Annotated in this window: 45 protein-coding genes (1 of these 45 running past the window's edge); 32 read left to right on the top strand and 13 right to left on the bottom strand. The window is 34.0% G+C overall.

The window, feature by feature from the left end; translation table 11 throughout:
* Positions 1 to 118 precede the first annotated feature (118 nt).
* From RT228_RS12585 to RT228_RS12575, 3 genes are all read left to right on the top strand, one after another.
* On the top strand, positions 119 to 373 hold the full coding sequence (locus tag RT228_RS12585; protein ID WP_006262014.1) for a hypothetical protein: 255 nt from the start codon (positions 119 to 121) through the stop codon (positions 371 to 373).
* A 95-nt stretch (positions 374 to 468) separates the two neighbouring features.
* Positions 469 to 1,488, top strand: coding sequence for a DUF4421 family protein (locus tag RT228_RS12580; RefSeq protein ID WP_006262013.1), 1,020 nt, complete (start codon positions 469 to 471; stop codon positions 1,486 to 1,488).
* 118 nt (positions 1,489 to 1,606) lie between these two features.
* Complete coding sequence (locus RT228_RS12575) at positions 1,607 to 2,044, top strand: acyl-CoA thioesterase (protein WP_115283947.1); 438 nt, start codon at positions 1,607 to 1,609, stop codon at positions 2,042 to 2,044.
* Positions 2,045 to 2,233: 189 nt separating this feature from the next.
* On the opposite strand, the gene RT228_RS12570 is transcribed toward RT228_RS12575, so the two are convergent.
* Positions 2,234 to 2,683, bottom strand: a complete 450-nt coding sequence (locus RT228_RS12570; RefSeq protein WP_006262012.1) for a hypothetical protein — start codon at positions 2,681 to 2,683, stop codon at positions 2,234 to 2,236.
* Positions 2,684 to 2,914: 231 nt separating this feature from the next.
* Here RT228_RS12570 and RT228_RS12565 point away from each other — a divergent pair, with 231 nt between their 5' ends.
* The 16 genes from RT228_RS12565 (at position 2,915) to RT228_RS12490 (ending at position 15,082) form a co-directional block, all read left to right on the top strand.
* Positions 2,915 to 3,946, top strand: a complete 1,032-nt coding sequence (locus RT228_RS12565; RefSeq protein ID WP_006260309.1) for a cytochrome-c peroxidase — start codon at positions 2,915 to 2,917, stop codon at positions 3,944 to 3,946.
* Between the two features lie 211 nt (positions 3,947 to 4,157).
* Positions 4,158 to 4,931: a 3'-5' exonuclease gene (locus RT228_RS12560; protein ID WP_006260308.1), complete on the top strand. Its 774-nt coding sequence runs from the start codon at positions 4,158 to 4,160 to the stop codon at positions 4,929 to 4,931.
* Between the two features lie 10 nt (positions 4,932 to 4,941).
* Entirely contained in the window at positions 4,942 to 5,553 is a 612-nt protein-coding gene (locus tag RT228_RS12555) for a fumarylacetoacetate hydrolase family protein (RefSeq protein ID WP_006260307.1), read from the top strand.
* A gap of 4 nt (positions 5,554 to 5,557) precedes the next feature.
* Positions 5,558 to 5,902: a hypothetical protein gene (locus RT228_RS12550; RefSeq protein WP_006260306.1), complete on the top strand. Its 345-nt coding sequence runs from the start codon at positions 5,558 to 5,560 to the stop codon at positions 5,900 to 5,902.
* An 8-nt stretch (positions 5,903 to 5,910) separates the two neighbouring features.
* Positions 5,911 to 7,155: a CinA family nicotinamide mononucleotide deamidase-related protein gene (locus RT228_RS12545; protein ID WP_006260305.1), complete on the top strand. Its 1,245-nt coding sequence runs from the start codon at positions 5,911 to 5,913 to the stop codon at positions 7,153 to 7,155.
* Positions 7,156 to 7,236: 81 nt separating this feature from the next.
* Positions 7,237 to 7,473 carry a 50S ribosomal protein L28 gene (gene rpmB / locus RT228_RS12540; protein ID WP_006260304.1) on the top strand — a complete coding sequence of 79 codons (237 nt, stop codon included), beginning with the start codon at positions 7,237 to 7,239 and terminating at the stop codon, positions 7,471 to 7,473.
* 26 nt (positions 7,474 to 7,499) lie between these two features.
* Positions 7,500 to 7,682: a 50S ribosomal protein L33 gene (gene rpmG, locus RT228_RS12535; RefSeq protein WP_006260303.1), complete on the top strand. Its 183-nt coding sequence runs from the start codon at positions 7,500 to 7,502 to the stop codon at positions 7,680 to 7,682.
* A 9-nt stretch (positions 7,683 to 7,691) separates the two neighbouring features.
* Positions 7,692 to 7,844 (top strand): DUF4295 domain-containing protein, encoded by a 153-nt coding sequence (locus tag RT228_RS12530; RefSeq protein WP_006260302.1) that lies wholly within the window; start codon positions 7,692 to 7,694, stop codon positions 7,842 to 7,844.
* Positions 7,845 to 8,059: 215 nt separating this feature from the next.
* The gene (ftsY, locus tag RT228_RS12525; protein ID WP_025124486.1) at positions 8,060 to 9,013 is read left to right on the top strand and encodes a signal recognition particle-docking protein FtsY; all 954 of its coding nucleotides are present in this window, start codon (positions 8,060 to 8,062) and stop codon (positions 9,011 to 9,013) included.
* Between the two features lie 11 nt (positions 9,014 to 9,024).
* Positions 9,025 to 9,453: a hypothetical protein gene (locus tag RT228_RS12520; RefSeq protein WP_006260300.1), complete on the top strand. Its 429-nt coding sequence runs from the start codon at positions 9,025 to 9,027 to the stop codon at positions 9,451 to 9,453.
* Between the two features lie 8 nt (positions 9,454 to 9,461).
* Positions 9,462 to 9,773, top strand: coding sequence for a DUF721 domain-containing protein (locus tag RT228_RS12515; protein ID WP_006260299.1), 312 nt, complete (start codon positions 9,462 to 9,464; stop codon positions 9,771 to 9,773).
* Positions 9,774 to 9,911: 138 nt separating this feature from the next.
* Positions 9,912 to 10,346, top strand: a complete 435-nt coding sequence (locus RT228_RS12510; RefSeq protein WP_006262011.1) for an RrF2 family transcriptional regulator — start codon at positions 9,912 to 9,914, stop codon at positions 10,344 to 10,346.
* Between the two features lie 70 nt (positions 10,347 to 10,416).
* Entirely contained in the window at positions 10,417 to 12,663 is a 2,247-nt protein-coding gene (locus tag RT228_RS12505; protein WP_006262010.1) for a nitric-oxide reductase large subunit, read from the top strand.
* Positions 12,653 to 13,366, top strand: coding sequence for an iron-sulfur cluster repair di-iron protein (gene ric, locus RT228_RS12500; protein ID WP_006262009.1), 714 nt, complete (start codon positions 12,653 to 12,655; stop codon positions 13,364 to 13,366). The genes RT228_RS12505 and ric overlap by 11 nt, the downstream gene beginning before the upstream one ends.
* A 64-nt stretch (positions 13,367 to 13,430) precedes the next feature.
* Positions 13,431 to 14,633: a hypothetical protein gene (locus RT228_RS12495; protein WP_006262008.1), complete on the top strand. Its 1,203-nt coding sequence runs from the start codon at positions 13,431 to 13,433 to the stop codon at positions 14,631 to 14,633.
* A complete protein-coding gene (locus RT228_RS12490) occupies positions 14,630 to 15,082 on the top strand; it encodes a CopD family protein (RefSeq protein WP_006262007.1) in 453 nt (150 codons plus the stop codon). Before RT228_RS12495 ends, RT228_RS12490 begins: the two co-directional genes overlap by 4 nt.
* A 257-nt stretch (positions 15,083 to 15,339) precedes the next feature.
* Here the strand turns inward: RT228_RS12490 and RT228_RS12485 are convergent, their stop codons facing one another.
* The 7 genes from RT228_RS12485 to recF form a co-directional block, all read right to left on the bottom strand.
* The gene (locus RT228_RS12485; RefSeq protein ID WP_006262006.1) at positions 15,340 to 15,963 is read right to left on the bottom strand and encodes an SCO family protein; all 624 of its coding nucleotides are present in this window, start codon (positions 15,961 to 15,963) and stop codon (positions 15,340 to 15,342) included.
* Between the two features lie 17 nt (positions 15,964 to 15,980).
* Positions 15,981 to 16,760, bottom strand: a complete 780-nt coding sequence (locus RT228_RS12480; protein ID WP_006262005.1) for a formylglycine-generating enzyme family protein — start codon at positions 16,758 to 16,760, stop codon at positions 15,981 to 15,983.
* A 1-nt stretch (position 16,761) separates the two neighbouring features.
* Entirely contained in the window at positions 16,762 to 18,261 is a 1,500-nt protein-coding gene (nirK, locus tag RT228_RS12475) for a copper-containing nitrite reductase (protein ID WP_313138692.1), read from the bottom strand.
* Positions 18,262 to 18,528: 267 nt separating this feature from the next.
* Complete coding sequence (locus RT228_RS12470; protein ID WP_006262003.1) at positions 18,529 to 19,104, bottom strand: RNA polymerase sigma factor; 576 nt, start codon at positions 19,102 to 19,104, stop codon at positions 18,529 to 18,531.
* Positions 19,101 to 20,207 carry a glycosyltransferase family 2 protein gene (locus RT228_RS12465; protein WP_006262002.1) on the bottom strand — a complete coding sequence of 369 codons (1,107 nt, stop codon included), beginning with the start codon at positions 20,205 to 20,207 and terminating at the stop codon, positions 19,101 to 19,103. The genes RT228_RS12470 and RT228_RS12465 overlap by 4 nt, the downstream gene beginning before the upstream one ends.
* Before the next feature lie 230 nt (positions 20,208 to 20,437).
* The gene (gene murB, locus RT228_RS12460) at positions 20,438 to 21,451 is read right to left on the bottom strand and encodes a UDP-N-acetylmuramate dehydrogenase (protein WP_006262001.1); all 1,014 of its coding nucleotides are present in this window, start codon (positions 21,449 to 21,451) and stop codon (positions 20,438 to 20,440) included.
* 21 nt (positions 21,452 to 21,472) lie between these two features.
* Complete coding sequence (gene recF, locus RT228_RS12455; protein WP_006262000.1) at positions 21,473 to 22,567, bottom strand: DNA replication/repair protein RecF; 1,095 nt, start codon at positions 22,565 to 22,567, stop codon at positions 21,473 to 21,475.
* A gap of 134 nt (positions 22,568 to 22,701) precedes the next feature.
* On the opposite strand from recF, the gene RT228_RS12450 reads away from it, so the two are divergent.
* The 6 genes from RT228_RS12450 (at position 22,702) to RT228_RS12425 (ending at position 30,175) form a co-directional block, all read left to right on the top strand.
* Entirely contained in the window at positions 22,702 to 23,487 is a 786-nt protein-coding gene (locus tag RT228_RS12450) for a YfgM family protein (RefSeq protein ID WP_006261999.1), read from the top strand.
* A 2-nt stretch (positions 23,488 to 23,489) separates the two neighbouring features.
* A complete protein-coding gene (gene ribH / locus RT228_RS12445; RefSeq protein WP_006261998.1) occupies positions 23,490 to 23,981 on the top strand; it encodes a 6,7-dimethyl-8-ribityllumazine synthase in 492 nt (163 codons plus the stop codon).
* Positions 23,982 to 25,242: 1,261 nt separating this feature from the next.
* Positions 25,243 to 27,528 carry a DNA mismatch repair endonuclease MutL gene (gene mutL, locus RT228_RS12440; protein WP_006261997.1) on the top strand — a complete coding sequence of 762 codons (2,286 nt, stop codon included), beginning with the start codon at positions 25,243 to 25,245 and terminating at the stop codon, positions 27,526 to 27,528.
* Positions 27,528 to 28,277 (top strand): rhomboid family intramembrane serine protease, encoded by a 750-nt coding sequence (locus tag RT228_RS12435; protein WP_006260279.1) that lies wholly within the window; start codon positions 27,528 to 27,530, stop codon positions 28,275 to 28,277. Before mutL ends, RT228_RS12435 begins: the two co-directional genes overlap by 1 nt.
* Entirely contained in the window at positions 28,277 to 29,131 is an 855-nt protein-coding gene (locus tag RT228_RS12430; RefSeq protein ID WP_006260278.1) for a rhomboid family intramembrane serine protease, read from the top strand. The genes RT228_RS12435 and RT228_RS12430 overlap by 1 nt, the downstream gene beginning before the upstream one ends.
* A gap of 3 nt (positions 29,132 to 29,134) precedes the next feature.
* Positions 29,135 to 30,175: an endonuclease/exonuclease/phosphatase family protein gene (locus tag RT228_RS12425; RefSeq protein WP_006261995.1), complete on the top strand. Its 1,041-nt coding sequence runs from the start codon at positions 29,135 to 29,137 to the stop codon at positions 30,173 to 30,175.
* A 35-nt stretch (positions 30,176 to 30,210) separates the two neighbouring features.
* On the opposite strand, the gene murF is transcribed toward RT228_RS12425, so the two are convergent.
* Together murF and gldJ are read right to left on the bottom strand one after the other, a co-directional pair.
* Complete coding sequence (gene murF, locus RT228_RS12420) at positions 30,211 to 31,512, bottom strand: UDP-N-acetylmuramoyl-tripeptide--D-alanyl-D-alanine ligase (RefSeq protein ID WP_006260276.1); 1,302 nt, start codon at positions 31,510 to 31,512, stop codon at positions 30,211 to 30,213.
* Between the two features lie 68 nt (positions 31,513 to 31,580).
* Positions 31,581 to 33,101 carry a gliding motility lipoprotein GldJ gene (gene gldJ, locus RT228_RS12415; protein WP_006261994.1) on the bottom strand — a complete coding sequence of 507 codons (1,521 nt, stop codon included), beginning with the start codon at positions 33,099 to 33,101 and terminating at the stop codon, positions 31,581 to 31,583.
* Between the two features lie 639 nt (positions 33,102 to 33,740).
* Between gldJ and porV the strand changes: the two genes are divergently transcribed.
* From porV to RT228_RS12395, 4 genes are all read left to right on the top strand, one after another.
* A complete protein-coding gene (porV, locus tag RT228_RS12410; protein ID WP_006261993.1) occupies positions 33,741 to 34,880 on the top strand; it encodes a type IX secretion system outer membrane channel protein PorV in 1,140 nt (379 codons plus the stop codon).
* Between the two features lie 80 nt (positions 34,881 to 34,960).
* Positions 34,961 to 35,443, top strand: coding sequence for a cytidine deaminase (locus RT228_RS12405; protein ID WP_006260273.1), 483 nt, complete (start codon positions 34,961 to 34,963; stop codon positions 35,441 to 35,443).
* A 238-nt stretch (positions 35,444 to 35,681) separates the two neighbouring features.
* Positions 35,682 to 37,079, top strand: a complete 1,398-nt coding sequence (locus tag RT228_RS12400; protein WP_006260272.1) for a hemolysin family protein — start codon at positions 35,682 to 35,684, stop codon at positions 37,077 to 37,079.
* Positions 37,080 to 37,239: 160 nt separating this feature from the next.
* Positions 37,240 to 37,659, top strand: a complete 420-nt coding sequence (locus RT228_RS12395; RefSeq protein ID WP_006260271.1) for a GNAT family N-acetyltransferase — start codon at positions 37,240 to 37,242, stop codon at positions 37,657 to 37,659.
* A 28-nt stretch (positions 37,660 to 37,687) separates the two neighbouring features.
* Here RT228_RS12395 and RT228_RS12390 read toward each other — a convergent pair whose 3' ends face one another.
* Positions 37,688 to 38,833 (bottom strand): multidrug effflux MFS transporter, encoded by a 1,146-nt coding sequence (locus RT228_RS12390; RefSeq protein ID WP_006261992.1) that lies wholly within the window; start codon positions 38,831 to 38,833, stop codon positions 37,688 to 37,690.
* Between the two features lie 84 nt (positions 38,834 to 38,917).
* Here RT228_RS12390 and RT228_RS12385 point away from each other — a divergent pair, with 84 nt between their 5' ends.
* Both RT228_RS12385 and RT228_RS12380 read left to right on the top strand, forming a co-directional pair.
* Positions 38,918 to 39,694, top strand: coding sequence for an AraC family transcriptional regulator (locus tag RT228_RS12385; protein WP_006261991.1), 777 nt, complete (start codon positions 38,918 to 38,920; stop codon positions 39,692 to 39,694).
* A 12-nt stretch (positions 39,695 to 39,706) separates the two neighbouring features.
* Complete coding sequence (locus RT228_RS12380) at positions 39,707 to 40,285, top strand: uracil-DNA glycosylase family protein (RefSeq protein ID WP_006261990.1); 579 nt, start codon at positions 39,707 to 39,709, stop codon at positions 40,283 to 40,285.
* Between the two features lie 7 nt (positions 40,286 to 40,292).
* Here RT228_RS12380 and RT228_RS12375 read toward each other — a convergent pair whose 3' ends face one another.
* Positions 40,293 to 41,474, bottom strand: a complete 1,182-nt coding sequence (locus tag RT228_RS12375) for an MFS transporter (RefSeq protein WP_006261989.1) — start codon at positions 41,472 to 41,474, stop codon at positions 40,293 to 40,295.
* A gap of 159 nt (positions 41,475 to 41,633) precedes the next feature.
* Entirely contained in the window at positions 41,634 to 43,136 is a 1,503-nt protein-coding gene (putP, locus tag RT228_RS12370; protein WP_006260266.1) for a sodium/proline symporter PutP, read from the bottom strand.
* A 460-nt stretch (positions 43,137 to 43,596) separates the two neighbouring features.
* Here putP and RT228_RS12365 point away from each other — a divergent pair, with 460 nt between their 5' ends.
* Positions 43,597 to 43,771: the beginning of a hypothetical protein gene (locus RT228_RS12365; protein WP_006261988.1), read on the top strand. The gene runs 215 nt beyond the window's last position; only the first 175 of its 390 coding nucleotides appear in the window; the start codon lies at positions 43,597 to 43,599; its stop codon lies off the right edge, out of view.

Genomic DNA, 43,771 nt, shown 5'->3' with positions numbered 1-43,771 from the left:
CCAAAATTAAATACTTCCGTATGATGTATAGAGGTGTTAGGGATAAGAAGTTTTTTCTTTTTAGATTAACTAGACTTTTTGCCTAGTCCCCAACTTTTGTCACTGATCCGGAATATCTTTGACAGGTATTAGTGACTTTAAAGCAACTCTAATCTGTGTAGATAAACAAAAAAGCACAGAAAGTAAAGAGCACATTGTAAAAATGACCTTAGAGTTGGATGAAGAAGGACAGAAAGAAATGTTGAATTTATTATTTAAACGTTTAAATCTTGTTCTATTTGATGCTGGTGAGAAGCATTATTCAACTTTAGAATGTGATGAAGAAATTGCATTTAACGAATATCATGTATATGACTACTATGATGTAAACTAAATCTTTTAGTCTATTAAAAACTTAATAAACCTCTAGTTGTAAGACTAGAGGTTTTTTTATTAATATTGTTTTGAGATAATTAATTGTCAGTTATAGTGAGGTATTTAATAGTATTAGTATTTTTTTCGTTGTCAATGTCTGTTGTTGCACAGGTTGATTCTACTTATGTAAGAGATCATATAAAGTCTTATGGTGTTAAGTTTGCTTTTGGTAAGGATGTATTAGCGTTAGACTATACTTTAGAAGATAAAAAAAGCACACAGACTTTTGAGTCTAATAAACCTGTGAGTATAGGGGTAGGTTTTTTATGGGGTAGTTCTTCTTTTAGTTTTAGTCATGGTTTTTCTTTTATGAGAGAAAAAGAAAAAGGGAAAACAAAAGCAACAGATTTTCAATATCATCATTATGGAGATAAATTTCTGATTGATTTATATTACAAACGAAATAAAGGATTTTATCGTTATACAGGAGATCATAAAGATGATACCCCAACAGAGGATGATATATTTCCAGATTTTAAAATTCATATGTATGGAGCCTTGTTTCAATACGTATGGAATAATGAAAAGTATTCTTTAGGTGCTGCTTACGACTTTAATAAAGTACAAGTAAAATCTGCAGGTTCTTTATTATTAGGAGGAGGGGTGTTTTATTCATCACTACGGAATATTCCGGTTTTTTCTGAAGAGTTGCAAGATTATGATAAACGTACATATCATTTTGGTCCTAATATAGGGTATGGGTATAACTGGGTACCGTATAAAAAAGTATTGGTAGCAGGCGCATTTACATTTGGTGTGAATGGAGCAATAGAAGAAAACTTATTAACGAATAAAAGAATTTTTACAGTTAATCCTTCTGTAGTAGGGCGTTTTTCTCTTGGTTATATTGGGAAAGAATGGATAATTAGTGCATCTGCTATAGCGAATGGTTTATTTCTAAATATGAAAAAGGATTATCAAACAGGACTATTGACAAGTACATTTAATCTTACTGTTATCAAACGATTTGATTTAAAGAGAGAAATCAGCTTTCTAAAAAAGGATTACAATTGGAAAGAAGCCATATTTGGAAGTAAAAGTAATGATGTGAACAATACCATAAATGAAGAATAACATCAATACACTTCTGAAATAAAAACTTTTTGCTTAGAGTTTAGATATTATGAAGAAAGTAGAGTTGTGGTTTAATATGTTTTTTATATCTTGAATCTCTAACTTTAGATGAGTAAATATGGAATTTAATAGTAATGATTTTAGGTTTTACCACCCATTAGAAATAAGATGGAGTGATATGGACGCCTTAGGACATGTTAATAATGTAATCTATATAGACTACTTCCAAATCGGTAGAGGGTATTATATGAATCAGGCAAGTAAAACGTGGGACTGGTTTAAGCACATGTTTGTTATCGCTAATATTTCTTGTAATTATATTAAAGAGATTAAGTTAGATGTAAGACACCCGAGAATTGGTGTAAGAATATCAAAAATGGGAGTTAAGAGTTTTGAGATTGAATACGCTATTGTTAGTGAAGGGGAGAATAGAGATCTAATCTTGCATGCGATAGGTACGAGTACACAGGTGATGATCGATATTAAAGAGAAAAAAACAATAGAGATTCCGACTTGGCTAAGAGAGGAAGTTTCTGTTTATGAACCAAGTTTATAAATATTTAGAAAAGATAATATAGGAGCTATTTTTAATAGTATTTGATAACGGTAGTTTTTAAAATAGGTGGTAATAAACAGAGAGGAACTATCCATTGAATAGTTCCTCTCTGTTTATTAGATATTATAATAGTCTAGCTTATTTTACACTTAGTAGAAAACCTTTTGATTCCTTGAAGGCTATATAATATTAATAACGTTCATTTTTCCATAAAGCAATATCTGCTAATATACGTTGAGTATCGGCATTTACTTCTTTTAAATGATTAGAAGTATATAATGTATATCGGGCTTTGTCTAACTGTAACCTTACTTCATAATCACTAATAATTTTTACAGTAATTTGTTTAGTCTTATCTGTGAATTCCTGAAATCTAGTGTTTTCTTTATTTTCTCTTAGTGTTAAATATACAGGCTCTGTCTTTTCATTTAGTTTAGCATCTTGTTGATATACTAAAGTAGCTTCACCGTTCTCATAGGTGAAAAAGTAATTTTTAAACATAAAGGTTTTAGCGGAATAGACTACTGTTTTTTCATTCTTTAGTTTATAGGGTGAAGATACTATTGTTTCTGTGGTGTGACAACTTGTACAAATTATCGCTAAAGAGAAAGAGATAAGAAGAGAATAAATTGTTTTCATAGTATTTTATCGTTGTTGGTTATAGCCAAAATAGAGTAAATATTTAATAAAACAAAATAAATATTATGTGATGTTTGTTTTTCGATAGTTATTTTTAAGTTTATGGTTGATTTAAGGGTTTAAAGTTGAATAAATAGTAAAACCAGAAGTAGTGGTGTAAGGTGATATATGTCATTCTTCTTCTTCTTTATACTAAGTAACTTGATATCATAAATCAAAGTAGTATTAAATATGAAAAAGCATCTAGTTTTATTGACTGTATTATTGGCATTTGTCAGTTGTAAAAAGGAACAAACAAGTAGTTCAGATCATAAAGAAGAAAACAAATCAGAATTATTAACTAAAGCCTCAACTTATTTTCAACCTATTTCTTCTGTAGAGAATACAAATTTAGATCCAGAGAAAGTAGCCTTAGGAAAATATTTGTATTTTGATACGAATCTTTCTAAAGATGGAAATATCAGCTGTAATTCATGCCATAACTTAAATACCTATGGGGTAGATAATTTAGCCTTTTCTCCTGGAGATGATGGGTCTTTAGGGGGGCGTAATTCACCTACTGTTTTTCATGCAGCTTTGCATAATATGCAATTTTGGGATGGAAGAGCAAAAGATGTTGAAGAGCAGGCTGGAGGGCCTATTCTAAATCCAGTAGAGCACAATATTAAAAATGAAAAAGAATTAGAAGATAGGTTGCGTAAAATCGATATGTATAAGGAGAAGTTTGCAGCTGTGTATAAATCGGATAAAGAACCTATCACATTTAAAAATATTACTAATGCCATTGGTGCATTTGAACGTACATTAATGCCAGAGAGTAGATTTGATAAGTTCTTAGATGGAGATGTAGCTGCATTAACAGCACAAGAGCAAAAAGGATTAGAAACATTTATTTCTGTGGGATGTATTACTTGTCATAATGGAGTAGCGTTAGGAGGGCAGATGTTCCAAAAATTCGGAGTGTACGGTGATTATTGGCAAGAAACTAAATCAGCTAAGATAGATAATGGGCTAGCTGATTTAAGTAAAAAAGATACAGAGAAATATTTATTTAAAGTACCTGGATTGAGAAATATAGAGCATACAGGACCTTATTTTCACGATGGTTCTGTGAAGGATTTGAAAGAGGCTGTGCGTATTATGGCTAGTTTACAAACTAATGTAAAATTAAGTCAAGAGCAAATAGATGATATTACAGTGTTCTTAGGAAGTTTGTCTAGTGATATAGATGATGAGGTGAAGAAATCACCTTTTGAGTCATAGATTTGGTTAGATATGTTATTTTAAATGTTTTATTTAAAGGCTATTCTGTTTAAGAATAGCCTTTATTATTTGTGATAATTGTTATATATTCATGAAGATAATAAAAAGTAAATATGTCGATATTAGTTATTAATGTTAAAAAAGTTAGTATTGGTTTTTAATATGCTAAAGTTTACATTTATTATATTTGTAATTAAATAAAAATAGAATAATGGAGTTGAAATTACATAGACCAATTTGTTTCTTTGATTTAGAGACAACAGGTATAGACGTAGCAAGAGACAGAGTTGTAGAAATATCGATATTAAAAGTGTTTCCAAATGGAAATAAAGAAAGCAAGACTTGGTTAGTAAATCCAGAAAGAGCTATACCTGCGCAGTCTACAGCTATACATGGTATTACTGATGAGAAGGTAGCGAATGAGCCAACGTTTAAAGAATTAGCTCCGCTAGTGTACAATATGATTAAAGATTCTGACTTAGCTGGGTTTAATTCAGATCGTTTTGATATCCCACTATTAGCAGAAGAATTATTGAGAGCAGGAGTGGATTTTGAAATGGGAAATAGAGTGTCAGTAGATATCCAGACAATCTTCCATAAAAAGGAAGAGCGTACATTAAGTGCTGCTTATCGTTTTTATTGTAATGAGAATTTAGATAATGCACACTCAGCAACGGCAGATACAAATGCGACTTATGAGATATTAAAAGCACAATTAGATAGATATGAGGACTTAGAGAATGATATGAAGTCGTTGTCTGAGTTTACTACTCGTAAGAAAAGTGTTGACTTCGCTGGGTTTATTGCATTAAATGAAGAAGGTAAAGAAATATTTACTTTTGGAAAGCACAAAGGAGCATTAGTAGACGATGTTTTGGAGAATGAGCCTGGGTACTATGGTTGGATTCAGAATGCAGATTTTCCATTGTATACTAAGAAAGTATTGACTGGTCTGAAATTGAGAAAATTAAATAATAAGTTGTAATTACATCTTTATGAAGATAGTTTGTATAGGAAGAAATTATGTAGAGCATATTGAAGAGCTAAACAATGAAAGACCTTCAGAGCCTGTATTATTTATTAAACCTGATTCTGCTTTATTAGGTAGAGAGTGTCCATTTGCTATTCCTGAGTTTTCTGATGATATTCATTATGAAGTAGAAGTAGTGGTGAAAATTACTAAAGTAGGTAAGCATATTGAACCTAAGTTTGCTCATAAATATTATGATGAGGTTACTGTAGGAATTGATTTTACTGCTAGAGATATGCAGAGTAAATTAAAAGAAAAAGGATTGCCTTGGGAGAAGGCAAAAGCTTTTGATGGATCTGCTATGTTAGGAGAGTTTATTGATAAGCAAGAATTAGAAAACCTTTATGATACTACATTCTCATTAATACAAAACGGCAATACAGTTCAGGAGGCTAGTACTGCACAGATGATTTGGAACATAGATGAGACTATAGCAGAAGTGTCTAAATATTTTACTCTGAAGAAAGGAGATTTAATCTTCACAGGTACTCCAAAAGGAGTAGGGAAAGTAAATGAAGGAGATGTGCTAGAAGGAACTCTAGCAGGTAAAAAGTTATTCCGTTTAAATGTAAAATAAGCGTATGGCACTTCATTATGATTTAGGACCTATATTACAGACTTATAACGATGACCAAGCGTTAGTGAAAGCTGGCTTAATCGTTTTTGTTGAAGAATCTAAAGATTTGGTCAAAAAAATAAAGCTTGGAATCAATGATAAGAACTATGGCAATGTAGCAGAAAGTATGAATATATTGATGCCTTCATTAGAGTTTTTAGGAATGGAACAGGCTATCGAAGAGGCTTCTCTAATAGAAGAATGGACTAAAGAAAAAGGAAAGACTAAAGCTGTAAAGGAGACTTTTAAAATCTTTAAAGAGAGAGTAAAGAAAGCTCGTAAAGAGATACAGAAAGACTTTAGCTTATAGAAAATAGTATGAAAGCAAGTATAATCACTATAGGAGATGAGATTCTCATCGGTCAGATTGTAGATACTAATTCTGTGTATTTAGCAAAGGAACTTGATTTGTTAGGATTCGAAGTATCAGAAATTATAACTATTTCTGATAAAAAAGAATCAATAGAGAAGGCTATGTCTTCTCAAATGGGACAGGTGGATTTAGTTATAATGACAGGAGGATTAGGACCGACTAAGGATGATGTGACTAAAAAAGTGTTTTGTGACTTTTTTGAGGATCATCTAGTCATAGATGAGCAAGTTTTAGCTCATGTGACGACACTTATAGAGAATTACTTTAAAAGGCCTATTTCAGAGGTTAATAAACAGCAAGCTTTAGTGCCTTCTACTTCTACTGTTTTATTTAATACTGTAGGGACTGCTCCAGGTATGTTAATGCAAAAAAACAACACTACTTTTGTTTCTTTTCCAGGAGTTCCTCTTGAAATGAAAACAATATTTAGTGAGCAATTAGTTCCTTATATTAAAGATCACTTTAAGGGGGTATTTAATATCCATAAAACGATAATTACTTATGGTATTGGAGAAAGTTTGTTAGCAGAATATCTTGAAGATTGGGAGAATAATTTACCGTCAGATATAAAATTAGCTTATTTACCAAGCCCTGGTAAAGTAAGATTACGTCTGTCAAGTAGAGGTTCTAATCAAGATTTCTTGTCTCAAAGCATTGAGATGCAAATTGATAGAATGCCTGAGTCTGTGAAAGCATATATTCGAGCTTATGAGGATATTGACTTTCCTGAAATTATTATAAAAGAGTTGCAAATTAGAAATAAAACTATTTCTTTTGCAGAAAGTTGTACAGGTGGACGGTTAGCTGTTATGTTTAATGCTAAACCAGGCTCTTCTGCTTACTTTAAAGGAGGAATGGTATGTTATGCAACCGAGAGTAAAGTAAATATACTAGGAGTTAATCAAGATACAATAAATAAATATACAGTAGTTAGTGAAGAAGTAGCTATGGAAATGGCTGAGCAAGCACGATTAAAATTTAATAGTGACTATGCAATTGCTACTACTGGAAATGCTGGACCATCTAAGGGAGATTCTGATGTCGAGGTAGGAACTGTATGTATAGGAATCGCAACGCCTATAGGAGTGTTTACAAAAAAATATGAATTAGGCCAACCAAGAGAAAAGGTTATAAACAGTGCTATAGCAAAGGGTTTAGAATTGATATATAATGAAATATTAAAAAAATAACCTAAAAGAATTTGTAAGATAATTTTCTTTTTCGTTACTTTGCACCCTGATTTTGAATATTGAAATAAAAGATAAGAAATAATGTCAAGAGTTTGTGAAATTACTGGTAAAAGAGCAATGGTTGGAAACAACGTTTCTCACGCGATGAATAAAACTAAGAGAAAGTTTTCTGTGAACTTAGTTAAAAAACGTTTCTACATTGCTGAAGAAGACAGATGGGTAACATTGAAATTATCAACGTCTGCATTAAAAACAATTAACAAAAAAGGTATTACTGCTGTATTGAAAGATGCAAAAGCAAAAGGATTAGTAAAATAATTCATACCATTAAAAAATAGAATACGATGGCAAAGAAAGGGAACAGAATTCAAGTAATCTTAGAATGTACTGAACACAAAGCATCTGGTTTACCAGGAACTTCAAGATACATCACGACTAAGAATAAGAAAAACACACCTGATAGATTAGAGATTAAGAAATTTAATCCTATCATGAAGAAAGTAACAGTTCACAAAGAAATTAAATAATTATTAGTCATGGCAAAGAAAACCGTAGCGACTTTAAGAACATCTTCTAAAAAGTTGACGAAAGCAATTAAAATGGTTAAATCTCCTAAAACTGGAGCTTACACATTCGTTGAAGCTGTTATGGCTCCTGACTTTGTGGATGATTTCTTAAACAAGAAGTAATTTTACCATTATAAAGATCTAGAAAAGCTGTCTATTATAGGCAGCTTTTTTTGTGTATATATTTATGATACCAAGTTTTATTTGAAAGCACCTTTTATGGATGCTTTTTTCATTTATAATAAAAAGAACAAAAGTTGTTTATTTTTTTATCCTGTGATTTGGGTAAATTGATTCACTTTTTATTCTTTATATTTGCAGTAGTTAATAAAAGTAATATGAGTTTTTTTAAGAAGTTATTTTCTTCGGAAAAGAAGGAAACTTTAGATAAAGGTTTAGAAAAGTCTAAATCTTCTTTTTTCTCAAAACTGACTAAAGCAGTTGCTGGTAAGTCAAAAGTAGATGATGATGTACTTGATAATCTAGAAGAAATACTTGTGTCATCTGATGTAGGTGTTAATACTACATTGAAAATTATTGAGCGTATTGAAGAGCGTGTTTCGAGAGATAAATATGTTGGAACAGATGAGTTAAATCAGATTCTTAGAGATGAGATAGCAGGATTGTTATCAGAGACTCAATCTGGTGAAGCAACAGAGTTTGAAATTCCAAAAGATAAAAAGCCTTATGTATTGATGGTAGTAGGAGTAAATGGTGCTGGAAAGACAACAACGATAGGAAAGTTAGCTTATCAATTTAAGAAAGCAGGATTGAATGTTGTATTAGGTGCTGCAGATACATTTAGAGCAGCTGCTATTGATCAATTACAAGTGTGGGCAGATAGAGTAGGTGTGCCAATTGTAAGACAACAAATGGGAAGTGATCCAGCTTCTGTTGCTTTTGATACTTTGCAGTCTGCAGTAACTCAGAACGCTGATGTTGTAATTATAGATACAGCCGGTCGTTTACATAATAAAGTAAACTTAATGAATGAGCTTACTAAAGTTAAACGTGTTATGCAGAAAGTTATTCCAGATGCTCCTCATGATGTGATGTTGGTATTAGATGGTTCTACAGGACAAAATGCCTTTGAACAAGCTAAGCAATTCACAGCAGCAACAGAAGTAAACTGTTTGGCTGTAACTAAATTAGATGGAACTGCTAAAGGTGGTGTAGTTATTGGTATATCTGATCAATTCCAAATACCTGTTAAGTATATAGGTGTAGGAGAAGGAATCGAAGATTTGCAAGTGTTTAATAAATTTGAATTTGTTGATTCATTTTTTAAATAGAAGTAATAGTTATGAGTAGATTATATAAAGTGTTTTTCATAGGTATACTTTTTTTAGTAGCAAGCTGTGGGAAAGAATTTACACCTGAGGACTTAAAGGTAATTAATGGTTATTGGGAAATAGAGAAAGCAAAATTGCCAGATGGTGAGGTGAAAGATTATACCATTAATTCTTCTATTGATTTCTTTGAGATAAATGATAAAGGAGTTGGTTTTCGTCAGAAAGTAATGCCACAGGTGAATGGTGAGTATTTAACGAATGAGGTGCAAGAAAACCTAACTATAGTTAATGAGGCAGGTAAGACTTGGTTAATGTATAAGACTGAGTTTGCTGAATGGAAGGAAGAGTTAGTAGAATTGGATGAGGATGAGTTTGTTGTAAAAAACGAAAATGATATTATCTACTATTATAAAAAGGCGGTACCTTTTACTTTAAAATAATTTAGGCATTGAAGAAGTATGATGTAAATAAACGATTACGAGAAGAGAGTAGTATTCAGGATCTTTTAAAGATTTTTATAAAGGAGAATAACTTAGATAAAGGAATTGATAATCTTGATGTTCGTGCCGCTTGGAAGAATCTATTAGGACCAGGAATAGCTAATTATACATTAGATATACTTTTAAAACGTGATGTACTTTATGTAGCTTTGTCTTCTCCTATTGTACGCGAAGAATTAACTTATGGAAAGAGTAAGATAATTAGAATGATAAATGAGGAGCTAGGGAGAGAGGTAATAAAAGAAATAATTTTTAGATAAGTTATAATGTATAATTATCTATATAGGAAGCAATATTAGTCTATTAGATTAATATTGCTTTTTTATTTTACATATAAAGGACTTTATTGTCTTTTATATGTAGAATTGTTTTATATTTGTACTATTAAAATAAATGATATGTTTTCTAAAGCTTGTGAATACGCTATTCGTTCAGTTGTTTTTATCTCAGTATCTTCACTGAAAGGGGAGCGTGTAGGCTTTAAAGAAATAGCAAAAGAGATAGATGCTCCAGAAGCTTTTACAGCTAAGATACTTCAAAAGCTATCTAAGAGTGGAGTGATTGAATCGGTTAAGGGAGTAGGAGGAGGATTTGAAATTCCGATAGCAAGCTTAGACAATATTAAGCTATGTGAGGTGGTGAATGTGATCGATGGTGATTCTATCTACAAGGGATGTGGATTAGGGTTAGCTCAGTGTTCTGAGACGCACCCATGTCCTGTTCACTTTAAATTTAAAGCAATCCGAGAAGGGTTGAGAAATATGTTAGAAACTACTACTTTGCGAGAGTTAGCCAATGGTACCAAGTCTGGTGATACTTTCTTGAAGTTGTAATTATACGTGGGGAGTAACTTCCCTTTTTTTACAAAACAATAAAGGATAAAAAAGTCTTCTATTTAAAAGTATGAAAAATAGACAAAGAAAGTTATGGATAGCATTTACGATAGTAATGTTATTCTCATTTGGGGTACTCGGTTATTTCGGTATTGAAATTTATCAAGAAGCACCACCAGTACCCATCGAAGTTAGAACAACTAATGGTGAAATTGTATTAACTGCTAGTGATATAAAAGACGGTCAGAATGTCTGGCAGAGTATAGGAGGCCAAGAAGTTGGCTCTGTATGGGGACATGGAGCTTATGTTGCTCCTGATTGGACTGCTGATTTTCTGCATAGAGAAGCATTGTATTTATTGGAGTATTATGCTCAAGAGAAGTATAATAAGTCTTATGAAAATAGTTCATTAGAAGAACAGGCTTATTTAAAAGCACATTTACAAGCTAATATTAGAGCTAATACTTATGACAAAGCAACTGGTGTTTTGACGATTACAGAGGAACGAAATAAAGCTCGTTTACATCTTCAGGAGTATTATACTAAGTTATTTACAGATGACCCTGAATTTACGCAACTGCGTAAAGATTATGCAATACCTAATAATGCGCTAACTGATCCAACAAGATTGAAACAAATGAATGCTTTCTTCTTTTGGGCTACATGGGCTACTGTAACTAATAGACCAGATAATGATGTTAGTTATACACATAACTGGCCTGCGGAAGAGTTAGTAGGTAACGTAGCTACTACACCTCTTATCGCTTGGTCTGGAGTGAGTGTTATCTTATTGATTTTTGCAGTAGGGGTATTAGTTTATTATCACGTAGCCTCTAAGCAAGAGGAAGAAGACATGGTGCCAGTGGAAGATCCTGTATCAAACGGAACTGTAACTAAGAGTATGACTATCTTGAAGAAATATTTCTGGGTAGTATGTTTATTGATGCTATTACAAGTAGGATTAGGAATTGTAACAGCTCATTATGGAGTAGAAGGACAAGGTTTATATGGTATTCCATTAGATCAAATTCTACCTTATTCAGTAACGCGTACATGGCATACCCAATTGGCTATTTTTTGGATAGCTACTGCTTGGTTAGGAACAGGATTATATATTGCACCTGCAGTAGGAGGCAAGGATCCTAAGTTTCAAGTATTCGGAGTGAACTTCCTATTTATAGCCTTATTGATTATTGTGTTGGGGTCTATGATTGGTCAGTGGTTTGGTATTATGCAAAAACTAAACTTAGTACAGAACTTCTGGTTCGGACATCAAGGATATGAATATGTAGACTTAGGTCGTTTCTGGCAGATCTTCTTATTTGTAGGCTTATTTGTATGGTTAGCTTTAATGATTAGACCGTTGTTACCTGTATTGAAAGAAAAAGGAAGCCATCGCAATTTGATTATACTTTTCTTAATCTCATGTGGTGCAATTGCTTTATTCTATGGAGCAGGGCTAATGTGGGGAAGACAAACTAACTTGGCAATAGCAGAATATTGGAGATGGTGGGTAGTGCATTTATGGGTAGAGGGCTTCTTTGAAGTGTTTGCAACTGTTGTTTTAGCGTTCTTATTCGTACGAATGGGGTTGATTAAAACCAAGACAGCTACTAATGGCGCATTGTTCTCTACTGTTGTATTTATGTCTGGAGGGATTATAGGTACATTCCATCATTTATATTTCTCTGGAACGCCAACAGCAGTAATGGCATTAGGAGCAACGTTCAGTGCTTTAGAAGTGGTGCCTTTGACTTTGATAGGTTATGAAGCTTATGAGAACTATAAAATATCTACACATAAAGGATGGTTACAGGATTATAAATGGCCTATATACTTTATGATAGCAGTGGCATTCTGGAACTTCTTAGGAGCAGGTGTATTTGGCTTTATTATTAATCCACCGATAGCACTGTATTATGTACAAGGACTTAATACAACACCTCTTCACGCACATACTGCTTTATTTGGAGTATATGGAATGTTGGGAATTGGACTTATGCTATTCGTATTAAGAAGTATATATAGAGATATTAAATGGAATGAGAAGTTATTGAAAATAGGCTTCTGGGGATTGAACTTAGGGTTATTATTAATGGCACTTTTAAGTTTATTACCTATCGGTATTTGGCAAGCGATTGAAAGTATTCAACACGGTATGTGGTATGCGCGTTCTAGCGAACTTATGCAGCTACCAGCTATGAATACGCTGAAATGGCTACGTACCATCGGTGACGTAATCTTTACAGTAGGTATTTTCGCTATCGTTTTATTCGTATTCAAATTAACATTAAAAAAAAGCAATCATGATAAATAGAACAGTAGGCTCATTTGTAGCAGAAGATTTTAGAACAGCAGCAATATTCAATAGATATGGAATTGATTTTTGTTGTAAAGGAGGACGTACTATTGAAGAGGTATGTGAAAAGAAATCAGTCAATAGAGAAGAGTTAATTGGAGAGTTAGAACGATTATTGACACAACAAGCAGAGAATAATATCGATTTTAGACATTGGCCTTTAGATTTGTTAGCTGATTATATTGAGAAGACACACCATCGATATGTAGAGGAGAAGATCCCAGTATTATTACAATTTTTAAATAAACTGAGTAGTGTACATGGAGATAGACACCCAGAGTTAATTGAAATAAATGAATTGTTTATTGGATGTGCAGCGGAGTTAAGCCAACACTTAAAAAAAGAAGAGCTTGTTCTATTTCCATTTATTCGTAAGATGGTGTCTTCAACTATCTCAGGACAACCTTTAGAAACACCTCATTTTGGTACAGTACAAAATCCAGTTGCCATGATGATGCATGAACATGATGGGGAAGGTGAACGTTTCCGAAAAATAGCAGAGTTGTCTAATAATTATACACCACCAGCAGATGGATGTAATACATATAAGGTTACTTACGCTATGCTAAAAGAGTTCGAAGATGACCTACATAAACACATTCACTTAGAAAATAATATTTTGTTTCCAAGTGCAATAGTATTAGAACAAAAATTCGAGTAATCTTTTTCAAATTTCATAGAAGTGCCTTACCTTTAAGTTTAAGGCACTTCTTGTATAACAGCTTATGAAACCAGTCTATTACATCATTCCTTTGGTCAACTTTCTTACAGCAGCCCTATTAGGATTTTTGCTAAGAAGTATGTTCGTCTACCCGATAGAAGGAGTGACATTTTTGTATATTTTACATACACACTCTCATATTGCTTTATTAGGATGGTTGTATTTATTGGTTTATGTATTGTTTGTTCAACAGTTTGGAAAAAAAACGCTTAAAGAAGAGAAGTTTTATGCCCGACTTTTTTGGATGACTCAATTAGCTGTGCTTGGAATGGCACTGACATTTCCTTTTATGGGATATGCCGTAGCCTCTATTGCTTTTTCTACTTTACACATTATTTGTTCTTATGTATTTGTCATTCATTTATGGAAGAACAACACTGCCTCAGAGACACAGCAAGGTACATTACTAAAAACCTCTTTGTTCTTTATGGCATTTTCTACCATAGGAGTTTGGTGCTTAGGACCAGCAGTAGGCATGATGGGGAAGGCTAGTGCATTCTATCAGATATGCATACAGTTCTTCTTACATTTTCAGTTTGACGGATGGTTCTTAACTGCCTTTTTAGCCTTATTGTTTGGCATTGTGTTTAAGGGATACTCTTTATCTAAGTTTAAACCTTTTTATTATACTTGGATAGTATCTGTAATACTCACTTATGCTTTACCTGTGAGTTGGTATGTAGAATTACCTATACTACATTACTTAAATGCTGTAGGCGTTTTATTGCAATTGTATTCAGTAGGATATTTAATAAAACCCTTTTTTAAAGTATTTAAGCAACGAAATAACAATGAAAATGTCTTTGTGTGGCTTTTATTAGTATTAGCAGGAATATGCCTTATAATGCGAATAGGTACACAGTTATTAGCTATATCAGAATCAATAGCTATTCAATTACAAGCTTTGCGCAGTTGGATCATTGGTTTTATCCATTTGAATATGTTAGGAGTCTTGAGTGGTTTTGGAATTTGGTTAATGGTTCAAGAAAAAAGAATAGTTGTAAATACTTGGTTAAAGACAGGAATACTATTCTTAGTAGTTGGTTTTGTATTGACAGAAATAATTTTGTTTATACAAGGATTACAAGGTTTTATCGGAGTTGTTTGGATAGCCAATACACCTGTGCTCTTATTTTGGGCATCTGTATTACTTCCCATCAGTATCTTGTTTTTATTATTCTCATACATTAAAATTGGAAAGTCATGAATGAATTACACCTTTTATTAATATTACACCTATTAGGGGCTACTATATGGGTAGGAGGACATATCTTATTAAGTGTAGTGATATTACCTCAAGTATGGAAAGAGAAGTCAGTAGAGAAGTTATTTAACTTTGAGAGTAGGTATGAGTGGTTTGGTATGCCAGCTTTATTTGTGATGTTGCTAACAGGTGTGCGTATGGCCTATATCTACAATGTAAAGTTAGCGAGTTGGTTTGCTTTTGAAACTCCAATAGAACGTGTTGTTTCTTTAAAATTAGCATGTCTATTCACTATCGCATTATTTGCACTAAGTGCTCAGTTTTACGTATTGCCTCGTCTAAAGACTGATATTAAGAAACTTCCTTTAATGACATTCCATATTTTATCTGTTACGGCTATTAGTATTGTGATGCTTATATTAGGTAGTTTTATTAGATATGGAGGGATATAAAGAGGAATGAATTTATAAGTGAAAGGTATTGTTGGGGTTATTTGCTTAACTATTAAAATACCTGTTAGTATTATTATATATAAAGCTATTGTTTGATTATACTTTTGAAGTGATCAAGTAATAGCTTTTTATTATTGGAACTATTTTATATTCTTAAATAAGTAACTAGAATTAAAGGCACTTTATATACAAAAAAATACTGCTCTACTTCTATTATGAAGCAGAGCAGTATATTATCAAACTAATAACTAACTTTCTTATTTAATTAAAGCGAGTTGTCGCTCTATTTCTTTTACAGTAGGGGCATAGTCTATACCAAGTCCCTCTTGTTGATAATCCAATTCTCCTTTGGTATTAAACACACTAATGATATTAGAGTGAGAGAAGTCTATTGGAGAGATCTTTTTGTAATTCACAGCAAGAGTAGCTGCAAATTCTCTTGTATCTTCTTCAGTAGAACGCAAGAATACCCATTGAGGAGCATCCATTTGATTCTCTTTAGCAAATGCTTTTAGACGTTCAGGAGTATCTACTTGTGGGTCAATGCTGACTAATACATATTTTACCTTATCTGCGTTTTTACCTTTTACTCTCTCCTCGATATTACGCATATCAGCTACTAATCGAGGACATGCAGCTTTACAAGAAGTATAAATCATGACCATGACTAGTACATTGCCCTGTAAGTCTTTTAGCTCAATATCTTTACCATCTTGTGTAGTCCAGGTAGAAGGTAGATTGTAAATAGACAAATCAGAAATCTCTTGTGCCTCTGCAGTCTGTTCTGTAGCTTGAGGTTGCTTTTCTGTAGCTTTAGTCTCTTTACAACTAGTTAGTAGTAAAGTAGAGCAGCTTAGTAATGCTATCAATGTCTTTTTCATAATGATGTTCTTTTTTTTTAAGGGTTTTGTGCACATCTAAAACCTAAGTTTTTTGTTGTAAAGTTAGCTCTAAGACTACCTCTAAAACCGTATCGCATAAAGGCAGCATAATCCATCAGGTCAGAAGCATTAATAGAAGCACTTCCACAGAATAAGTTCTCGTCGTTGCCCTTGTCTTTGCGGCTTTCTCCAGACAAGAAGATTGAATTATAGTCTGCTACCCACTCCCATATTAAGCCATGCATATCATATACACCCCAGTAATTTTTAAAGGTGCTCCCTACAGGATTGACATAAGTCTTAGGTGTCTCGTACCAAGCAAGGATATACTTATTGTATTCTTCTTTTTGGCGAGCATCCATATTCTTAGCATCAGCCATGGCTACATACTCCCATTCATCCATAGTAGGTAATCTTTTGTCTTCTAACTCACAGTATTTTTTAGCTGCGAACCAAGATACATTGGTCACAGGAGCATTAGGTTTTAAGTCGCCATAGTCTAAATCACTTTTCCAATGAGATAAATAACTTTTATTAGCAAATAACGCTTTGATCTGTGAGCGTTGGTAATTTGGGTTTTTCTTTAAGAACTCTACATACTGTTCATTGGTCACAGCGTATTGATCCATTTTGAAAGAAGCTACTTTTACATAGCCGTCTTCTGTACTACCGTAAAGTGGAACAAAAGTTCCACTTTTGATAGTGACCATCGGTGTCATTTTCTGAGCATATATTCCTGTTAAGGTTACTATGCTCAGAAGACACACAATGAAGTTTGATTTATCAAGAAAAAACATTTTATCTATTTTTTTGAACCATTTGAGGGCTCACTACAGTTTTATTATTTCCCCAACTATTGTACACATAAGTCAGTACGTCAGCAATCTCTTGGTCACTTAAGTTTTGACTTGTCATGATAGAGTTATATTTTACTTTGTTAACTGTAATCTCTCCTTGTAGTCCGTTTATAACTGTTTTTATCGCTCTATTCACATCTGCATTTAAGTAATCAGATTTTGCTAGAGGAGGGAATATTTTCTCTATACCTTGTCCTTCAGATTGGTGACAAGCAAAACATGTTCTAGTAAACACACTCTTACCATCAGCTATTTGTTGCGCAAGCGTTTTGTTTTCCACTACCTCTTTTTTAGCTGGTTCTTTAGGCATATTTTGTATAGTACCTCCTTCAGGTAAGTATATTCCTTCTTTTATTTTACCTGCAAATACTTTCTGGTTTTCGTCTCCTTCTACTTTCAGCATTCCCAGTGCTCCTTTATTAAAGGCTCTAAAGATAGAGTGGTCTACTAATACAAATGTACCAGGTGTATTTACTTTAAATTCTACTATCGCCGCACCTCCTGCTGGTATAAGTGTAGTCTGTACGTTTTCGTTGATTAGATCAGCACCTTCTACATGTACTCTATCGAAGATCTCTCCGATTACGTGGAAAGAACTCACTAAGTTAGGCCCACCATTACCTACGTATAATCTTACTGTTTCTCCTACTTTAGCAGTGATTGCATTTTCATTGACTAGTCCGTTTACATGCCCATTGAATACTACATAATCAGGTTGTTCTTTTAATGCTTTATTCATGTCGAATGGTTGTAGCCCTTTCTCTCCATAGTTCCCTTTTGTATAGAAGTCCCCTTGCATCACATAGTATTCTTTGTCTACAGGTGGTAGTCCACCTTCAGGCTCTACTAAGATCAGACCATACATCCCATTAGCGATATGCATCCCTACTGGAGCAGTAGCACAGTGGTATACATATAGACCAGGATGTAGTGTTTTAAAAGAGAACGTTACCTCGTGTCCAGGCGCTACTAATGATGATGCAGCTCCACCTCCAGGACCTGTCACAGCGTGAAGGTCAATATTGTGAGGAAGCTTATTATCTGGGTAATTTTTAAGTGTGAACTCTACTTCATCACCTACACGGGTACGGATAAAGCTACCAGGTACGGTACCACCGAAGGTCCAATACATGTATTTTACCCCATCTACCATTTCACCTTCTTGTTCTAAGATCTCTAGATTAACAATTAGTTTTGTTGCATCCCTTTTTCCTACAGGTTTAGGTACTAGGGGAGGTGCAGTTAGTTCAGCTTCAGCTTCTCCTTTGACTACTATTTGTTCAGCCATCTCTGGAGTCATCTTTGTAGGAGTCTTGTCCTTCTGTTGACAGCCTCCGATTGTTAGTAAACCTAGAGATAATAGTAGTACTCCAAGTTTGGTTTTTAGTGTTTGTACCTTTGTATTCATAACTGTGTTCTTTTGTTCATTTTTGTATATCAAAGATAGAAGACCTTATTGTCTTTTATTGTGATAAATATCAGTTTTTAAAAATTGAATGAACTTTTTTTACTCGTTATAAAATAATTATAAGATTGGAAGTGTTTTAGCTAAATAGCTGGATATTATAGAAGTGTATTGCTAATCTTGCGTGTGAAATAAAGGGTGATAAATAAAAATAATACTAATATTTTTAAAGTCACTTCGCGTACTGTGATTATTAGAAACGAAAATTTATACTTAATTATAGGGTATTATAGTTTGTGAAGATTAGATAGAGAAGTTTTGATCTATCTGTTTAAGGATAATCTCTGCTAATAGTTTTTTAGCACGCATGATCTTGACCTTGACATTGTTTAAAGGCTCATTTAAGGCTTCTGCGATTTCGTTATAAGACATTTCTTGGAAGAAGCGCATATCTATTACCTCTTGATAATGAGGTTTAAGTAAGTTGATATAACTTTTAAAGATCACTAGATTCTGTTCTTGTATCAGTTCATCTTCTTTGTTCATTGTATCATCTATGATATCGTGATACTGTTGATTCTCCTCGTCATTGATATCTAAGAAAGACATATTCTTGCGCTTTCTGATCATATCGATATGCACATTTTTAGCAATGCTGATCAGCCAAGTATTAAAGGCATAAGTAGGATCGTACTTACTGATATTGGTAAATGCCTTCGAAAAAGTTTCAATAGTAATATCTTCAGCATCCACTTCGTTTGCTGTTCTTTTAAGCATAAAGTTATATACTTCAGACCAATAATGGTTTAGCAAGAAGGTAAACGCTATCTGGTCTCCCTTTTGAGCTGCTAGGATATTTTCTTGAACTAAGTTTTTCAAATTTTTTTACGTGTAATAAAATGTACTATTGAGTAATACGTAGTGATAAAAATATGAATAATTTCTAAGAATGGCAGTGTCCAGGCCAAATCTTTATCATCAAATACTTTAAATAACTTATAGTTATAGATGTATATAATCAAATAACGGAATACAAATAACCCTAGTACAATCTCCCAGTTAAAAAGAAAACTGATCAGCGTAGTGAATAGCCCGAAGAATAGAAGGTGACATAGACTAAAGAATCTAATCTTAAATTGTGTAAAGATAGATGAGGTTCTGAGGAGTAAGTCGTACTTCTTTATATTACCTGTCCATGTACTAGTCTTGCTCTCCACTTGTAAGCATACGAAGCTGTCGCGGTCATGTGCAGTTGTTGTATTACTACTTGTTCCTATTTGATTGATGAAGGCATACTCATCTCCATAAGGAGTTTTCATATGGTCTATAAACCCGTTTACTTTAAAGAACAACTCTTTATTATATCCTTGGTTATAAGCATTTCCGTGAATAGGTCTGCCATACGACACCCATGAGAATAGGTTTATCGTCTTATACGTATTTTGGAAACGGATTAATTGATTGATAAAAGACCTTTTCTTTTTTTCGATTTTAGTATGTCCTAGTATTACTTTCTTAGTAGAAGAGAATCCTTTGCTTATCGCTAATAACCATTTATCTGATATAGGAGTGACAGCAGGTTCTGTAAAGATGAAGCGCTCATACTTAGCTACCTTCATCCCTAGAGTTAAAGCGTACTTCTTATTGCCCCAGAAGGCCTCGATATTTTCTACATTGACTAGTCTAGTGTTAGGGTAAGTCAAACAGAATTTTTCTAATATTTCTAAGCTTTCGTCATCAGACGCACTATAGACTAGTATTACTTCATACTCAGGATAGTCTTGTTGTATAAGAACAGAAAGGAAGTTTTCTAACTTCTCCTGTTGATCTTTTACATAAGCAATGACAGAGATAGGTTCTAGATCAGCGTATCGTTTAGTCGGAAGGCTACTAGACATAGCTAGTGGTCCATAGATGATAATATACTGTAATATTTCTATAACTATAACAGCAATGAAAATGTAAAATAAAAGTGTTAGCATAGTGAATATCTATTCCCGTAAGGTCTGCAAATGTACGATTAATCTGTTAAAAGAATATAGAAGCCTGTTTAAAAATAGTTTATATATTTTGATTACTCACCTTTTAGGTTACTACTGTATTATATTTTTTTAGATAGATATAATTATCTAAAAGAAATTCTGTATCGATTCACTCTAAAAAGGTGTATATATTTACCTATAAAAGTATTTTAAACAAGCTAAATACATTTTTAAAAGATATTGACTTCTGCATGAATAGAAATACCAAATAAATTAAAAACTTCTCGTTGTACAGTCTCTGCTAATTTCTTGATTTGTCCTCCTTCTGCTTTTCCGTAATTAACTAGCACTAGAGCTTGCTTCTCATGTACACCAGCATCACCTAGTCGGTATCCCTTAAAGCCACTGGTCTCAATTAGCCATCCTGCAGGTATTTTTACCTCCTGTTCATTGATGACATAATGAGGCATGCTAGGGTATACTCTGTGCAGTCTCTCGAAGGTGTCTCTGTCTACGATAGGGTTTTTAAAGAAGCTACCACTATTACCGATTTCTTTAGGATCAGGCAGCTTACTCTGTCTGATAGAGATCACAGCATTACTAATATCTCTAATACTAGGAGCAGTAATGTTATCAGCGTCTAATTGACTTTTTATAGCGCCGTATTCTACCTTTAGATTGTGATTTTGTTTAGTTAGTTTATACGTTGCAGATAGAATGATGTATTGATTCTTTAGCGCATTTTTAAACACACTTTCTCTATAGTCAAACTCACATTCAGCATTCGTGAAGTCTCTTATTTCTAATGTCTCCATATTAAGAGCCTTACAGCTGTGTAGCACATCTTTAATCTCTACTCCATAAGCACCAATATTTTGGATAGGCGTAGTCCCTACATTACCTGGTATAAGAGATAAGTTCTCCACACCTCCATAGTTGTGCTCGATACACCATAGGACGAACTCATGCCAATTCTCTCCAGCCTCAGCCTCTACATATACATAGTCGTTATCCTCATTGATGATATTGATTCCTTTTAGATCTAGCTTGATGACGATCTTATTGATGTCTTGTGTTAGTAGCATATTACTACCTCCTCCTAAGATGAATAGCTTGTCACTTTTATTAGCCTTGACTATTTCTTTTAGATCATTTATCTGTTTTATTTCAATAAAATATTTAGCCATTACATCTAATCCAAACGTATTATATGGTTTTAGCGATACATTCTCGTGAATATTCATTGTCTTAGGGGTATTATTAGTTTATTCTTCGTTTTGTTGAATTTTAAAAATCTCGTAACCTTGGTTTACACTATTTAACAAGCTTTCTGTTCGATCAGCGTGTGTATCCGAAATAAAGAGTTGACCAAAGGTATCTAAATTAACTAGCTCTAAAATCTTGCGGACTCTATTCTCGTCTAATTTGTCAAAGATATCGTCAAATAAGAGGATAGGAGCTACGCCTCGCTGTGTTTTTAAAAACTCAAATTGAGCCAATTTTAATGCGATTAAGAATGACTTTTGCTGTCCTTGTGAACCAAACTTTTTAATAGGATGTCCTGTCAGTTCGAATGCCAAGTCATCTTTATGTATCCCGACAGAGGTGTACTGTAGCATACGGTCTTTGGCAAGATTCTCTGCGAATAGGTCTAGCATAGATTTATCATCTAACTGCGTCTCATATTCTAGAGATACATCATCTTTATTCTCTGTGATCAGACTGTGATAATGAGAGAATATAGGAGTGAACTCTTTGATGAAATCTCTTCTTTTCTCGTGAATAGGGTGTGCCAATTCTGCAATCTGCTCATTATAGACTGCCAACGTCTCTCCGTCGAAATAGTGATTCTGAGCGAAGCTCTTAAGAAGCGCATTACGCTGACTGATTAGCTTCTGGTATTGTATAAGCAGTTGTAGATAGTTGCTGTCCATCTGAGAGATCACACTATCGATAAACTTACGTCTAGTCTCACTTCCTTCTGTAATTAAGTCGCTGTCAGAAGGAGAGATAATCACTAGGGGAATAAAGCCAAAGTGATCAGAGAATCGTTCGTAGTTTTTATTGTTTCTCTTTAGGATTTTTTTCTGTCCTTTTTTTAGGCTACATACGATGTGCTCTTCCTTTTCATCTCTAATGAATGTACCATCGATTACAAAAAAATCTTCGTTGTGTTTGATATTCTGTACAGCTATAGGGTTGAAGTAACTCTTCCCGTAAGCCATATAATATATAGCATCTAAGATATTGGTTTTACCAACTCCGTTTAACCCAATAAAACAGTTTATTTTCTGGTCAAAAGAGAAAGTATTATCGCTAATATTCTTGAAATTTAATATGTTTAATTTTTTTAAATACACGTGGTTACTGGTTATTTTAACGTTTTAGAGAGTGCTTTATCAAATTTTGGTGCAAATTATCAAAAATATAGATAGAAAGCACTTTTATATTACAATAAAAATCCTATTTTTGCGACTCATTAAACTTTGTATAAATGGCAACTTATAATAAAAGAGGTTATAAAGCCCCTAAACCTGAACAAGAAAAAGAAGATAATGAGTTTGAACAATATAACAATATTGATTCATCTAACAGTAAGACAGCTGAGGTATTTAACTCTTTAGATCAAGGAGCAAATAGAATGGAAAGCTGGGTAGTGCGCAATCAAAAAGTAATTTTTGGTATCGTAGGTGCTGTTGCTTTGGCTACTTTGGGGTATGTTGGTTATGACAAATTTGTTGTTGAGCCAAAAAATGATGACGCTGCGAACGAAATGTTTCAGGCACAGAGTTATTATAACGATGCTTTAATGAATGGTACTGCTAAAGACTCTTTATTTAACTTAGCACTTAACGGTGGAGAAGGTAAACTAGGATTCTTAGGAATTATAGAAAATTACGGTGGTACACAGTCTGCAGATTTAGCAAACTACTATGCGGGTACAGCATATTTACATAAAGGAGATTTCGCTAAAGCAATCGAGCATTTAGAGAAATTCAAAGGAAATGATGCAGTATTAGCACCATTAGCTTTAGGAGCTATTGGAGATGCTTTCTCTGAATTAGGGCAACAAGAGCAAGCTTTAGAGTATTATCAAAAAGCAGCTGCTAAGCAGAAGAACGATTTTACTACACCTAGATATTTAAATAAAGCAGGTTTAGTTGCTTTAGAATTAGGTAATAAAGAAGAAGCACTTAAGAGCTTCAACGAGATTAAAAATAACTACCAAGGTTCTGTAGAATACAGAGGAGTAGATGCCTTGATAGGTTTAGCACAATAAGTATGGCAACAGCAAATAAAAACTTATCTGAATACGATAAAACTACACTTCCTGACGGGAAAGATTTTAGAGTAGGTATCGTAGTATCAGAGTGGAATGACCAAATCACTAATGGATTGTATTCTGGTGCAGAAGCAGCCTTATTAGACTGTGGTCTGTTAGCTGAAAACATAGTTCGCTGGAATGTACCAGGTAGCTTTGAATTAATTTTCGGAGCAAAAAAAATGATAGAAGCAGAAGAGACCTTAGATGCAGTTATTGTAGTAGGGTGTGTGATTAAGGGAGAGACGATGCATTTCGACTTCGTATGCGAAGGAGTGACACATGGTATTAAAGACCTTAACCTAATCTCTGATATCCCTGTGATCTTCTGTCTACTGACAGATAACCATATCGAACAATCTATTGCTCGTAGTGGTGGAGAACACGGAAACAAAGGTACAGAAGCAGCTATCGCAGCTTTAAAAATGATAGATTTAAATAGAAAAGCATAAGCTCAATCTGTTTATAATATATAAGATAGAGGATTTCTAGCAATAGAAATCCTCTTTTTTTGTTTTATATTTTTCAGTAAGAGGGGGTGTCAGACTATTCATAGTGTTTAGCGTGTGTTATCTTTCTCTATATTTTTTCTTTTCTAAAATTATCCTTTTTCTTTTTTTAAAAAATGGATCTATTTCATCACCTTTTTTAGTAATCTAAAGAGAACTAATCCTACTTTTTTACTCTTTACCCTCTATTTTTCTTCTTTTTAGACTTCAAATTAAAAAAAGGATATGCTTTTTTTTTTAGTATTTATTTTTTATTAAGTTATTGATTTGTAGTTATTTATTTGTTTTTAGGCCATATTTGTGTTTTACTTGCATAGGCTTTGAGCCCATATAAATAGGGGGTTCTGTTGAAATCCTTCGAAAATACATGGACAATACTCCGTATTTAGTGGAGGAGAGCGTGTGTTTGTCCAAGGACGCTCCTTCTATTCTCAGAGCATTCTCCTCTAAGAATAAGGTAAGGTGTTTTAATGAAGAATTAGTAATTAATAATTAAGATTGTGTGCCTACGGCATAGGAGAATAGGGAGCAACTACATCAGCTTTAGGATGAGATTCTTCGCAGGCTTAGAAGGACAAAGGGAGTGGAGGTGTAAGATGAGGTTGTTAGCAAGCTTAGAAGGACAAGGAGAGTAGAAGTACTAATCACTAACAATGTCATGCTGACAAAGGAAGCATCTCACTAGTAACTCCACAAATATATGGGATGGAGGTTCTTCGTAGGCTCAGAATGAGAGTGTGAGTGGAAGTACTAACCACAACAATGTCATGCTGACAAAGGAAGCATCTCACTAGTAATTCTACAAACATATAGGATGAGATTCTTCGCAGGCTCAGAATGGCAAGGAGAGTGGAAGTACTAACCACCAACAATGTCATGCTGATAAAGGAAGTATCTCACTAGTAACTCCACAAACATATAGGATGGAGGTTCTTCGTAGGCTCAGAATGACAATGGGAGTAAATGTATTATCATCATAATTATTCTAGAACTTATCAGCAATGTTATTTATTAGATAAGTATTTAAAAAAAGGTTGTCATAGGATGAGGTGAGTAGGGTTTAATTCTATAATTCAGAAAGTGTCCTCTATATTTTAGAAATAAATTACAATAGAGAAATAGTAAAGGAATTTTTAATTCTTTAAATTTGTCCTTTAAGTGGAATTTATCTAAACAATTAGATTAATAATAGAGGAGCAAATAGATGTCAGATATTATTCGTTTACTACCAGATCACGTAGCGAATCAGATAGCAGCAGGGGAAGTAGTACAACGCCCTTCGTCTGTGGTTAAGGAATTGATAGAGAACTCTGTCGATGCTGGAGCTACAGAGATTAAGTTGATTCTAAAAGAAGCTGGTAAAACTTTAATACAGGTTATTGATAATGGAAAGGGTATGAGTGATGTCGATGCACGTATGTCATTCGAGCGTCATGCTACTTCTAAGATTTCCAAAGCAGAGGATTTATTTGCGTTAAGTACTAAAGGATTTAGAGGAGAGGCCTTGGCTTCTATCGCAGCGATTGCTCATGTGGAGTTAAAGACTCGTACACATGAGGCTGAGCTAGGTACCCATATCGTTATAGAAGGGACTAAACTAGTGAGTCAGGAAGTAGCTGTTACTCCTGCAGGGACTTCATTTTCAGTAAAGAATTTATTTTTTAATATACCCGCACGACGCAATTTCTTAAAGTCCGATAATGTAGAGTTTAGAAATATTATTGATGAGTTTGAGAGAATCGTATTAGTGCATCACAATATCCATTTCTCTTTAATACACAATGGTAGCGAAGTGTTTAATCTATTGCCTACGAATGCTCGTCAGCGTATAGTCAATGTGTTCGGTACTAGAACAAACGAAAAGTTAGTACCTATAAAAGAGAATACAGAGATCGTAGAGGTAACAGGATTTGTGGGGAAACCTGAGTTTGCTAAAAAGAGTAGAGGAGAGCAATTCTTCTTTGTGAATGATCGCTTTGTTAAAAGTGGTTATTTACACCATGCTATTATGGCGGCTTATGAAGGACTTCTAAAAGAAGGAACACACCCTAGCTATTTCATCTACTTTAATGTACCACCAGATAGTATAGATATTAATATACATCCAACGAAGACTGAGGTAAAGTTCGACGATGAACAGGCCTTATACAGTATTCTTCGCTCTATCATTAAGCATAGTCTAGGACAGTTTAATGTAGCGCCGGTATTAGACTTTCAGAGAGATGCTAGTCTAGATACTCCGTATGACTTCGAGGGAAAAGAAGCATCAACTCCTACTATAGAAGTAGATAGAAACTTTAACCCTTTTCACAGAGAGCTACTTACAGAGTCAGATAAGTTTGAGTATAATCCATTTGATAATAATGCGGCTATGTTTATCGGAGCTACGGATAGTAGTATAGAGAACACTCGCTTTATAGATGATCTGGAGAATAATGAGACGTATGTATCCATGAATCCGTTCGGGGATAAGGTGACGAATAAGGGGAATGATATAGAGAATAACCGCTTTATAGATGTTCTAGAAAGTAAAAGTAATACGGAAGAAAATATTTCTTTAGGTGAGACGTTAGAGAGTAAAAGTAATCATAGCCCTTTAAGTTATACCGATGATCTAGGTGAAGTACTAGAGAGCAAAGGAAATAGTACCGTAGAGGATAGATATGAAGAGGAAATCACACTGGGATCTAAAGTAAATAGAGAATCAGATGTTATAGAATCTAAGTTTAATAAACCTTCTGTGAAGAAGAGTTCGTCATCCTCATTCTCTAAAGGAGCCTTGTCTTCTAAGAGTAATATAGAAGGATGGGAGAATCTCTATGAAGGACTTCGTTCTTCTGGGGAAGATCTAGATGTGTCTGGCATAAAATTAGAGAGTGATTTTGTGACAGGGAATCTGTTCGAAAATAAACAAGAAGAAATCATGGGAGTGAAACGCTTCCAGATTAATAGAAAGTACATTGTCAGTCCGATAAAGTCAGGAATGGTAATCATCGATCAGGGGAGAGCGCATCAGCGTATATTGTATGAGAAGTTTATGGAGAGTATACAGAATCATACAGCCTCTTCTCAACAGTTATTATTTCCATTGACATTGTATTACTCTCCTTATGAGGTAGAAATACTAAGAGAGTTATACCCGATGTTACAACAGACTGGTTTTGGGTTTGAACACATGACACAAGATTATGTGGTTATCTCAGGATTGCCTGTTAATATATCAGAGAGTGAGGCTTCTATCGTATTAGAAGATTTGATTAGTGACTTCCAAGATGGAGTACCTAAGACAGCAATGGGACAAAGTGACCGCATTGCCAAATCATTAGCACATAGTTTATCTGTGAAGACAGGAACTGTGCTAAATGATGAAGAACAAGAGAATATTGTGAACTCATTATTCGCTTGTCAAGAACCAAGTGTATCACCTTTTATGAAACCTACTTTTGTAACGATGAAAGTAGAGGATATAGAAAAAAAATTCGCATTATAATGAGAATATCAGAGACAGTAAAACATTTAATTATAGTGAATGTAATCTTCTTCGGAGCTAGTATGTTTATACCAGCGATCAAAGAGTTATTCGCAATGTATTATTTTGAAAGTCCATCATTCTATGTTTGGCAACCTTTAACTCATATGTTCATGCATGGGAGTATCATGCATATTCTGTTTAATATGTTTGCTTTGTTCTCTTTTGGTAGTACGTTAGAGATGATGTGGGGAGGTAAGAAGTTTCTTACTTTTTACTTGCTATGTGGATTTGGAGCGGCTCTATTACATACAGGAGTGAATTATTTTAGTGTTCATTCTGCTGTGTCTACTCTTACAGATAATGGGTATAATGCTAGTGATGTAATGGCGCTACTAAAAGAAGGAAAGTATGATCTAAGATGGGGAGGTATATTAGGAGATGGTCAGTTGCATAATTTTCTATCTGCATATAATACGCCTGTCGTAGGGGCATCAGGTGCTGTGTATGGGTTGTTAGTGGCCTTTGCGTTTATGTTCCCTAATGCAGAGTTAATGATGATGTTTATTCCTGTGCCTATTAAAGCTAAATATTTTGTACCTGGTATTTTATTGATAGATTTATACGGAGGTGTAGCAGGTAGCTTCAGTCTATTCGGTGGAGGTGGTGGTATCGCTCACTTCGCTCATATAGGGGGAGCATTAATGGGGTATTTATTAATGATGTATTATAAGAAGACACAGTTTAACAATAACCGTTGGGATAGATAATGAGTAAGCTATTAGATGATTTGAAGTTCCAGTATAGAGCTGGTGGTATTGTGCAAAAGTTGATTTACTGGAATGTAGGTATTTCAGTAATCATTATGTTGTTGCAAGTATTCTTTTCTTCCTTTAGCGCTAGTTTATTATCTTGGTTAGCTCTTGGGAGCAACCCTATGTCACTATTGTATAAACCATGGACGTTATTGACATATTCATTCGTACATGCAGGAGTGATTCACCTTCTTTTTAATATGATTGTCTTGTTTTTTGTAGGAAGATTATTTGCTACTTTTTTTACAGACAAGCAGTTTTTAACTTTGTATCTATTAGGTGCTTTATTAGGTGGTGTGATCTTCTTGCTAGGTGGAATGTTTATGTCGACAGGGTCTATACTAGTAGGAGCCTCAGCAGCTACTATAGCTCCATTAGTAGGAGTGGCAGTGCATGCTCCTATGATGCAAGTGCGATTAGCTTTAATCGGAAATGTAAAGATGTGGCATATTGCTACTTTTATCATTATTTTAGATGTTATCCAGTTGAATACAAGTAATGTAGGAGGGCATCTGGCTCACTTAGGTGGTGCGCTAATGGGACTGATCTATATTAAAATGTTAGAGGCAGGAACCGATTTAAGCATTATCTTTGATAAAATAAGTAACCTATTTAAACGAAATCAAGGAACTCGTTTTAAGAAGGTATATGTAAATAATAAAGAGAATCGCCGAGAAACAACAGTCAGTGAAAACAAGGATGAGAGACAACAGAAAATAGATAAAATATTAGATAAAATCAGTAAATCTGGATATGAAAGCCTTACTAAAGAAGAGAAAGACTTTCTGTTTAGAGCTGGAAAAGAGTAAAATATGAAGAACCTATCTTGGTTTAACAAGTTTGTATTTGGGACTAATATACTAATGGCGATTATGTCATTAGTAGGGTATTTTTTGCCTTTTTTAGCACCTAAGTTATTTCCTTTATTATCTGTATTTACGCTAATATTACCTTTCTTTTTGATTATTAATCTAGCGTTCTTTATCTATTGGTTAATTCAATTAAAAAGGCAAATATGGTTGTCTTCTTTAATTCTAATACTTGGGATTACTTTTGCTAATAAGTTTTATAAGTTCTCAGGTAGAAATGAGGAGGTCGGAGAAAAGGAGTTCACTTTAATGAGTTATAATGTTCGTCTTTTTAACTTGTTTAATTGGATCCCAGATGAGCATGTTCCTGATAAGATTAAAGAGTTTGTAGATCTACATGATCCTGATGTGTTGTGCTTTCAAGAATATTCTAAGAATACAAATATAAAGTTCAGCCAATATCCTTATAAGTTTATTACCTCACATGGTAATAAGATAAAAACGGGACAGGCTATTTATTCTAAGTTTAGAATTATAGATAAGGGAGAGATTAACTTACCTAGTTCTAATAACAATGTGATTTTTGCAGATATTCTAAAAGATCAAGATACAATAAGAGTGTATAGTATTCACTTACAATCTATCAGTATTAGCCCTGATATCCACGAGAGTATTGATGAGGCTAAGTCTAAGCTAATCGTTAATCGTATAGCAAAGGCATTTAAAGAACAGCAGATGCAATCCGAGTTAATAGAATCTCATATGAATGATGTGTCTATCCCTAAGATTATCTGTGGAGATATGAATAATAGTGCATTCTCGTATGTGTATAGGAATATTAGAGGGAATCTAAATGATGCATTCGTAGAAGGGGGGACAGGATTTGGTAAGACGTATGACTTCGCTTATCCGATGCGTATTGACTATGTGTTCGTAGATCCTCGTATTCATGTCAAGTCATTTAAGACTTATCCAGAGTTTAAAAATTCGGATCACTTCCCGTTAATTACAAGATTGGAAATCGATAGCCAAGACGATAAATAAAAAAGAGCTTAAATAATTATTTAAGCTCTTTTTTGTTATATTAAGTCTAAGGTTCTTTCTAGTGCTATCCCTCTTGATCCTTTAATCAAGATTAGCTTATTCTTAAATACTTCGTTAGAATGGTCAAGAATATGTTGTTTAAACAAGTCAAACGTTTCGAAGAAGTGTATGTCTTCTTGTGTGACATTAATAGATGCTTTAAAGAACTCTCTTCCTATAAAGTATGCTGTTTTATTTTTAACATCACTTAATCTAGTCACGATATCTTTGTGCTCTTTATAACCTTCTTTTCCTAGCTCAAGCATATCTCCTAAGACGAATACTTTATCGCGTTGATCATTTAGTTGATCAAAGTTAGTCAATACAGCGTCCATACTGCTAGGATTAGCATTATAAGCATCTAATAAGATCATAGAGTTATCTTTAGTAATCCACTGTGATCTATTATTAGTAGGGATATAGTGTTCTATGGCTTCTTTAATATCGTTTAAATCCACATTGAAGAATTGACCGATAGTTAATGCAGCAGCTATATTAGTCGCGTTATAGATTCCTGTAAGGTTAGAGTTAATTACCTCTCCTTTATAGTATACTGTAGCGTTAGGTTGAGCTTCTAATTGTTCAATAACGATATCAGCAGAGGAATCTGTACCAAAAGTATAACGGCTGAAGGTCATTGTTTTTGCATCTTGTCTAGGGTCATCTAAGTTGACAAAAGCTGTTTTATAGTTATCTTCTAAATAGTCGTATAATTCACTTTTAGCCTTAATAACACCTTCAAACCCACCAAAGCCATCTAAATGTGCTTTTCCAAAGTTAGTAATGTACCCGAAGTCAGGATCAGCTAATTCACATAAGAAAGCTATTTCTTGTTTGTGGTTAGCCCCCATTTCTATAATACCTAAGTCTGTCTCTTCTGTAAGTGAAAGTAATGTAAGCGGAACACCAATATGGTTGTTTAGGTTTCCTTTAGTAGCTGTTACTTTATATTTTTTGCTTAGTACTGTAGCGATAAGTTCTTTAGAAGTAGTCTTTCCATTACTACCTGTTAGCGCTATAATAGGTAAGCCTAGTTGTTGTCTATGGTGTTTAGCTAACTGTTGTAAAGCTCCTAAGGCATCTGGTACATAAAGCATTTTAGCTGGATCAGTAATCAGCTTTTTGTTGTCCATAATCACAAAGGCAGCACCTTTATTAAGTGCGTCTTGAGCAAACTCGTTAGCATCAAAGTTATCTCCTTTTAATGCGAAAAAAAGAGAGTTAGGATGTATGTTTCTAGTATCAGTAGATACACCATCACACTGTAAAAAACATTGGTAAATTTCAGTAATATCCATGAATCAAAAGTATAAAAAAAAGCCCTAATACAATTAGGGCTTTTGAAAAAAGAATATTTTAAAATATGTTAATTCTTCGTTTTTCGCTTATCTGATTTAGGACCTACTTTAGTCATTGCTAATCTGAATCCAATATAATCTGTAGCTTGGTCTTCTGGGAAGAATCTTCTAGTAGCTGGGTCTAACCAATATGCTCTATCTTTCCAAGAACCTCCTTTAATCACACGAGATTTCTCATCATAAAGAGTAACCTTTTTAAGTGGTTTAGGACCTTCTCCTTTTATTTTACCACCTAAACCTGTCTGGATATTGTCATCAAATATAGAAGGATCTAATTCTTCTTGAGCAATTTGTCCAGGTAGATTGCGAACTCTTAATTTACCAGTGCTTAATGTATCGAACTTCACAGTTTCATTTGTTGTGATTTCGATTTTACCATCAGCACCTATTTTGTTTTTATAGTAAACATTTCCTTTATAGAAGTTGAAGTCAGTGTCGTTTAGATCAATAGTTGGGTCATAAACGTCAGCTACCCATTCAGCAACGTTACCAGACATGTCGTATAAACCGAAATCATTAGGAGGGTATGATTTTACTGCATTAGTGATATCACCATTGTCAGTAGACCACCCCGCTATACCACCATAGTCACCACGACCTTGTTTATAGTTAGCGTACTTAGTGTTCTGAACGATTGGTTTTCCCTTTTTGCGTTTGCTGCTTTTATCCCAAGGATATTTTTTACGCCCTTTATAGTTGTTGTACTCTCTGTTACCTACTAATCCTATAGCAGCGTATTCCCATTCAGCTTCTGTAGGAAGTCTAAACTGTGAGGTAAACAAACCAGAGTTTTGAGTAGCGTATAAGTTGCGATCACCTTCTTGTGCTTTGTTTCCTTTTCCTTTATAAGCGATATCGCTATTTCCTCCATAAACAGATTCTGGAGAGATAAGGTAAGTATCTGTGCTAAAGTGAGCGTCAGATCCAGCTTCAAGAATTTTAGCATCTTTCTTTAAATAACCTGCTTTTTCTAGTGCTAATTCGTTAACACGATCAGTTCTCCATTTAGCATAATCATTTGCTTGTACCCAAGTAACACCCACTACAGGATAGTTAGCATAAGCAGGGTGTCTTAAGTAGCTAGTGATAAGTGATTCGTTGAACCCAGAAGGGCCTCTCCATACTGTCGTATCAGGAATAGCACTTTTATAAATCTCTTGATATAATTCATTGTTTTGAGGATATACAGTACGCAACCAATATAAGTATTCATTATACATGATATTGGTAGTTTCTGTTTCATCCATATAAAACGATTGTACGTACATTTCTTTAGGATTGTTATTCCAATCAGCAAGGATATCCTCTTGTATACGTCCCATTGTAAATGTACCTCCTTCTACAGCAACCATTCCTTTAGGAGTACGTTGTTCGTATTTGGTGTTGTATTGAAAACCACCTTTACTATCATTGATTTTCCAACCAGTAGCCGTTGATACGTTGCTGTTTGAATTTCCACAACTCGTAATACTAGCAGCAACTAATATACCTGCCAGTAATCGAAAGTTTAAAAGTTCTTTAATCTTCATCTCGTTATAAATGGATATAAAATTGTACGCAATTTAATAATTAACGTTTAATTAGCAATGTGAATACTTTCATTTAATCGAAAAAGTATCAATAATTTTTATTTTTTAATAAGCAATTACACTTATAACGTCTAAAAGTATTTTGTATTGCTTAACAAAAAAATAATTGTTTTGTATAAAGTCATACTCTATACGCAGTGCAAATGTAGTTCGAATTACTTAAATGCCATACAAAATAATTGACAATATAAGGAGAAGATTGCTTGTTCTCTCTTGTGAATTTGCTTTTGTTTCTATGTTTAATTAAGAAATTATAATGCAAAAATGTACTGTAATAAGATTAATACTAAAAATTAGAAGTAGATTCTTTTAATAGTATAAAAAGGGTATGAATATCTTTGAATTATACAATGAATAGCCCTTAGATTGAGTAAAAATAGTATTAAGTTTACTTTGTATAAGATACGTAAAAAAGAATTAAAATGTTGATGGTCAAAGTTTCTTGTAGAGTGAGGTATATATTTCGTTTATAATGAAGATCAAAATAATAATTGTTGTTTTTATAAGTTATAATAATAGCTAGACTCAGATTTTAGTAATGTTAAAAAGATTATATTTGTGAATCTTAAAAAAATAAAGATGAAAAAAGTTACAGCCTTATTTCTTACTGTTTTAGCGGGGCAGTTTATATACGCTCAGAAAGTAGTAAGACCTATAACTACTGGAGTACCTTTCTTATTAATATCTGGAGATGCGAGATCATCAGGGATGGGGGATATCGGGGTTGCGACTTCTAGTGATGTGTTTTCTCAACAACACAATGCCGCGAAGTATGCATTTGCTACGCAAGCACAAGGATTTTCTGTAAACTATAGCCCTTATATGTCTAAAATTAGTAGCGATATGGCTTTAGGTCAATTAACCTATTTTAATAAATTCAATGAACGTAGTGCTATTGGAGCAAGTTTACGTTATTTTGGAATGGGTGAAATGGAGTTTAGAGATAGTTATCAATCGAGTTCAATTATAAAAAAGCCAAATGAATTTGCTGTTGATGTTTCTTATTCATTGAAATTAAGTGATCGTTTTGGTATGGCAGTAGTCGGACGTTTCATCAACTCTAATCTTAGAATGCCGGAACTAGATGGATCTAACTCTATGGCGAGTCAAGTAGCTGTAGATATAGCAGGTTTCTATGAATCAGATGTAATTAGATTTAGTACTTTCGATGGAAGATGGAGAGCTGGGTTTAATATTCAGAATCTAGGTCCTAAGATAAAATATGAAGATGAGCAGTATGGTTCTTTTCTTCCTGCAAACTTAAAGTTAGGAGGTAGTTTTGATTTTATTATTGATCAACAGAATACATTAACTATCTCAGGAGAACTTAATAAGTTATTAGTTCCGACACCACCAGAATATAGAAACGATCCAGAAGCGTTAATCGAGTATAACGATACTGGATGGCTTAAAGGAGTGTTTAAATCATTTGGAGATGCGCCTAATGGATTTAGTGAAGAACTGAAAGAAGTAGCGTGGTCTCTAGGAGCAGAATATTGGTATGACAATAAATTTGCTTTTAGAACAGGATACTTCCACGAAAGTCCAGAAAAAGGAGCTAGACAGTATGCAACTTTAGGAGCAGGTTTTAAATATAATATGATGGCTATAGACCTATCGTATTTATTTTCAACATCAAAAATAAATAACCCAATGGAGAATACACTGCGATTCTCATTAACATTCGATTTAGGTAGAAAAACTTATCGAAGAGGTTAAAAAAATAGTATATTTGTATTGAATCCAAACCATCCCCAATAAGATGCGTTTGGATTTTTTATCTCTAATAGTCAAGGATTATGAAAAAAATTGAAATCGTAACAACGTTCTTAGAATATGATTCAATAGCAGAATTAGAACAAAAAGATCAAGAGTTAATGAATAGGGCTGTAGAAGTGAGAAAGAAGGCTTATGCTCCTTATTCTAAGTTTAGAGTAGGTGCAGCTATCTTATTAGAAGACGGAACTATCGTAGTGGGGTCTAATCAAGAGAATGCGGCTTTCCCATCAGGATTATGCGCTGAGCGTACAGCTATCTTTTATGTTGGGGCTAATTATCCAGATCAGAGAATCTTAAAGATAGCTATTTCTGCATCATCAGATTTAAAAGTTACGAGTACTCCAATCCCTCCATGTGGAGCGTGTAGACAAAGTATTTTAGAATATGAGACAAAACAAGACTCTGCTATAGAAATGTTCTTTATGGGAGCAGAAGGTAAAGTGTGTTACTCTCCTTCGTTAGTAAATATCTTGCCTTTTCATTTTGATAAAGACTCGATGTAAAAGATGTAAAAAAAGAGCTAATCGCATTTATTTTGTTAAGTGAGTTTCGATTTGTACTATAACATTAGTGCAAAGTTGACTATATTTATAAGCATTGTGATATTTTTTAAAAATTAGTAAATATTGATAGATACTGTGTCAATTAAATTATTAATTTTGATACGAGATTTATATCACAATGATATAAACCTTAAGCCATTAAAAAATATTTAACCATTGGCTTTTTTTAATTCTTAAAATGGATACATACGCCCAGATCATTACAATGTTGGCTGGTTCTAACATTGTACACGAAGAGATTTCAGTAGGTAAATTATTACTTACTTTATTTTTAGTTTTCTTAAACGGTTTTTTCGTTGCAGCAGAGTTTGCAATTGTGAAAGTTCGTACTTCTCAAATAGAAGTTCATCAAGAACTAAATTCTAAAGTAGCAGGTATTGCTAAGAATATTGTTTCTAATCTTGATGCATATTTAGCAGCTACACAATTAGGTATTACCCTTGCTTCACTAGGGTTAGGATGGGTTGGAGAAAGCTCATTAACACCTGTTATTATGTATTTGTTTGAAATCTTTGGTTTCACTGGACCTGAATGGTATGGTGTAGCTAAAAGTGTTTCTTTTCCAGTAGCCTTTGCTATTATCACAATATTACATATTGTTTTTGGTGAATTAGCACCTAAATCACTAGCTATTCACTTCCCAACGAAGACGACATTTACTATAGCACTTCCATTGCGTATATTCTATTTCGTATTTAGACCTATTATTTGGTTGATGAACGGTTTAGCTAATGGTATATTGCGTATTGTAGGTATTAGCCCAATTCACGGAGCTGATATTCATACAGAAGAAGAGCTTAAGATGATTATTACTGAGAGTCAAGAAGGAGGAGCTATTGAAGAAACAGAGCGTGTTCTGATTCAGAATGTATTCGACTTTGATGACAGACGTGTAAATAATATTCAAAGCCTACGTAAAAATGTCTCAGCTATCGAGATTAATACAAGTGTAATAGAGGCTATCGATTATGCAATCAATGAAGGATATTCTCGTTTTCCAGTATATGAAGATAACTTAGATAATATTAAAGGTGTTATTTATACAAAAGACTTGATGAAAGCAATGATTCAAGATAAGAGTAACACTGATCTAGCTTCATTACTACGTGAACCTATTTATATCTCTGAGAATGCACTTATTAAAAATGTATTAAAACAATTCCAAGCAAAACACCTACAGATGGCTATTGCTACCAATGAAGTAGGAGAGTTTACAGGTATTGTGACTATGGAAGATATTCTAGAGGAATTGGTAGGAGAGATCCAAGATGAATATGACAATGAAGAACCTGTAGTACAGAGTATGGGAGAAGGTAGATATGTAGTTAGTGCACATTATAATTTATCAGATATTAATAGACTAGTACCTGTTAAGTTTGAAGAAAGTGAACACTATGATACACTTGCAGGTTTAATCAGTGAAGAGTGTCCTGATGACGAGTTTAAAGTAGGAGATATTATAAGACTTGATGACTACGAAGGAAAAATACTTAAGATGTATCGCAATTCAGTAGAGCAAGTGGAGTTAAGCCTTTTAACTAAAGAACAGAAGGAAGAACAATCAGAAGATAAATAATTATAAAGGACAGTATTCGTACTGTCCTTTTTTTGTAGATTATCATTTGAGTAATTCATTTAGTCATTGTATTGCTACAATTTATCACATTCTAATCAAACGATTAGGAAGAGAATAACAGCAATTATATATTTGTTTATCTAAAAAGATTAAAGAAGATATGAGATATAAGATTTGTTATGATATAATAGAACCAGAGGATTATATTAATATGCGTACAACCTGTGGTTTATCTGAAAAGAGAATTATGGCAGCTGTGATTGGTCTTGCTAATTCTCTATGCTGTGTGTCGATACTAGATACAGAGAATAATGATAAGTTCGTAGGGATGGGAAGATTAGTAGGTGATGGAGGGTGTCATTGTCAGGTAGTGGATATTTGTGTATTACCAGAGTACCAAGGACAAGGGTTAGGTAAGTTAGTAATGACTACATTGACAGAATTTATTAATGATAATCTACCAGAGTCATGCTATGTAAACTTAATAGCAGATGGTGAAGCTTATAAGTTATATGAGCATTATGGTTTTAAAGAAGTATGGCCTGTCTCTAGAGGAATGGGGTATGTCAAGAAGAATTAAGAAAGTGAAAGACGACTTTATAGCAAGGCTATAAAGTCGTCTTTTTGTTTTTAATAAGTAATGAAACTAAGATCGCTATAGCAGCAAAACTAATCATTACGACAGTGATATTAGACATAGTACTACTAATGTATAAACCTGTACCAATCAAGATATAATACAATAACCCGAATAAAGCACTAGCTGTACCTATGGACGATTTGTATTGTAGTAAGGCTTGACTAAGGATATTAGGAATCGCTATCCCGAATGCAGTTACAATAAATACCATCGGGATTAGAAAGTAAAGCGTATTGCCTATTAGAATTAACACTAAAGCATTCACAATAGCTATAGTTGCTGCAATCTTCATTAAGGTAATGGGGAAATATCCTCTCTCTAGTAATTTCTTGTTTAGAGAGCTTCCTATAAAAGAACCTGCCGCTAGTACAATACCACTATATCCATATACTGTTGGACTCAATCCTTCTTGTTCAAATATAAATGGGGCAAATGAATAATAACTAAAAAGAAGAACATTGTAAACCATGACTAACAAAGCATATTTCCACAATAGAGAGTCAGTGTACATCGTCTTAGCTAAGGCTATTATTTTATCTAATGTGATCTTGTCAGTATGTTGTTTAGTTTCTTTTAAGGAGAAGAAGGATGTGCTGAATAGTAGTATTGCCAACGTTGCTAGTACTGTGAATACTCCCCAATAGCCAAATTGATTGGATAGAATTCCTCCCATTAGTAATCCTATAACAGGGCTTACTGATAAGGCGATTCCCATAATAGAAAATACTTTAGCTAGTTCTACTCCAGTATAACTGTCTCTCATCATCGTTTGTGTAATCACTGATCCTACAGCTATACCAAAGGCAGCAATAAACCTTGCGATAAGTATTGTTTCAAAATTAGTGGCAAGCAAGGCTAGTACAGAAGCGAGTGTATACGTTACTAGTCCGCTTAGCATCGCTTTTCTTCTACCGATATAATCACTTAATATTCCCCAAAAGATAACTCCAAGTGCAAAGGCTATAAAGTATATACTTATTGTTAGTAATGTAGTCTCCTTCGTTACATCAAATGCTTTAGCTAAATGCGTTAAGGCAGGACTGTAGATGGTCTCCACGAATTGGGGGAACATCATCAGTACAATCATTAGCGCTAAACTGTTTTTTGTTTTCATTGTTTTTAATTTTTGACAAAGGTCTTTAGAATTTGTAGTACCTTTATAATACTATAAACTCATTAAATACCGGTTTAAAGACAAATGGCATATCTGCATTCAGAACAAGAATTTCATCCAGAACAAATAGACTTACCTGTTATAGGTTTAGCATCTGATTTAGTTCAGCATGATTCTGGTTTTCATCAGCATAATGAGCACCAGCAACTTCTCTATGCACCTAGTGGATGTATGACTCTATTGACTGATGATACACAGGTGATTCTACCACCTACACGTATGTTGATTATACCTGCAAGGTTATCTCATCGCGTGTTCTTTAGAAATGTAGTTGCTTATCGTTCTATCTACTTTACTGCGAAAGAGCAGTTGTGGACAGCTGATACAATCAAAGTATTAGAGGTCAACCCTCTATTAGAGCAGTTGATAGAACGAATATGTTTTTGGGACTGGAAGGCTTATACTGATGAGCAGCTCGCTATAGTTAAGGTGTTTAGCAATGAATTAAACGCAGCCCATATAGAAGATTATCATCTGAAGATACCCGAAGATACGAGACTAAAAGATACTATTCGACAGTTTATTATGGAGAAAAGAGTTCCTCCATTTCTCAAGGACTTAACCCAAGAGGTAGGGGCTAGCGAGAAGACGATTTCTCGTATCTTTAAGAAAGAAACAGGGATGGTTTATCAAGATTGGAGATTGCAATGGAAGTATTACCGCTCTCTGGAGTTGTTGGCTGAGGATATGACTATCTCAGAGGTAGCAGATGTATTGGAGTTTTCGTCAGATAGTGCGTTTATAGAGTTTTTTAAAAAGCACGCAGGTATTACCCCACATCGATATTTAATAGGACAGTAAATAGAAGAAGGTATGGATTGTTTTGATGAGTTATTAAGTGATATTAAGGCTTGTAAGATATGTGAAGAAGAACTATCTCTAGGAGCGAATCCTGTGGTATTATCTAGTGTACAGTCAAAAATCATTATTATAGGTCAAGCACCTGGATTAAAAGTACATCTATCAGGTATTCCTTTTAAAGATAAAAGTGGCGAACAACTGCGTCAATGGCTAGGAGTGACAGAAGAGGAGTTCTACGATACGGCTAACTTTTCTATTATTCCTATGGGGTTTTGTTATCCAGGCAAAGGAAAGAATGGTGACTTACCTCCTAAGAAAATATGTGCTCCCACATGGCATGCTCAGTTGTTAGACCAATTAACTTCTGTGAAGCTTATTTTGTTAATCGGAAAATACGCTCAAGATTATTATTTAAAGACTAATGATTCACTGACAGAGAATGTAAATAACTTCCACGAGTATTTACCTACTTATTTTCCATTACCTCATCCTTCTCCGAGAAATAATATCTGGAAAGCAAAGAATAGATGGTTTGAACAGGAGGTTATACCTGTGTTACAACACCAAGTCAAATTAATCTTAAAGAAGTAATATTGCGCTATATTTTTCTTGTAAAGGAAAGTTGTTTTCTAAACATCATATAGACTAAACTTAAGATAATAACTACTGCACTAGCATACATAATGGTAGGGATATTAGTGATATTATCTTTATAATACCACCCTGCTAAGAAAGCACCTCCACCGACACCAGCCTCTAGAGCGATGTACATAGTAGATACAGCACGCCCTCTCTGATCAGGTTGACTGAAGTCTATCGTCCAGGCATTTAATGCTGGAGATAAGATACCTAAAGAGATACCGTATATAAATGCACCTAGGTATAGCCCATTAGTAGATTCGTAGAATGCTATAATAGCTAGTGAGATAATCAGAAGTACTAATCCAATATTGATGATTAAGACACGTCCATATTTGTCAGATACTTTACCTGCGACAAATCTTACTAGTAGAGAAGAAATAGTAAAAATCATAAAGAAAATCCCTTTATTCTCTAAGCCTAAATGTCCAGTCCAGTCAGGGATTAGCGTAAGAATAACTCCATAAGCGATGTAAGACATAAAAGTAACAAAGGCTGCAGGGAATACCCCTAAGTCAAAGATGTCCTTGCCTGATATTTTTAGTAATTTAAAAGAGAACTTTTCTTTTACTTGTAAGGTCTCTTTCATATTCATCAAGATCACAATAGACAATAGAGCAAAAGCAGATGAAGTATAGAATAGAAAGTCTATAGAGGTGTACATCTTTATGGTACTACCGATGGCTGGACCTATAGCCATACCTGTACTAAAGCTAATGCCGTGTAGTCCTAATGCTTCACCCCATCGCTCTCTAGGTACGATATCAGCTACATAGGCTGCTGTAGCTGTTGGCTTGAACCCTGTAGAGAATCCGTGTAATAATCGCAAGAATAAAAAGCCGGATACTGTAGTAAGAATAGGGTATAATAAACTACACACAAAACATACTATCGAGCCTATAGCCATGATAGGCACACGACCTATTTTATCTGTTAGTTTACCACTAAAGGGTCTAGAGATACCTGCAGTGATTGTAAATAGACCGATGATTAGCCCTTTGTATTCTGCTCCACCTAGTCCTGATAGGTAATCAGGTAGCTCAGGTATAAGCATATTAAAACTAGCAGAGAATAGTAAAGAACTTAAACATACTAGTATAAACTGAGTATTGTATATAGGGTGTGAATTAAATCTAGACACGTATTATCGTTTTTATGAGGTGCAAAGTTATTGGTTTACATTTTCTTGTACAATGTTAATCTTATGTTGTTCATATAAATGAAAAAACTCTAGGTATATAACATTTTTCACCGTGTTATATACCTAGAGTTTAGGTTGTAATAAATATATTTTATCTAATTACTTTTCTTTGTGATATAAAGCATCAGCAGTGTCAAACTTCTCTATCATTTCAGTAGACGCTTGTTTTCCATAGTTAGATACTAAGTAGATCGCAATCGAACTAAATAAGAATCCTGGAATGATTTCGTATACCGTATCTCCGAATAGAATAGGCCATACGATTACAGTTACCGCTCCTACTAATACTCCTGCGAAAGTTCCCATACCTGTTGTTTTTCTCCAGAATAGAGTGAATAAGATAGCAGGACCAAATGCAGCTCCAAAACCAGCCCAAGCATGTGCTACCAAAGCAAGAATTTTACTATCTGGATCGTATGCGATTATGATTGCGATTAAAGAGATTAGTAGTACAGCAAACCTTCCTGTCCACACTAGCTCTTTTTGGCTAGCACTTCTTCTGAAGTAAGCTTTGTAGAAGTCTTGTGTAAGTGTACTAGAAGACATTAATAGCTGCGCACTTAATGTACTCATTACTGCAGCTAGAATAGCCGAAAGTAAGACACCTACTACCCAAGGGTTAAATAATTGTTTGATTAGCTCTATGAAGATCATTTCATTGTCTTTGTTTACTACACTAGCTATTTCTGGATGTTTATAGTAGTAGCTAATTCCTAGATAACCTATCGTTACAGCTCCTCCTAGACATAATGTCATCCATGACATTCCTATACGTCTAGCATTCTTCATTGTCTTCACGCTATCAGCAGCCATAAAGCGTGCTAAGATATGTGGCTGTCCGAAGTACCCAAGTCCCCATGCAGCAGCACTAATAATAGCGATAAAGCTTACATTATGTGTTAGACTTGAATACGAAATATTAGTAGCAATAGCAGCTTCGTTCGTATAAGTAGTGATAGCATCCCATCCTCCCATATATAGGATAATCATCACAGGAGTCAAGATTAACGCAAATAGCATTAAAGTAGCCTGAATCGTATCACTCCAGCTTACTGCTAAGAATCCACCGATGAAGGTATACGCTATCGTAGCTAAAGCCCCTAGATATAACGCATTGATATACTCCATGTGGAATAGCGTTTCGAATAATCTAGCACCAGCTACCATACCAGACGCACAGTATATCGTGAAGAAGATTAGGATAGTTACAGCAGATACTGTTTTTACTAATTGACCATCTTTTCCAAATCTGTTGTGGAAGAAGTCTGGTAATGTCAGTGCATTATTATTGATTTCTGTGTGTACACGCAGACGACCAGCTACTAACTTCCAGTTGTAGTATGCACCGATAATTAAACCGATCGCAATCCAGCTCTGAGATAAACCTTTACCAAAAATAGCACCTGGCAATCCCATTAGTAGCCATCCAGACATATCTGATGCTCCTGCTGATAAAGCTGTTACTACTGGACCAAAACTACGTCCTCCTAAGATGTAGTCAGAAAAGTCCTTTGTGCGTAAATACGCAATTACACCTATTCCTAACACAACCACTAAATAAATGGAAAATGTTATAATAGTTGGATCTATATTTTCAAACATATTGTTGTTATTTTTTTGCTAAATTTATTTAATTATTTTAAATAATACAATGAATGACCAGATTATTTAGTTTAATTACGAATAGTGTATTTTAGTATTCTTCTTTTTTGATTTGATTTTTTATATAATAATTATTTAAAAATGAAATAATTACACATTATAGAGAACTTCATCTATTATAATATTCTTTTTTTAAAGAAGATAAATTACAAGAAGTGGTTATGTCTCGTTCATCAATATTGATAATGTAAGACATTATACTTTTTCTTTGCTATATTCTGAGAGAATAGACTTTTATATGGATAGTATTATAAAGAAGTTAGCTATAGGACAACACTCCATATGTGTTAGTTGTCACTTTAGGTATAGTGTCTTTATAAAAGTTTTATTTGATAACAATTGTTATCGCGCTTCTTTAGACAGTGTTTTACTTTCGTATTTGTAATTTAAGAAATGAAATATGACCAATAAAGAATTGATAAAAGACTGTTTTGTAAATCTATTAGAGAGTCCTCAGTATCGTCCAGAAGTGATAGCTACCTATTTTTCTACTGATTATATCCAATGTGTTGATGGAAAGAAACTAGACTACACCATTTTTAGTAATCATATTAAAAAATTAAAAGAAGTAACCG

Origin of the sequence: Myroides sp. (assembly GCF_032073645.1) — a bacterium.
In the GTDB taxonomy this organism is placed as follows: domain Bacteria; phylum Bacteroidota; class Bacteroidia; order Flavobacteriales; family Flavobacteriaceae; genus Flavobacterium; species Flavobacterium odoratimimum.
The sequence above is the reverse complement of the archived record's forward strand: the minus strand, read 5'-3'. Positions and strand labels throughout refer to the sequence as shown.

Coding starts and splice junctions, on each gene's coding strand:
- RT228_RS12380 (WP_006261990.1), top strand. CDS start 39,707: ATGGATTGTTTTGATGAGTTATTAAGTGATATTAAGGCTTGTAAGATA.
- RT228_RS12555 (WP_006260307.1), top strand. CDS start 4,942: ATGAAGATAGTTTGTATAGGAAGAAATTATGTAGAGCATATTGAAGAG.
- ric (WP_006262009.1), top strand. CDS start 12,653: ATGATAAATAGAACAGTAGGCTCATTTGTAGCAGAAGATTTTAGAACA.
- RT228_RS12480 (WP_006262005.1), bottom strand. CDS start 16,760: ATGTTTTTTCTTGATAAATCAAACTTCATTGTGTGTCTTCTGAGCATA.
- RT228_RS12390 (WP_006261992.1), bottom strand. CDS start 38,833: ATGAAAACAAAAAACAGTTTAGCGCTAATGATTGTACTGATGATGTTC.
- RT228_RS12550 (WP_006260306.1), top strand. CDS start 5,558: ATGGCACTTCATTATGATTTAGGACCTATATTACAGACTTATAACGAT.
- RT228_RS12545 (WP_006260305.1), top strand. CDS start 5,911: ATGAAAGCAAGTATAATCACTATAGGAGATGAGATTCTCATCGGTCAG.
- RT228_RS12395 (WP_006260271.1), top strand. CDS start 37,240: ATGAGATATAAGATTTGTTATGATATAATAGAACCAGAGGATTATATT.
- gldJ (WP_006261994.1), bottom strand. CDS start 33,101: ATGAAGATTAAAGAACTTTTAAACTTTCGATTACTGGCAGGTATATTA.
- RT228_RS12385 (WP_006261991.1), top strand. CDS start 38,918: ATGGCATATCTGCATTCAGAACAAGAATTTCATCCAGAACAAATAGAC.
- RT228_RS12560 (WP_006260308.1), top strand. CDS start 4,158: ATGGAGTTGAAATTACATAGACCAATTTGTTTCTTTGATTTAGAGACA.
- ribH (WP_006261998.1), top strand. CDS start 23,490: ATGGCAACAGCAAATAAAAACTTATCTGAATACGATAAAACTACACTT.
- putP (WP_006260266.1), bottom strand. CDS start 43,136: ATGTTTGAAAATATAGATCCAACTATTATAACATTTTCCATTTATTTA.
- murF (WP_006260276.1), bottom strand. CDS start 31,512: ATGGATATTACTGAAATTTACCAATGTTTTTTACAGTGTGATGGTGTA.
- murB (WP_006262001.1), bottom strand. CDS start 21,451: ATGAATATTCACGAGAATGTATCGCTAAAACCATATAATACGTTTGGA.
- RT228_RS12430 (WP_006260278.1), top strand. CDS start 28,277: ATGAGTAAGCTATTAGATGATTTGAAGTTCCAGTATAGAGCTGGTGGT.
- RT228_RS12465 (WP_006262002.1), bottom strand. CDS start 20,207: ATGCTAACACTTTTATTTTACATTTTCATTGCTGTTATAGTTATAGAA.
- RT228_RS12510 (WP_006262011.1), top strand. CDS start 9,912: ATGTTTTCTAAAGCTTGTGAATACGCTATTCGTTCAGTTGTTTTTATC.
- rpmG (WP_006260303.1), top strand. CDS start 7,500: ATGGCAAAGAAAGGGAACAGAATTCAAGTAATCTTAGAATGTACTGAA.
- rpmB (WP_006260304.1), top strand. CDS start 7,237: ATGTCAAGAGTTTGTGAAATTACTGGTAAAAGAGCAATGGTTGGAAAC.
- porV (WP_006261993.1), top strand. CDS start 33,741: ATGAAAAAAGTTACAGCCTTATTTCTTACTGTTTTAGCGGGGCAGTTT.
- RT228_RS12575 (WP_115283947.1), top strand. CDS start 1,607: ATGGAATTTAATAGTAATGATTTTAGGTTTTACCACCCATTAGAAATA.
- RT228_RS12570 (WP_006262012.1), bottom strand. CDS start 2,683: ATGAAAACAATTTATTCTCTTCTTATCTCTTTCTCTTTAGCGATAATT.
- RT228_RS12530 (WP_006260302.1), top strand. CDS start 7,692: ATGGCAAAGAAAACCGTAGCGACTTTAAGAACATCTTCTAAAAAGTTG.
- RT228_RS12405 (WP_006260273.1), top strand. CDS start 34,961: ATGAAAAAAATTGAAATCGTAACAACGTTCTTAGAATATGATTCAATA.
- ftsY (WP_025124486.1), top strand. CDS start 8,060: ATGAGTTTTTTTAAGAAGTTATTTTCTTCGGAAAAGAAGGAAACTTTA.
- RT228_RS12425 (WP_006261995.1), top strand. CDS start 29,135: ATGAAGAACCTATCTTGGTTTAACAAGTTTGTATTTGGGACTAATATA.
- RT228_RS12400 (WP_006260272.1), top strand. CDS start 35,682: ATGGATACATACGCCCAGATCATTACAATGTTGGCTGGTTCTAACATT.
- mutL (WP_006261997.1), top strand. CDS start 25,243: ATGTCAGATATTATTCGTTTACTACCAGATCACGTAGCGAATCAGATA.
- RT228_RS12505 (WP_006262010.1), top strand. CDS start 10,417: ATGAAAAATAGACAAAGAAAGTTATGGATAGCATTTACGATAGTAATG.
- RT228_RS12450 (WP_006261999.1), top strand. CDS start 22,702: ATGGCAACTTATAATAAAAGAGGTTATAAAGCCCCTAAACCTGAACAA.
- RT228_RS12495 (WP_006262008.1), top strand. CDS start 13,431: ATGAAACCAGTCTATTACATCATTCCTTTGGTCAACTTTCTTACAGCA.
- RT228_RS12565 (WP_006260309.1), top strand. CDS start 2,915: ATGAAAAAGCATCTAGTTTTATTGACTGTATTATTGGCATTTGTCAGT.
- RT228_RS12520 (WP_006260300.1), top strand. CDS start 9,025: ATGAGTAGATTATATAAAGTGTTTTTCATAGGTATACTTTTTTTAGTA.
- RT228_RS12435 (WP_006260279.1), top strand. CDS start 27,528: ATGAGAATATCAGAGACAGTAAAACATTTAATTATAGTGAATGTAATC.
- RT228_RS12490 (WP_006262007.1), top strand. CDS start 14,630: ATGAATGAATTACACCTTTTATTAATATTACACCTATTAGGGGCTACT.
- RT228_RS12485 (WP_006262006.1), bottom strand. CDS start 15,963: ATGAAAAAGACATTGATAGCATTACTAAGCTGCTCTACTTTACTACTA.